The sequence below is a fragment of the Streptomyces sp. So13.3 genome (genome assembly GCF_005860785.2).
In the GTDB taxonomy this organism is placed as follows: domain Bacteria; phylum Actinomycetota; class Actinomycetes; order Streptomycetales; family Streptomycetaceae; genus Actinacidiphila; species Actinacidiphila fildesensis.
In genome coordinates, this window is the sequence record NZ_CP048835.1 from 6,533,893 (window position 1) to 6,591,563 (window position 57,671).

Annotated in this window: 44 protein-coding genes and 1 pseudogene (2 of these 45 only partly in view); 19 read left to right on the plus strand and 26 right to left on the minus strand. The window is 70.7% G+C overall.

The window, feature by feature from the left end; all coding sequences use genetic code 11:
• Positions 1 to 420 carry the 5' portion of an NADP-dependent oxidoreductase gene (locus C8250_RS29370; protein WP_138357113.1) on the minus strand. 504 nt of this gene lie to the left of the window's left edge, so 420 of the gene's 924 nt are visible here — the first part of the coding sequence; the start codon lies at positions 418 to 420; the stop codon falls past the left edge of the window.
• Between the two features lie 184 nt (positions 421 to 604).
• On the opposite strand from C8250_RS29370, the gene C8250_RS44505 reads away from it, so the two are divergent.
• The gene (locus tag C8250_RS44505) at positions 605 to 889 is read left to right on the plus strand and encodes a LuxR C-terminal-related transcriptional regulator (protein ID WP_269285177.1); all 285 of its coding nucleotides are present in this window, start codon (positions 605 to 607) and stop codon (positions 887 to 889) included.
• A gap of 68 nt (positions 890 to 957) precedes the next feature.
• The gene (locus C8250_RS29380) at positions 958 to 1,431 is read left to right on the plus strand and encodes a hypothetical protein (RefSeq protein ID WP_138357112.1); all 474 of its coding nucleotides are present in this window, start codon (positions 958 to 960) and stop codon (positions 1,429 to 1,431) included.
• Positions 1,432 to 1,510: 79 nt separating this feature from the next.
• Here the strand turns inward: C8250_RS29380 and C8250_RS29385 are convergent, their stop codons facing one another.
• Positions 1,511 to 2,539 carry a chitinase gene (locus C8250_RS29385; protein ID WP_138357111.1) on the minus strand — a complete coding sequence of 343 codons (1,029 nt, stop codon included), beginning with the start codon at positions 2,537 to 2,539 and terminating at the stop codon, positions 1,511 to 1,513.
• 126 nt (positions 2,540 to 2,665) lie between these two features.
• Positions 2,666 to 4,330: a response regulator gene (locus C8250_RS29390; protein ID WP_244809865.1), complete on the minus strand. Its 1,665-nt coding sequence runs from the start codon at positions 4,328 to 4,330 to the stop codon at positions 2,666 to 2,668.
• 136 nt (positions 4,331 to 4,466) lie between these two features.
• Between C8250_RS29390 and C8250_RS29395 the strand changes: the two genes are divergently transcribed.
• Entirely contained in the window at positions 4,467 to 5,846 is a 1,380-nt protein-coding gene (locus C8250_RS29395; RefSeq protein ID WP_138357153.1) for a cation:dicarboxylase symporter family transporter, read from the plus strand.
• Positions 5,847 to 5,863: 17 nt separating this feature from the next.
• Here the strand turns inward: C8250_RS29395 and C8250_RS29400 are convergent, their stop codons facing one another.
• From C8250_RS29400 to C8250_RS29430, 7 genes are all read right to left on the minus strand, one after another.
• Positions 5,864 to 6,559, minus strand: coding sequence for a helix-turn-helix transcriptional regulator (locus C8250_RS29400; RefSeq protein WP_244809438.1), 696 nt, complete (start codon positions 6,557 to 6,559; stop codon positions 5,864 to 5,866).
• Between the two features lie 103 nt (positions 6,560 to 6,662).
• A complete protein-coding gene (gene glgB / locus C8250_RS29405; protein WP_138357108.1) occupies positions 6,663 to 8,915 on the minus strand; it encodes a 1,4-alpha-glucan branching enzyme in 2,253 nt (750 codons plus the stop codon).
• A 237-nt stretch (positions 8,916 to 9,152) separates the two neighbouring features.
• On the minus strand, positions 9,153 to 9,311 hold the full coding sequence (locus tag C8250_RS29410) for a hypothetical protein (RefSeq protein WP_187145026.1): 159 nt from the start codon (positions 9,309 to 9,311) through the stop codon (positions 9,153 to 9,155).
• Complete coding sequence (locus C8250_RS29415; RefSeq protein WP_138354877.1) at positions 9,308 to 10,768, minus strand: phosphotransferase; 1,461 nt, start codon at positions 10,766 to 10,768, stop codon at positions 9,308 to 9,310. The genes C8250_RS29410 and C8250_RS29415 overlap by 4 nt, the downstream gene beginning before the upstream one ends.
• 224 nt (positions 10,769 to 10,992) lie before the next feature.
• Positions 10,993 to 12,693 (minus strand): maltose alpha-D-glucosyltransferase, encoded by a 1,701-nt coding sequence (gene treS / locus C8250_RS29420; RefSeq protein ID WP_138354878.1) that lies wholly within the window; start codon positions 12,691 to 12,693, stop codon positions 10,993 to 10,995.
• Positions 12,690 to 14,675: an alpha-1,4-glucan--maltose-1-phosphate maltosyltransferase gene (locus tag C8250_RS29425; protein WP_187145027.1), complete on the minus strand. Its 1,986-nt coding sequence runs from the start codon at positions 14,673 to 14,675 to the stop codon at positions 12,690 to 12,692. Before C8250_RS29425 ends, treS begins: the two co-directional genes overlap by 4 nt.
• A 367-nt stretch (positions 14,676 to 15,042) precedes the next feature.
• Entirely contained in the window at positions 15,043 to 15,960 is a 918-nt protein-coding gene (locus C8250_RS29430; protein WP_138354880.1) for an NmrA family NAD(P)-binding protein, read from the minus strand.
• 111 nt (positions 15,961 to 16,071) lie between these two features.
• On the opposite strand from C8250_RS29430, the gene C8250_RS29435 reads away from it, so the two are divergent.
• The 5 genes from C8250_RS29435 (at position 16,072) to C8250_RS29455 (ending at position 22,419) form a co-directional block, all read left to right on the plus strand.
• A complete protein-coding gene (locus C8250_RS29435; protein WP_138354881.1) occupies positions 16,072 to 17,037 on the plus strand; it encodes an AraC family transcriptional regulator in 966 nt (321 codons plus the stop codon).
• A gap of 61 nt (positions 17,038 to 17,098) precedes the next feature.
• On the plus strand, positions 17,099 to 18,556 hold the full coding sequence (locus tag C8250_RS29440) for a 4-hydroxyphenylacetate 3-hydroxylase N-terminal domain-containing protein (RefSeq protein WP_138354882.1): 1,458 nt from the start codon (positions 17,099 to 17,101) through the stop codon (positions 18,554 to 18,556).
• Between the two features lie 4 nt (positions 18,557 to 18,560).
• Positions 18,561 to 20,003: an MFS transporter gene (locus C8250_RS29445; protein WP_138354883.1), complete on the plus strand. Its 1,443-nt coding sequence runs from the start codon at positions 18,561 to 18,563 to the stop codon at positions 20,001 to 20,003.
• Between the two features lie 23 nt (positions 20,004 to 20,026).
• The gene (locus tag C8250_RS29450) at positions 20,027 to 21,121 is read left to right on the plus strand and encodes a monodechloroaminopyrrolnitrin synthase PrnB family protein (protein WP_187145028.1); all 1,095 of its coding nucleotides are present in this window, start codon (positions 20,027 to 20,029) and stop codon (positions 21,119 to 21,121) included.
• Positions 21,118 to 22,419: a flavin-dependent oxidoreductase gene (locus C8250_RS29455; protein WP_138354884.1), complete on the plus strand. Its 1,302-nt coding sequence runs from the start codon at positions 21,118 to 21,120 to the stop codon at positions 22,417 to 22,419. The genes C8250_RS29450 and C8250_RS29455 overlap by 4 nt, the downstream gene beginning before the upstream one ends.
• A 25-nt stretch (positions 22,420 to 22,444) precedes the next feature.
• On the opposite strand, the gene C8250_RS29460 is transcribed toward C8250_RS29455, so the two are convergent.
• Positions 22,445 to 23,074 (minus strand): DsbA family protein, encoded by a 630-nt coding sequence (locus C8250_RS29460; RefSeq protein WP_138354885.1) that lies wholly within the window; start codon positions 23,072 to 23,074, stop codon positions 22,445 to 22,447.
• 184 nt (positions 23,075 to 23,258) lie between these two features.
• Between C8250_RS29460 and glgP the strand changes: the two genes are divergently transcribed.
• Complete coding sequence (gene glgP, locus C8250_RS29465; RefSeq protein ID WP_138354886.1) at positions 23,259 to 25,877, plus strand: alpha-glucan family phosphorylase; 2,619 nt, start codon at positions 23,259 to 23,261, stop codon at positions 25,875 to 25,877.
• Between the two features lie 84 nt (positions 25,878 to 25,961).
• Here the strand turns inward: glgP and C8250_RS29470 are convergent, their stop codons facing one another.
• The 7 genes from C8250_RS29470 to glgX all read right to left on the minus strand — a co-directional run bounded on the left by C8250_RS29470 (position 25,962) and on the right by glgX (position 38,214).
• A complete protein-coding gene (locus C8250_RS29470; RefSeq protein ID WP_232485223.1) occupies positions 25,962 to 27,494 on the minus strand; it encodes a DEAD/DEAH box helicase in 1,533 nt (510 codons plus the stop codon).
• A 212-nt stretch (positions 27,495 to 27,706) separates the two neighbouring features.
• Positions 27,707 to 27,910 (minus strand): cold-shock protein, encoded by a 204-nt coding sequence (locus C8250_RS29475; protein ID WP_138354888.1) that lies wholly within the window; start codon positions 27,908 to 27,910, stop codon positions 27,707 to 27,709.
• A 309-nt stretch (positions 27,911 to 28,219) separates the two neighbouring features.
• Entirely contained in the window at positions 28,220 to 30,499 is a 2,280-nt protein-coding gene (locus C8250_RS29480; protein WP_244809439.1) for a M4 family metallopeptidase, read from the minus strand.
• Positions 30,500 to 30,827: 328 nt separating this feature from the next.
• Positions 30,828 to 32,708, minus strand: coding sequence for an ABC transporter ATP-binding protein (locus C8250_RS29485; RefSeq protein ID WP_138354890.1), 1,881 nt, complete (start codon positions 32,706 to 32,708; stop codon positions 30,828 to 30,830).
• Positions 32,705 to 34,498, minus strand: a complete 1,794-nt coding sequence (locus C8250_RS29490; protein ID WP_138354891.1) for an ABC transporter ATP-binding protein — start codon at positions 34,496 to 34,498, stop codon at positions 32,705 to 32,707. The genes C8250_RS29485 and C8250_RS29490 overlap by 4 nt, the downstream gene beginning before the upstream one ends.
• Before the next feature lie 33 nt (positions 34,499 to 34,531).
• Positions 34,532 to 35,695: an MFS transporter gene (locus tag C8250_RS29495; RefSeq protein ID WP_164296675.1), complete on the minus strand. Its 1,164-nt coding sequence runs from the start codon at positions 35,693 to 35,695 to the stop codon at positions 34,532 to 34,534.
• 194 nt (positions 35,696 to 35,889) lie between these two features.
• Complete coding sequence (glgX, locus tag C8250_RS29500) at positions 35,890 to 38,214, minus strand: glycogen debranching protein GlgX (protein ID WP_138354944.1); 2,325 nt, start codon at positions 38,212 to 38,214, stop codon at positions 35,890 to 35,892.
• A gap of 295 nt (positions 38,215 to 38,509) precedes the next feature.
• On the opposite strand from glgX, the gene C8250_RS29505 reads away from it, so the two are divergent.
• The 4 genes from C8250_RS29505 to C8250_RS29520 all read left to right on the plus strand — a co-directional run bounded on the left by C8250_RS29505 (position 38,510) and on the right by C8250_RS29520 (position 43,032).
• Positions 38,510 to 39,778: an Ig-like domain-containing protein gene (locus C8250_RS29505; RefSeq protein ID WP_138354892.1), complete on the plus strand. Its 1,269-nt coding sequence runs from the start codon at positions 38,510 to 38,512 to the stop codon at positions 39,776 to 39,778.
• A gap of 423 nt (positions 39,779 to 40,201) precedes the next feature.
• The gene (locus C8250_RS29510) at positions 40,202 to 41,371 is read left to right on the plus strand and encodes an Ig-like domain-containing protein (RefSeq protein WP_138354945.1); all 1,170 of its coding nucleotides are present in this window, start codon (positions 40,202 to 40,204) and stop codon (positions 41,369 to 41,371) included.
• 79 nt (positions 41,372 to 41,450) lie between these two features.
• The gene (locus tag C8250_RS29515) at positions 41,451 to 42,218 is read left to right on the plus strand and encodes an enoyl-CoA hydratase/isomerase family protein (protein WP_138354893.1); all 768 of its coding nucleotides are present in this window, start codon (positions 41,451 to 41,453) and stop codon (positions 42,216 to 42,218) included.
• Between the two features lie 319 nt (positions 42,219 to 42,537).
• A complete protein-coding gene (locus C8250_RS29520; protein ID WP_138354894.1) occupies positions 42,538 to 43,032 on the plus strand; it encodes an ATP-binding protein in 495 nt (164 codons plus the stop codon).
• A 304-nt stretch (positions 43,033 to 43,336) separates the two neighbouring features.
• On the opposite strand, the gene C8250_RS29525 is transcribed toward C8250_RS29520, so the two are convergent.
• Both C8250_RS29525 and C8250_RS29530 read right to left on the minus strand, forming a co-directional pair.
• Entirely contained in the window at positions 43,337 to 43,816 is a 480-nt protein-coding gene (locus tag C8250_RS29525) for a thioesterase family protein (protein WP_138354895.1), read from the minus strand.
• Between the two features lie 3 nt (positions 43,817 to 43,819).
• Complete coding sequence (locus C8250_RS29530; RefSeq protein WP_138354896.1) at positions 43,820 to 44,464, minus strand: TetR/AcrR family transcriptional regulator; 645 nt, start codon at positions 44,462 to 44,464, stop codon at positions 43,820 to 43,822.
• A gap of 106 nt (positions 44,465 to 44,570) precedes the next feature.
• On the opposite strand from C8250_RS29530, the gene C8250_RS29535 reads away from it, so the two are divergent.
• Positions 44,571 to 44,783, plus strand: coding sequence for an EF-hand domain-containing protein (locus C8250_RS29535; RefSeq protein WP_138354897.1), 213 nt, complete (start codon positions 44,571 to 44,573; stop codon positions 44,781 to 44,783).
• A 79-nt stretch (positions 44,784 to 44,862) separates the two neighbouring features.
• Here C8250_RS29535 and C8250_RS29540 read toward each other — a convergent pair whose 3' ends face one another.
• The 4 genes from C8250_RS29540 to aroF are packed head-to-tail and all read right to left on the minus strand — an operon-like array spanning position 44,863 to position 49,856.
• Positions 44,863 to 46,122, minus strand: a complete 1,260-nt coding sequence (locus tag C8250_RS29540; RefSeq protein ID WP_138354898.1) for an ATP-grasp domain-containing protein — start codon at positions 46,120 to 46,122, stop codon at positions 44,863 to 44,865.
• A 53-nt stretch (positions 46,123 to 46,175) separates the two neighbouring features.
• The gene (locus tag C8250_RS29545; RefSeq protein ID WP_138354899.1) at positions 46,176 to 47,675 is read right to left on the minus strand and encodes an isochorismate synthase; all 1,500 of its coding nucleotides are present in this window, start codon (positions 47,673 to 47,675) and stop codon (positions 46,176 to 46,178) included.
• Between the two features lie 2 nt (positions 47,676 to 47,677).
• Entirely contained in the window at positions 47,678 to 48,775 is a 1,098-nt protein-coding gene (locus C8250_RS29550; RefSeq protein ID WP_138354900.1) for an AMP-binding protein, read from the minus strand.
• A 25-nt stretch (positions 48,776 to 48,800) separates the two neighbouring features.
• Positions 48,801 to 49,856 (minus strand): 3-deoxy-7-phosphoheptulonate synthase, encoded by a 1,056-nt coding sequence (aroF, locus tag C8250_RS29555; RefSeq protein ID WP_138354901.1) that lies wholly within the window; start codon positions 49,854 to 49,856, stop codon positions 48,801 to 48,803.
• A 271-nt stretch (positions 49,857 to 50,127) separates the two neighbouring features.
• Between aroF and C8250_RS29560 the strand changes: the two genes are divergently transcribed.
• The 5 genes from C8250_RS29560 to C8250_RS29580 all read left to right on the plus strand — a co-directional run bounded on the left by C8250_RS29560 (position 50,128) and on the right by C8250_RS29580 (position 55,098).
• Positions 50,128 to 50,793 carry a cyclase family protein gene (locus tag C8250_RS29560; protein ID WP_269770774.1) on the plus strand — a complete coding sequence of 222 codons (666 nt, stop codon included), beginning with the start codon at positions 50,128 to 50,130 and terminating at the stop codon, positions 50,791 to 50,793.
• Positions 50,794 to 50,828: 35 nt separating this feature from the next.
• Entirely contained in the window at positions 50,829 to 51,296 is a 468-nt protein-coding gene (locus C8250_RS29565; protein ID WP_138354902.1) for a hypothetical protein, read from the plus strand.
• Between the two features lies 1 nt (position 51,297).
• Positions 51,298 to 52,644: an aldehyde dehydrogenase family protein gene (locus C8250_RS29570; RefSeq protein ID WP_138354903.1), complete on the plus strand. Its 1,347-nt coding sequence runs from the start codon at positions 51,298 to 51,300 to the stop codon at positions 52,642 to 52,644.
• A 60-nt stretch (positions 52,645 to 52,704) separates the two neighbouring features.
• Positions 52,705 to 53,796 carry a hypothetical protein gene (locus C8250_RS29575; protein WP_138354904.1) on the plus strand — a complete coding sequence of 364 codons (1,092 nt, stop codon included), beginning with the start codon at positions 52,705 to 52,707 and terminating at the stop codon, positions 53,794 to 53,796.
• Between the two features lie 96 nt (positions 53,797 to 53,892).
• Positions 53,893 to 55,098 carry a multidrug effflux MFS transporter gene (locus C8250_RS29580; RefSeq protein ID WP_138354905.1) on the plus strand — a complete coding sequence of 402 codons (1,206 nt, stop codon included), beginning with the start codon at positions 53,893 to 53,895 and terminating at the stop codon, positions 55,096 to 55,098.
• Between the two features lie 35 nt (positions 55,099 to 55,133).
• On the opposite strand, the pseudogene C8250_RS43760 reads toward C8250_RS29580, so the two are convergent.
• Positions 55,134 to 55,310: pseudogene (locus C8250_RS43760) on the minus strand (VapC toxin family PIN domain ribonuclease); the annotation flags it as partial.
• A gap of 562 nt (positions 55,311 to 55,872) precedes the next feature.
• Positions 55,873 to 57,671 carry the final stretch of a LamG domain-containing protein gene (locus tag C8250_RS44510; protein ID WP_138354906.1) on the minus strand. The gene runs 2,353 nt beyond the window's last position, so the window shows 1,799 of its 4,152 coding nt (coding positions 2,354-4,152); its start codon lies beyond the right edge, outside the window; its stop codon occupies positions 55,873 to 55,875.

Genomic DNA, 57,671 nt, shown 5'->3' on the forward strand with positions numbered 1-57,671 from the left:
CGCTTTCACGTCCAGCAGTTCCAGGGTGCGCCAGGCGGTCTCGGCGGCGACGGGCAGCGCCGCGGCCTCGGCCCAGGACAGCGAGGCGGGCTTGACCGCCAGCCGGCCGGCGTCGACCACCAGCTGCTCGGCGTAGGCGCCGGCGACCGGGCCGAAGACCTCGTCGCCGACCGCCAGGCCGGTGACGCCCTCGCCGACCGCCTCCACGGTGCCGGACGCCTCCAGACCGGGTACGTGCGGCAGTTCCACCGGGAAGACGGCGGAGACCGCGCCGCTGCGGATCTTGCAGTCGAGCGGGTTCACGCCGGCGGCGTGCACGGTCAGCCGCACCTGGCCCGGTCCGGGAGCGGGCACCTCGATGTCGGTGGGCTGCAGGACGTCGGCGTCGCCGTACGCCGCGAACGCAATGGCCTTCGTCATGGGAACGCACTCCTCAAAGTGGTGGACAGCACCGAACCGTTCCGGCCCGGCCTCGTCGTGGTGTTCACAGCCTGGCCCGCGCGTCCCGGAAACCCGCCCCGCCTTTCGGACAGTCCCAGCTGTCCGAAAAGCCAGGCCGTAGCCGCAGCGCGCCCAGTTCCGTTGACGCTATGGAATCCAGCGGCTGGAACGAACCGGAACACGCTCTGACCGTGGCCCTGGAAGTCGTCCAGGCCCCGCTCGGCCAGACCCTGCCGACCCACATCTCGTACGGGGACACCGCAACCGGGCCATCGCCGAGGACCTGCACATCAGCGAGTCCACGGTGAAGTTCCACGTCGCGAACATCCTGAACAAACTCGATGTCGACACCCGCGGCGAGGCCGCGGCGCTGGCCCGTTCCGGGGGGACATTGCGGCGGCTTGAGGGGCGATTCACCAGAAGTACCCCGAACGGACCATGTACTTGATCCGGTGGGCACCGGCGGTGCAGTCTGATCCATCCGACGACGGCGGCGGATGAGGGAAGGTGCCCCGCGTGGCGACGACAGCGGACGAGGCGCCCGGCTACGGCTCCGGTCACGGCGCGGGCGACTGGCGGTGGACGCTGTTCTGCTGCCTGGCGGCCGCGGGTCTGCTCGGCGGCGCGCTGGGCGGCACTCTCTTCGAACTCACCGAGTACGGGCAGTACACCTATCTCGCCCTCGGGCCGATCGTCGGTGGCGCGCTCGGAGCGGTCTCGGGCGGTCTGGCCGGCGGGCTGCTGGTCTGTCTGCCGCCGCGCTGGGCGTTCGCCCCGGGGACGGCGCCGTCCTCCGCCGCCGCGGTGGTGGTCCTGCTGGAGCTGGGCACCGTCGACGCGTTCACCTCCGAGGGCGCCGTCGAGCAGTTCTTCTCCGGCGGCCCCGGGCTGCCGATGCTGCTCGTCCCGGCGCTGGCCGCGGCCGGTGTCGCGCACGTGGTGGCGCGCGGCTGCCGGCGGTTCGGCGGGGCGTTCTCCGGCAGCGCATGACCGCGCCCCGGGCGACAGCTCGGGGCTGCGGGCCGGGGCGCGGAATCCATCCGTGCGACAGGTGCGGTGTCAGCCGGTCTCAGCCGGTGTAGACCGCGAGCGCCTTGGTGAAGTCCCAGTTGTTCTGGCTGATTCCGCTGCAGGCGTCCGCGTCGGTGCCGGAACCGCACTTGCGGTCGCGGTTGACGGACCAGAAGCTGACGCGGGCCAGGTGGTGGCTGGTCGCGTAGGAGACCATCGACTTGAAGTTGGCGAGGGTGACCTTCTCGCCGGCGCTGTCGGTGATGCCGTTCATCGAGGAGAAGCCGACCTTGCGGTAGGCCGCGTCCGAGGAGAGCCCGTAAGCGCTGGCGACGGCGTTCTTCAGACCGTCGACCGCGGACTTGGTGGTGGCCGCCATGTCGACGGCGCCCTGGTCGTAGTCGAACGGCATGACCGCCCAGCCGTCCGCGTTCAGCCCGGCTGCGGCGCCCTTCTTGATCAGGTCCTTGCCGTTGGAGTCGGGCCCCGTGGGGGTGGTTCCGAAGGTGATGTACACCTTCACGTCGCTGTTGTTGGTCTTGATGATCTTCAGGGCGTCCACGGTGCGCTTGCGGACCGTGGAGTTCTCGACCGCCGAAGCCTCGATGTCGATGTCGATGGACTTCAGCTTGTAGGCGGTGATCGCCTTCTGGTACGCGCCGGCCAGTGCGGAGGCCGAGGTGCACTTCTCTTCGAGCTTGTTGCCGCTCCAGCCGCCGAAGGAGACGGTGACATCGCCGCCCGCGTTGCGGATCGCGTTGATCGTCGACGCGTCGGTGCCTCCGGTGAGCGCGCGGCTCCCGTCCCACTTGGGATTACAGCCGCCGTCGGAGAGCATGAAGGCCATCGTGAACTGCTTGATGCCGGTGGCCGACATGACGGACGTCGCGGACGGCGGGGTGCCCCAGCCGAGGTACAGGTACGGGGCCGCGATGCCGCTGGGGAGAGCGGCGGCGGCCTGCGGGGCGGCCTTCGCGGCGGTGGGGGTGGTGGCCTGGGCGGTCGCGCCGAGCGCGGACGCCGCGGCGAGCCCTACGGTCGCGGCCAGCGCGATGCGGCCGCGGCGGGAGTGCGGGAAGACGAGCATGGGGGAGAACTCCTAGCGTGTACGGGAGTTGGCTCTGGGAATGCTGCGTGAACGCTAGTGGTCCTGCATGCCTGCGACAAGAGATTGGTTAGGAAAGTTTCCTATTGCCATGGGAAGAAGAGCCGTTCAGCCGCCGGTACGGCCGTCCCGGCCGGGCCACGCGGACCAGCGGTAGCTGAGCTCCGGCCGCCCCACCTGCCCGTACTGCGGGCTGCGCACCGCGCGCCCGGTGTCCACCAGATGTTCCAGATAGCGCCGGGCGGTGATCCGCGAGACACCGACGGCCGCGGCCGCCGCGTTCGCCGAGATCCCGCTCACCGCCTCGCGCAGCGCTGCCGTGACCGCCTCCAGCGTCGGGGCGCTGAGCCCCTTCGGCAGCACCGGTGACTCCGGGCTGCGCAGCGACGCCAGCGCCCGGTCCACCTCGTCCTGCCCCGAGGCCTCGCCCCCGGCCAGCTCACGGCGGAACCGGGCCCACCGGTCGAGGCGGTCGCGCAGGGTGGGGAACGTGAACGGCTTGAGCAGGTACTGCACGACGCCGGCGGACACCGCCTGCCGCACCACCCCGAGGTCGCGGGCGGACGTCACCGCGATGACGTCGGCGGTGTGACCGGCCGCCCGCATCGCCTGGACGACCTGCAGACCGTGCCCGTCCGGCAGATGGAGGTCCTGCGCCAGCTCCAGTTCAGCGGTGGCGAAGTCCACCGCCTCGTCCGCGCGGCCCAGTTCGATCAGCGAGACCACGGTGTGCAGCCGGTTGGAGGCCTCGTGCGCCTGGGAGCGCAGCGCCTCGGCGAAGCCCCGCACCGAGTCCAGCTCGCCGGTCAGCACCTGCAGATCGGTGTGGTCCCGCAGGGTGACGACGGTGCCCCGGCGCTCCCCGCCGAGCACCGGTGAGGTGTTGACGACCACGACCCGCTCGGCGGTGAGATGCACCTCGTCGACGCGGGGCTCGGCCGCGAGCAGCGCGCCGGTGAGCGACGCGGGCAGCCCGAGGCCGTCCACGTAGCCGCCGACGACCTCGCCGGTGAGACCGAGCAGTTCGCGGGCCGCGTCGTTGCAGAGCAGCACCCGGCGGTCGGCGCCGAGCAGGATCAGCCCCTCGCGCACCGCGTGCAGGGTCGCCTGGTGGTAGTCGTACATCCGGCTCAGTTCGGTGGCGGCCATGCCGTGCGTGTGGCGGCGCAGCCGGGCGTTGGCGAGGTACGTGCCGAGGCCGCCGATCGCGAGCGCGGCGGCCGCGACGGCGATCAGTACGGTCAGCTGGCCGCGCACCTCGTGGCTGATCGCGTCCACCTTGATGCCGACGCTGACCAGCGCGATGACCCGGCCGCCGGGCCCGTCGCGCACCGGTGCCACGACCCGCACCGACGGGCCGAGCGTGCCGGTGTACGTCTCGGTGAAGGTCTCGCCGCGCAGGGCCCGCGCGGTGTGGCCGAGGAACGGCTCGCCGATCCGCTGCGGGTCGGGGTGGGTCCAGCGGATGCCGTCAGGCGCCATGATCGTCACGAAGTCCACGCCGGCGTCGGCGACCACCCGCTGCGCGTACGGCTGGAGCACCGTGCTCGGATCGGTGCCGGGCGCCGCGAGGGCGGCCTGCCGGACGGTGGGGGAGTCGGCGATCGACGCGGCCGCCGCCCGCACCCGGCCGTCCGCCCCGTCCTCGGCCCGGCTGTGCGCCTGGACGTAGGCCAGCACCGCGCACCCCGCGACGACGACGGCCACGATCACCACCTGCATGGCGAACAGCTGGCCGGCGAGGCTGCGGGGACGCGAGGGAGCGCGCCGGATCATCGGCATGCCCCACAGTCTGCACGCCCTACCGAGAACTCAATGAACGCAAACGTGACCCCGGTCACGCGGCCGCGCATAGTCACCGAAGTTACCGAGACCTCGGGAGGCAGACGTGACGACGCAGAGCCGCGACGTGACCACGCAGAGCCGCAAGAAGGACCGTACGCACTATCTGTATCTGGCAGTGATCGCGGCGGTCGTCGCCGGGATCGTGCTGGGACTGGCCGCACCCGGTGTGGCCAAGGAGTTCAAGCCGCTGGGCACCGGCTTCGTGAACCTGATCAAGATGATGATCTCGCCGATCATCTTCTGCACGATCGTGCTCGGCATCGGATCGGTGCGCAAGGCCGCCAAGGTCGGCGCCGTGGGCGGGCTCGCGCTCGGCTACTTCATGGTGATGTCGACGGTGGCGCTCGCCATCGGCCTGGTGGTCGGCAATGTGCTGCACCCGGGCAGCAGCCTGCACCTGACCACGGCGGCGAAGGCGGCCGGGCACAAGCAGGCGGCCGGCAGCGAGGGGACCGTCGACTTCCTGCTCGGCATCATCCCCAAGACGATGGTGTCGTCCTTCACCGAGGGCCAGGTGCTGCAGACGCTGCTGGTCGCGCTCCTGGTCGGCTTCGCCGTTCAGGCGCTCGGAAAGGCCGGGGAGCCGGTGCTGCGGGGCGTCGGGCATATCCAGCGGCTCGTCTTCCGGGTGCTGTCGATGATCATGTGGGCGGCGCCGGTGGGCGCGTTCGGCGCCATGGCGGCGGTGGTCGGCGAGACCGGCACGGGCGCGCTGAAGTCGCTGGCCGTGATCATGATCGGCTTCTATGTCACCTGCGCGATCTTCGTGGTCGTGATCCTCGGCACCCTGCTGCGGCTGGTCGCCGGTGTGAACCTCTTCCACCTGCTGAAGTACCTCGGCCGCGAGTTCCTGCTGATCCTGTCGACCTCGTCGTCCGAATCGGCCCTGCCGCGGCTGATCGCCAAGATGGAGCACCTGGGCGTCAGCCGCCCGGTGGTCGGTATCACCGTGCCGACCGGCTACTCGTTCAACCTCGACGGCACCGCCATCTATCTGACGATGTCCTCGCTGTTCATCGCCGAGGCGATGGGCGACCCGCTGTCGGTCGGCCAGCAGATCTCCCTGCTGCTCTTCATGATCATCGCCTCGAAGGGCGCGGCCGGTGTCACCGGCGCCGGCATCGCCACCCTGGCGGGCGGCCTGCAGTCGCACCAGCCCGCCCTGGTCGACGGGGTCGGCCTCATCATCGGCATCGACCGCTTCATGAGCGAGGCCCGCGCCCTGACCAACTTCGCGGGCAACGCCGTCGCGACGGTCCTCGTCGGCACCTGGACCAAGGAGTTCGACAAGGACCGCGCCGTCCGGGTCTTCGCCGGGGAACTGCCCTTCGACGAGTCCACCCTGGTGGACGACCACGCCGAGGCGGCCCCGAAGGTCGACACAGCGGAGACGGCCGACACGATGCCGGCCCCCAGGGACCACGAAACCGTGAAGGCCGGTTAGCGGTTCGCGCAGGGCGGTCAGGGGTTCTGCAGGCCGGCCCAGAAGCGTTCGCTGACGGTGTCCAGGAAGGCCCGGCCGCCCGCGCCGCCCGACGCGGGTACGTCGTTGCCCCAGTTGAGGGTCGCGACCATCACGGACTGGTACTCCGAGTGCATGCCGCGCAGCACCGGTTCGATCCGGTGCCGGGGCAGCGGCACCAGGGCCGTGACGGGTTTGACGTACGCCTGCCAGCGGGTCGCCACGGCTTCCCGCAGCAGTGCGTCCAGCCGCTTGTCGCCGCCGGTGACCGTCAGGAGTTCCGGCAGCGACAGGCCGAGCACGTCGGCCAGTGCCGCGGTCTGCCGCTCGTTGCCGGTCCAGCGGCCCTGGACCTCCATGCGTTCGTAGTCGGAGATCGGCATGCCGACCGCCCGCGCCAGGTCGGAAGGGGCGATACCGCGGGCCCAGCGGTGTTCCAGCAGGGTGGTCGGCGTGCTCATGAGATCGGACGGGTCGCACCACAGGGCGCCGGCCAGAGCGGGCAGCTCGGAGGCGCGCGGCACGAGTTCACCGCGCTCCCAGGCGGCGATGGTCTCGGGCCGTACGGGGGTGCCGTAGGAGGTCCACATGGCATGGGCGATGTGGGAGTGGTTCATCCCGAGCTGGGCACGCAGCCGTCTGATCGCCGATGCGTCGAACGGCAGCCGGGGCGGATCAGAAGAGGGTCGGTGCACGGGGTCAGCGTAGGGGTGCCGGTGCCGCGTCCCCATGGTGCGGACCACCGAACCGGGGCGCGTGAATACGCCACCGGTTCGGAGGAACGTACGAGTGCGGAGGTCAGGCCGGTCGCAGCCAGACCGTGGCCAGCGGCGGGAGGGTGAGCAGGAGGCTCTGCTCCTGCCCGTGCCAGGACGTCGGTTCGGCCTTGAGCGGGTGCCCGGTGCTGCCGGTGGCGGTGCCGCTGCCGCCGTAGCGCGCGTCGTCGGTGTTCAGCACCTCCTGCCAGGCCCGGTCGGGAACACCGATCCGGTAGTTCTCGCGGACCACCGGTGAGAAGTTGCTGACGCACACCAGCGGTTCGCCGTCCGCGTCGTAGCGGAGGAACGAGAAGGTGTTGTCCTCGGCCGCGCCGCCGTCGATCCAGGCGAAGCCGCCCGGGTCGGTGTCGCGCTGCCAGAGGGCCGGCGTCGCGTTGTAGGTGCGGTTCAGCTCCCGGACCAGATCGCGGACCCCGCGGTGGTCGGCGGCCGCCGCGTACGTCTCGTCCAGCAGCCACCAGTCGGGCCCGTGGTCGTGCGACCACTCCGCGCCCTGCGCGAACTCCTGCCCCATGAAGAGCAGCTGCTTGCCCGGATGCGCCCACATGAAGCCGAGGTACGCGCGGTGGGTGGCGCGCTGCTGCCACCAGTCGCCGGGCATCTTCGAGACCAGCGAGCGCTTGCCGTGCACGACCTCGTCGTGGGAGATCGGCAGCACGTAGTTCTCGGAGTAGGCGTAGACCATCGAGAACGTCATCTCGTGGTGGTGGTACTTGCGGTGCACCGGCTCCTTCGCCACGTACTCCAGCGAGTCGTGCATCCAGCCCATGTTCCACTTCAGCCCGAAGCCGAGCCCGCCGGAGTCGGTGGAGCGGGTGACGCCGTCCCAGGCGGTGGACTCCTCGGCGATCGTCACGACCCCCGGGCAGCGCCGGTAGACGGTCGCGTTCATCTCCTGCAGGAACGCCACCGCGTCCAGGTTCTCCCGGCCGCCGTGCTGGTTGGGCGTCCATTCGCCGTGCTCACGCGAGTAGTCCAGGTAGAGCATCGAGGCCACCGCGTCGACCCGCAGGCCGTCGATGTGGAACTCCTCGCACCAGTAGACGGCGTTGGCCACCATGAAGTTCCGGACCTCGGTGCGGCCGAGGTCGAACTCCAGGGTGCCCCAGTCCGGGTGCTCGGCGCGGTTCGGGTCGCCGTGCTCGTAGAGCGGGACGCCGTCGAAGTTGGCCAGCGCCCAGTCGTCCTTCGGGAAGTGCGCGGGCACCCAGTCCATGATCACGCCGAGCCCCGCCCGGTGCAGCGCGTCGACGAGGAACTTGAAGTCGTCGGGGGAGCCCAGCCGCGAGGTCGGCGCGTAGTACGACGTCACCTGGTAGCCCCAGGAGCCGCCGAACGGGTGCTCGGCCACCGGCATCAGCTCGACATGGGTGAACCCCAGGTCGGCGACGTACGTGGGCAGCTGCTCCGCCAGCTCGCGGTAGGTCAGACCCGGCCGCCAGGACGTCAGATGCACCTCGTAGACCGAGAACGGCGCCTGGTGGACGGGGACCGCGGCGCGCCGGGCCATCCAGTCGGCGTCGTTCCAGGTGTGGTGCGAGGAGGTGACGATCGACGCCGTCGCGGGCGGCAGTTCGGTGCTGCGGGCCATCGGGTCGGCCTTCAGCGTGCGGCCGCCGTCCGGGCGGGCGATGTCGAACTTGTACGCCGTCCCGTCGCCGACCCCCGGCACGAACAGCTCCCACACGCCGGTGGAGCCGAGCGAGCGCATCGGGAAGCCGGTGCCGTCCCAGAAGTTGAAGCCGCCCGCGACCCGCACCCCGCGGGCGTTGGGCGCCCAGACGGCGAACCGGGTGCCGGTGACGCCCTGGTGGGTCATCGGCCGGGCGCCGAGCGCCTCCCACAGCTGCTCGTGGCGGCCCTCACCGATCAGGTGCAGGTCCAGCTCGCCGAGCGAGGGCAGGAACCGGTACGGGTCCTGCACGGGGTGCTCGCCGTCCGCGTACCGCACCAGCAGTTCGTACTCGGGGATCTCCCGCAGCGGCAGCACCCCGGCGAACAGCCCGTCGCCCTCGTCCAGCAGTTCCGCGCGCAGTCCCTTCGCGGTGACCGCCACTCCCAGCGCGTACGGCCGCAGCACCCGGAACAGCACGCCGCCGGTCACCGGATGGGCACCGAGCAGCCCGTGCGGGTCGTGGTGCGCACCGTCCAGCAGCCTGCCACGGTCCGCGTCGTCCAGCGGTTCCGCGGGCCGGACGCCGCGGACCGCGACCCGCGCCGGAGCGGCGTCCTGGGTCGGGGTGGCGGGCGGCGAGACCGGCCTGGCCGGCACGACAGGGGCGGGCGCGGCGGGGAGCCGCGGGGAGCGGCGGCCGGGGGGCCGGGCCGGGGGGTGGTGATGGAGCCCGGGTCCCGGGTCTCGCCCCGGGACGGCGGAACGGCCTCCGTCGTCTGCCGGGGAGCGCTCCCCGGGCGGGCGGGCGGGTCACCCCGGACTCGTATCCCCGTGCGGCGGCCTCCGACACCGCCGGAGCCGGAGCCGGGGCAGGAGCAGGAGCAGGCGCCGGAGTCACTGCGGGTGTGGGCGCGGCAGCCAAGCGCGGCGGGCGTCACGGGGAGGCGGTAGGCCGAGCGGCTCGCCCGGCGCCTTCTCCGCCGGGGATACGGCGGTGGTGGGCACGGCGGCGGGCGCGCCCGGCGTGAGGGGAGACGGCTGGCGCTCGGTCACGGTGTGATCCTCCTCGGAGGGGGGTTGGATGCGAGGCGGTCGATGGCTGACATCGGAATGGGGAGCCAGGCGGGGCGGTGCCGGGCCTCGTACAGGACTTCGTAGACGGCCTTGTCGGTCTCGTAGGCGCGTATCAGTACGGGCTGGTCGCGCGGATCGGTGCCCGACGTCGCGGCGTAGCCGGTGCAGAACGCGTCCCGGTGCCGTTCCGCCCACGCGCCGGCGGTCGGTGCGGCCGGATCGCGGTGCCGGGCGGCGTAGTCGAAGGAGCGCAGCATCCCCGCGACGTCCTGTACCGGTGGCGCCGGCAGCCGGCGCTCCGACAGCGGACGCGAGGGCTCGCCCTCGAAGTCGATCAGCAGCCAGTCGTGGTCCGCGGTGCGCAGCGCCTGGCCGAGATGCAGATCGCCGTGGATGCGCTGGGCGGCCACCCGCGCTCCGGTGCCGCCGAGTTCCGACAGGTCGTGGAAGGCCGCCCTCAGCCGGGTGCGGTACGGGCGCAGCTCCGGGACCTCGGCCGCGGCGGTGTCCAGCCGCTGCGCCATGGTCGCCGCGATCAGCTGGATCCTGCGGCGGTCCAGCGAACCGGTGGGCAGCGCGCGGGCCAGCGCGGCATGGACCTCGGCGGTGGCGGCGCCCAGGGCGCGGGCGTCGGCGGTGAACTCCGTACCGTCGTCCATCGCCCGCAGGGCCAGCTCCCAGCCGTCGGCCGACCCGGGCAGATAGCGCTGCAGCACGCCGAGCGTCGCGGGTTCCGCGCCGATGCCGTCCGGGGTGCCGGCCGGCTCCGGCAGTTCCAGCGCCTCGAACCAGGCGGCCGGCGCCGCGACCCGCCGGGAGCCGTCGCGGGCCAGGGCGAGGGAGAGTTCGAGGTCCGGGTTGGCGCCGGGGGAGACCCGGCGGAACACCTTGAGGATGTACTCGTCGCCGTAGATGACCGAGGTGTTCGACTGCTCGGCGGTGGACAGCCGCGGAGCCAGCCCGGCCGGGACGGTGGCCGACGGCTCGGTGAGGAAGCGCAGCCGACCGGTGCGGCCGGGGGCGCGGAGACGTTCCAGCAGCACCGCGGTGAGCCGCGGGTCGTACAGCCCCTCGTAGATCGTCAGACCGTCGAGTGGCCCGCCGGTGGCCTGGCCGACGGCGGCGGGCGCGAGCGAGGGCGGGAGCAGCGTGCGGGTGCCGAGCAGCAGTTGGTAGCAGTCGGCGCGGCGGCCGGCCTGCTCCACGTCGAGCAGCAGATGGAGCAGGCCCGGGGTGCCCAGGCGGCCGCCCAGGGGCAGCAGTTCGGTCGCCGACACCAGGTCGAAGCCGGTGATCGGCCGGCCCTTGCCGGCGAACCAGCGCTGCTGCGGTAGCCATTCCAGCAGCAGTGGGCTGAGCGAGTGCAGCAGCCCGGGGGCTGTGGCCGGTGAACGGCCGGTGGTAGGAGAGGTGCGGGTCCAGGAGCTGTCCGACATGACGTCCTTTCCCCGGGGAATCGCGCACCCTGCCCGGAAGCGTGCGGCGGGGAGTGCGCGTAAGCCTCCCGGATGACGGGCGGTGGCTGTCCGGCGACACGGGGAGCCTGCCCCGGCCGGGTGACAGGAAACCGCCGTACGGGCCCGCCCGGAGGGTGTTCCGGGCGGGCCCGCCGGTCGGGGGCCGGCGGCCTGGGGGTAACTCCCAGCGGTAGCTGGGGGAGCTACACGGGGTCGCGGCGCAGCCGGAACCAGTAGAAGCCGTGACCGGCGAGGGTCAGCAGATAGGGCAGTTCGCCGATGGCGGGGAACCGCACCCCGCCGATGAGCTCGACCGGGTGCCGGCCGCTGAACGTCCGCAGATCCAGCTCGGTGGGCTGGGGGAAGCGGGAGAAGTTGTGGACACACAGGACGAGGTCGTCGCCGTATTCCCGCAGGAACGCCAGTACAGCGGGGTTGCTGGAGGGCAGTTCCGTGTAGGAGCCGAGGCCGAAGGCCGGGTTCTGCTTGCGGATCTCGATCATGCGCCGGGTCCAGTGCAGCAATGAGGACGGGCTGCTCATCGCCGCTTCGACGTTGGTGACCTGGTAGCCGTAGACCGGATCCATGATGGTCGGCAGATAGAGCCGGCCGGGGTCGCACGAGGAGAAGCCCGCGTTGCGGTCGGGCGTCCACTGCATCGGGGTGCGGACCGCGTCCCGGTCGCCGAGCCAGATGTTGTCGCCCATGCCGATCTCGTCGCCGTAGTACAGGATCGGCGAGCCGGGCAGCGACAGCAGCAGTGCCGTGAACAGTTCGATCTGGTTGCGGTCGTTGTCCAGCAGCGGGGCGAGCCGGCGGCGGATGCCGATGTTGGCCCGCATCCGCGGGTCCTTGGCGTACTCCGCGTACATGTAGTCGCGCTCTTCGTCGGTGACCATTTCGAGGGTCAGCTCGTCATGGTTGCGCAGGAAGATGCCCCACTGGCAGGTCTGCGGGATGGCCGGGGTCTTGGCCAGGATTTCCGAGACGGGGTAGCGCGATTCGCGGCGCACGGCCATGAAGATGCGCGGCATCACCGGGAAGTGGAACGCCATGTGGCACTCGTCGCCGCCGCGCTGGAAGTCGCCGAAGTAGTCGACGACGTCCTCCGGCCACTGGTTGGCCTCGGCGAGCAGCACGGTGTCCGGGTAGTGCAGGTCGATCTCGGCGCGGACCCGCTTCAGGAACTGGTGGGTCTGCGGCAGGTTCTCGCAGTTGGTGCCCTCCTGTTGGTAGAGGTAGGGCACCGCGTCGAGCCGGAAGCCGTCGATCCCCAGATCGAGCCAGAACCGCAGCGCGGCCAGGATCTCCTCCTGGACCTGCGGGTTCTCGTAGTTGAGATCCGGCTGGTGGGAGAAGAACCGGTGCCAGTAGTACTGCTTGCGCACCGGGTCGAAGGTCCAGTTGGACGTCTCGGTGTCGACGAAGATGATCCGCGCGTCCTGGAACTCCTTGTCGTCGTCCGCCCAGGTGTAGTAGTCGCCGTACGGGCCGTCCGGGTCGGAACGGGACTGCTGGAACCAGTCGTGCTGGTCACTCGTGTGGTTCATGACGAAGTCGATGATCACGCGCATGCCGCGCTGGTGCGCCGCGTCCACGAACTCCACGAAGTCGGCGAGGTCGCCGAATTCCGGGAGCACGGCGGTGTAGTCGGAGACGTCGTAGCCCCCGTCGCGCAGTGGCGAGGCGAAGAAGGGCGGCAGCCACAGGCAGTCCACCCCGAGCCATTGCAGGTAGTCGAGCTTGGCGGTGATGCCCTTCAGGTCACCGACACCATCGCCGTTGCTGTCCTGGAAGGACCGCACGAGGACTTCGTAGAACACCGCCCGTTTGAACCAGTCGGGATCTCGGTCCTTTGCCGGTGTGTCCTCGAAGGTGTCGGGAACGGGTTCGTTGACGATCAACTGAGTGACCCTCCGATCGAAGGAGACGGTCGCAGATGAACGATGTGCGCGGGCGTACGGCCCGGTTCGAGGCGCACATAGTTTTCCCTGCCCCAGTGGTAGGTCTCGCCGGTGAGCTCGTCGCGCACCGGGACGGACTCGTGCCAGGTCAGGCCGAGCTCCGGCATGTTCAACGAGACGGTGGCCTCCTGGGTGTGGTGGGCGTCGAGGTTGACGACCACCAGTACGACGTCCTCGCCGCTGCGCTTGGAGTACGCGAGCACCGCGTCGTTGTCCGTGGGGTGGAAAGCCAGCTCACGCAGCTGCTGCAGGGCCGGATGGCGGCGCCGCAGCCGGTTGAGCCGTGTGATGAACGGGGCCAGCGAGCGTCCTTCCGCCTCGGCCGCGGCCCAGTCGCGGGGACGCAGCTCGTACTTCTCCGAGTGCAGGTATTCCTCGCCGCCGTGTCGTACGGCGTCGCCCTCGTACAGCTCGAAGCCCGCGTAGACCCCCCAGGTGGGTGACATCGTCGCGGCCAGCACGGCGCGCACCTCGAACGCGGGGCGGCCACCGTGCTGAAGGTACGCGTGCAGGATGTCCGGCGTGTTGACAAAGAAATTCGGCCGCATGTAACTGGCCGCGTCCCCGGACAGCTCCGTCAGGTAGTCGGTCAGCTCCTCCTTGGCGGTGCGCCAGGTGAAGTACGTGTACGACTGCTGGAAGCCGATCTTCGCCAGGGTGTGCATCATCGCCGGCCGGGTGAACGCCTCGGCCAGGAAGATCACGTCGGGATCGGTGCGGTTGATGTCGGCGATGACCTTCTCCCAGAAGACCACCGGCTTGGTGTGCGGGTTGTCGACCCGGAAGATCCGTACGCCGTGCTCCATCCAGTACCGCAGGACGCGCAGCGTCTCGCGCACGATGCCGGGCATGTCGGCGTCGAAGGCGATGGGGTAGATGTCCTGGTACTTCTTCGGCGGGTTCTCGGCGTAGGCGATGCTGCCGTCGGGCCGGTGGGCGAACCAGTCCGGATGCTTGTCGACCCAGGGGTGGTCGGGGGAGCACTGCAGGGCGAAGTCGAGGGCGATCTCCAGCCGCAGCTCGCGGGCCTGCTCCACGAAGAAGTCGAAGTCCTCGATGGTGCCCAGATCGGGGTGGATCGCGTCGTGCCCGCCCTCCGGCGAGCCGATCGCCCAGGGGCAGCCGACATCGTCCGGGCCCGCGACGAGGCTGTTGTCCGGGCCCTTGCGGAAGGCCGTGCCGATCGGATGGATCGGCGGCAGGTACAGGACGTCGAAGCCCATCGCGGCGACGGCCGGCAGCCGTTCGGCCGCGGTGCGGAAGGTGCCGGACCGCGGCGGGCTGCCCTCCTTGACGACCGCGCCCTCGGAGCGCGGGAACAGCTCGTACCAGGAGCCGAACAGCGCCCGCCGGCGCTCGACCTGCAGCGGCATCGGACGGGAGGCGGTGACCAGCTCCCGCAGCGGGAACCGGTCGAGGACGGCGGTGACCGCGGGGGCCACGGCCGCGGCGTGCCGTTCCGCCGCGGTCCTGTTCTCGTCGAGCAGTACGTCGACGGCGGCGAGTACGGCGGCCCGGCCGTCGTTCTTGGGCACCCCGGCGGCGGCCAGCTCGTGCAGCCGGGCGCCCTCGGCGAGGACCAGGGCGGTGTCGATCCCGGCCGGGATCTTGATGCCGGCGACATGCCGCCAGGTGGTGACCGGATCGCTCCAGGCCTCCACGGTGTACGTCCAGCGGCCTTCCGCCGGCGGGGTGACGTCCGCGCCCCACCGGTCGGTGCCGGGGGCCAGCTCCCGCATGGGGGTCCAGGGTCCCGAGCGGCCGTTGGGGTCGCGCAGCACGACATTGGCGGCGACCGCGTCATGGCCTTCGCGGAAGACCGTGGCGGTGACCTGGAAGGTCTCGCCGGCGACCGCTTTGGCCGGCCGGCGGCCGCAGTCCACGAGCGGGCGGACGTCGAGGACGGGGATGCGACCGATCATTGCCTCACCTGGGAGCGCTGGGGAGTGGACAGGAGGGGGATGCTCCGGAGGCTGCTTGCGCCGGCGGGCGGCGGCGCGGCGGGCGGCTTCCTTGCGTGCTCCCGCTCTTTGTATCTGCTCCTGTGGACGTGTTCTCGCGTGCATGGCCGCTCCTGTCCGCGTTCACTCGGTTGGAGGGTCGGGCGAATGGCGGAGTCATGAGGGGGATGAAGTGACTCCGCATTGCCGGGAGCCTTCCCATTGGATGGCAGTCAAAAGCTCCCGGGAAGGGGTACCGGTGCGTACTTTGCGGGGAGTTGGAGAAGCCGTCCGGCCCCGCAGGACGGGAGGGGCCGGACGGCTGGTCGGTGAATATGCCGGAGGACGGTCAGAGCGGGCGGCTGGACCAGGTCTGCCAGGGCTGCGCGGCCACCCAGCCGGCGATGGAGGTGAGCTTGATCCCCAGCCCCTGCTCGGCCTCCCGCGGGTCGCCGTCCATCAACCGCTCGTCCGTGCCCTCCGCCATGTAGTGGTAGATCCCGGCGACGCCGGCGGCCGCGTTCGGGCCGATGGCCTTGGCCAGCGCGGCCTCGAAGGCGGCGGGCGGCAGGGCCTGGTACGCGACGGGCCGGCCGAGGCCCTCGGCGAACGCGGCGGCGAGTTCGTTCCCGTCGACGGCCTGTCCGCCGCCGATGTCCAGGACCCGGCCGTCGAGGCCGTCGTTGAAGAGCGCGGCGGCCACCGCGACCGCCAGGTCGTCGTGCGAGATCCAGGCGATCCGCCGGTCGGCCGGCAGCGGGTACGCGAGCACGCCCTCGTCGACCAGGGCCGGCCCGTTCCAGGGACTGAACAGGTTGTCGAGGTACACCGGTGGCCGCAGCACGACCAGCGGCACACCGCAGTCCGCCAGCACCGCCTCGGCGATCCGGCGGGTCTCGAACGCGGCCACTCCGGCGGTGTCCGAGGGCACGCGGGTGTTCGCGTTGTACACGATCCGGGTCACCCCGGATTCGAGCGCGGCCTCCGCGATGTGCATCGCATACGTCTCAATACGTAGGGGGTCGTACTCCAACGGCATGGTCACTACTGCGTGTGTGGCGCCCTTGAACGCCCACATCACGTCGTCCCGGCTACCGAGGTCACCGGCCACGAACGAGACCCCCGCGATGTCCGGGCGCGCTACGGCCGGCCGCCGCGTCAGGCTGCGGACCCGGTGCCCGCGTCCGGCGAGCAGCCGGGCCACGGCGCCCCCCTGGAAGCCGGTCGCTCCCACGACCAAGCAACGCTGGTGAATCTCCTCCGACATCGGTGTGTCGCCCTTCGCTAGAATGAATCAGCGATTCCGCCTCACCTCAGGCTGGTCGGGGCGCACAGGGGCGGCAATAAGCAAACCGGGACGGGGATTAAGGGTTCGTCCATGGAATCTGGCGGGAACGACCTCCTCAGCGAACTGCTCAGGCCACTGCGCCTGACCGGCGTGTTCGACAGCCTCTGGACGGTGCGGGCGCCCTGGGCGATCGAGGGGGACTCCGAGCAGAGCTGCGCGATCCTGCACTACATGGTCGAGGGCGACTGCTGGATCAGCGCGGGCGACTGCCCGCCGATCCAGCTCCACCAGGGGGACTTGGCGGTCTTCCCCACCGGGACCGCGCACCGCCTCTCCGATCTGCCCGGCCGGCAGGGCGTCCCGCTCAGGGCGGTGCTCCCGGAGCGCGAACCCGGCACGTCAGGAGTGCTCGTCGTGGAGGGCACCGGCGAGCGGAGCCGCATCCTGTGCGCCGGACTGCACTACGACGCGACGGCCGCGACCTCGCTGTACCGGGCGCTGCCGTGGTCGCTGGTGCTGGACCGGACGCAGGTCGACAAGGAACCGCTGCTGCGCGACACCCTCGCCTCGCTCGCCGCCGCCGAGCGGCGCGGCGAGCCGGGATCGCAACTCGTCACCCTGCGGGCGTTCGAGATGGCCTTCGTGCTGGCGCTGCGCCCGCTGCTGCGCGAGCTCTCCGACAACCCGGCCGTGCTGCCCGCGCTGCGTCACCCGGGCATCAGCAGGGCGCTCATCATCGTCTCCACCCGCTTCTCGGAACCGTGGACGATCGAGGCGCTGGCCCGCGAGGTCGGCATGTCACGGTCGGCCTTCACCGCCACCTTCCGGGAGCTGGTGGGCGAGGCGCCGGCCCGGCATCTGACCGGGCGTCGGATGCAGGAGGCCGCCCGGCTGCTCACCGAGACGGCGGTTCCGCAGGCGGCCGTGCCGCCCCGCGTCGGCTACCAGAGCGCGGTCGGGTTCCATCTGGCGTTCCGCAAGTGGTTCGGGACAACGCCTGGTGAATACCGCGGCAACTGGCCGGTTCATAAACGGGACCGGCAGGACGTTCATTGATTAGCACACGTGTATGAGGCAGTCTCTTCAACGGCGCGTCGAAGATCGTTGAGGAGACACGGTGACCAGGTCCGGCCAGGAGTACAAGGATTCGCTGCGAGACGGACGCGAGATATGGATCGACGGGGAGCGGGTCAAGGACATCACCCGCCACCCGGCCTTCCGCAACACCGTCGACTCCATCGCGGGACTGTACGACCTCTCCCACGACTCCGCGCACTCCGCCGTACTCACTGAAGGCGGCGTCCACCGGGCCTTCCTGATACCCCGTTCGTACGAGGACCTGGTCGCCCGCCGAAAGGCGCACAAGGTGTGGGCAGAGGCGAGTTTCGGCTATCTCGGCCGCACTCCCGACTACATGGCGGCCGGGATCGCGGGCTTCGCGGCGGCGCCGGGGCTGTTCACCACGGACACCTTCGACGGCGCTCCGAACGTCGCGGCATACCACCGGCGGATGTCGGAGGGCGATCTCTATCCGACGTTCACCATCACCAATCCGCAGATCGACCGGACGAAGTCCGCGGCCGAGCAGGAGCGCGACGACCTCGTCGTCCGGGTGGTGGCGGAGCGCGACGGCGGCATCGTCGTCCGCGGCGCCAAGATGATCGGCACCGCGGCGGTCTTCGGCAACGAGGTCCTCGTCGGCACCATCGAGCCGCTGGCCCCGCAGGACGTCGAGCACGCGCTGTGCTTCTCGATACCGGTCGACACCCCCGGCCTGAAGTTCATCTCCCGCACCTCGTACGAGGCCCAGGCCCGCAGCGTCTTCGACAACCCGCTCTCCTCGCGCTTCGACGAGAACGATGCCCTGCTGGTCTGCGAGGACGTCTTCGTCCCGTGGGAGAACGTGCTCGCGTACCGCAACGTCGACGTCTGCTTCGGGCAGTGGTGGCAGACCCCCGCGTACGTGAACTTCGTCCACCAGGCCGCCACCCGCTTCTGGACCAAGCTGGAGTTCCTCACCGGCGTCGCGATCCTGCTCGCCAAGGCCAACAACACCTACCAGCTGCCGCCGGTGCAGACCCAGATCGGCCGGCTGATGGGCTGGGTGGCGCAGGCCAGGTCGATGGTGCTGGCCGCCGAGGCCGGGTACGAGCAGGTCGACGGCGGACGCGGCGGCGTGATGCCCGACAAGGAGATCTCCTACGCCCACCGGATCATGGCCGGTGACCTCTACCCCAGGGCGATCAGCGAGATCAAGCTGCTGGCCGGTGGCGGTGTCATCCAGCTCCCCGCCTCCGCGCAGGACCTGCTGCACCCGGAGATCGGCCCCGTCATCGCGAAGTACATCCGCTCGCCGGGACACCCGGCGCAGGACCGCGTCAAGCTGCTCAAGCTCGCCTGGGACGCGCTCGGCACGGAGTTCGCCGGACGGCACGAGCAGTACGAGCGCTTCTACCACGGCGCCCCGCACGTCTATCTGCTGCAGCAGGCGTGGGAGGGCGACACCGGTGCCTGCGAGAGCCTGGCCCGGACCTGCCTCGACGGGTACGAACTGCAGCCGCTGCCCCGGGCCTGAGGCGATGGTGCATCGACGCGGCCTCGCGCTCGCCCTGCTGGCCTCGACCCAGCTCCTGCTGATCCTCGACACCGCGATCATCAACGTGGCGCTGCCCTCCATCGGCGCCGACCTCGGCACCGACGCCGCCGGCCTGTCCTGGGTCGCCAACGCGTACCTGATCACCTTCGGCGGCTTCCTGCTGCTGGCCGGCCGGGTCGCCGACCTCGTCGGCCACCGCCGGCTCTTCACGGCCGGACTGGCGCTGCTGTCCGCCGCCTCACTCGGCGGCGCCTTCGCCGGCGACAGCCGGCTGCTCGTCGCCGCCCGCGCCCTGCAAGGGGTCGGGGCGGCCTGCGCGGCCGCCGCGGCCTTCGCGCTGGTCCTGCTGCTCTTCGCCGAGGGACCCGAACGGCACCGCGCCCTGGGCGTGTTCGCGGCGCTCGGGGGGCTGGGCGGCGCGCTGGGCACGGTGCTGGGCGGCGTCCTCACCTCCGGCCTCGGCTGGCGCTCCACGTTCGTCCTGAACGTTCTGGTGGGTGCGGCGCTCATCGCCCTGACACCGGCCGCGCTGGCCCCCGTCCTGGCCCGCCGTGAGCGGACCGCGGCGGCGCCCGGCGCCCTCCGGGACTTCGACCTCGGCGGCGCCCTCACCGCCACCGGCGGCCTCAGCCTGATCGCGTACGCGCTGGTCGACGCGGGTAGCGCGGGCTGGACCGACAGCGGCACCCTCCTCGCCGGAGCGGCCGGACTGGCCCTGCTGACGGCGTTCGCGGTCGTCGAGACCCGCGCCGCCCGTCCGCTGGTTCCGCCCGGTGTGCTCGGCCGGCCGGCGCTGCGGCTGGCCAACATCCTCAGCGCGCTGGCACAGATGGCGCTGTTCCCGATGTTCTTCCTCGTGAGCCTGTATCTGCAGAACGTCCTGGACTACGCACCGGTCACCGGCGGACTCGGACTGCTGCCGCTGTCGATCGTCGTCGTGCTGACCGCGCCGCAGACCGGACGGCTGGTCTCCCGCTTCGGACTGCGCCCGGTGATGACCTCCGGCTTCGCGCTGGTGGCCGCCGCCATGGTGTGGCTCGCGCTGTCGCTGTCGCCGGACGGATCCTTCGCCACGACGGTCCTCGCCCCCAGCCTGCTGATCGGGATCGGGCTGCCGCTGGTCATGGTGACCACCAACGTCGCCGCGACCGCGCAGGCCGGACCCGGCGAGACCGGACTGGTGTCCGGACTGATCAACACCAGCCAGCAGTTCGGCTCCGTCCTCGGCCTCGCGGTACTCGTCGCGGTGGCCGCGGCGCACACCCGGACCGCGGGACCCGGAGCGGCCGCCGAAGCCGCCGGCTTCCGCACCGCGCTGCTCGCCGGCGCCGCCTTCGCCGCGGCCGCCACCCTCCTGACGCTGCTGCTGCGCAGCCCGTCGCGGGAGAAGGCCGACCCCACACCCAGCACACACACATCCCTGTGACCCTCGGAATGACGGTGCCCCACATGTCTGTGCTCCACGTGCTCCAAGGGCAAGAGCCCTATTACCGGATCGAGGAGATACGCGGTGTCGACCCGCTGGGAGCGGACGAGGCCTGCGAGAAGCTCCGCGTCATGAACGCGGACGGCGATGTGTCCGGCATGGTCACCGCGCTGCGCGAACTCCTTCCGGCCACCGACGTCCTGGACGACTTCTCCACCGTCGAGAACCTCGCGGCGATGCGGGACCTGGGCATCTTCCTCGGCTCCGTCAAGCGGCACGGCACCGAGCCGCTCGACGCCGTACCGGAGGCGCTGCCGGTGCTGCGCGCGCTGGGCCGCCGTACCGGCATGGTGCCGCGGGACACCGTCCACCACTACACGGCCTGGAACCCGGTCGGCGCCCGCCAGCGCATGTACACCGGGGACCCCATGGAGGCCTGCCTCCAGGACGCCGTCCGGATGGTCTTCCCCAGCCTGTGCGCCTCGCTGGACGCCTGCTCGGAACTGGCCACCCTCGAACCCCACGACAGCCGCTTCTCGTCCTGCCTCGACCGGCTCGCCGGACTCGTCCAGGCCATGGTCGACTCGATCGACTTCACCATCGCCAACGTCTCACCGGTGTTCTTCGCCCGGGTCCTGCGCCCCTACTTCGAGGAGATCACCCTCGACGGCCGCGAATACCTCGGCCCGGCGGCGGCCCAGGTCCCGCTCTGGCTGGTCGATCTGACCCTCTGGCAGTCCGACCGCAGCACCGGGCGGTACGAGTCCTTCCTCACCGAGTCGGTGCCCTACAGCCTCCCGGCCTGGCGTACCTTCCACGCGCGGTACCAGGGCAGCCCCTCCGCGGTGGGCAAGCTCTCCTTCGCGATCAGCTGGGAGGAGGCGGACCGGCTGCCGCCCACCCTGCGGGCGAGCGCCGTCGCGCTGGCGCGGGTGCTGCGCATCCTGAAGACCTTCCGGGCCCGGCACATCCGTATCGCCCGTGAGGCGTACAGCGACGAGGTGCGGCTGTACGACTACGGGAGCGGCGGCGCACCGGTCGAACTGCTGCGCTCCGTACTCGACCTGACCCGCGAGAACGAGACGCTGGTCCGGCGCTCCACCGAAGGGGAACGATGAACCGCATCGTCATCGCGGGAGGCGGCATCGCCGGCCTCACCGCGGCACTCAGCCTGCACGCCGTCGGCCGCACCGACGTGATGGTCGTCGAGGCCGCCCCGGAGATCCAGCCGGTCGGCGCGGGACTCAACATCATGCCCAACGCGGTCCGTGAACTGGCGGCCCTGGGGCTGTACGAGGAACTGGCCGCCGTGTCGGTACCCACCAGCGAGCTGCGCTACTACCACAGCAGCGGCAGCCTCGTCTGGCAGGAGCCGCGCGGCACCGGCGCCGGGTACCGCTGGCCGCAGCTGTCGATCCACCGCGGTCAGCTGCAGAACGTGCTGTCCCGCGCGGTCCGGGAACGGCTCGGCCGCGCGGCGGTCGTCTCCGGCGCCCGGGTGGACGACTTCACCGAGCTGCCCGGCGCCCAGCTGCGCGTCGCCATCAGGGACCGGGCCAGCGGCGCCACCACCGACATCGGCGCGGAGATCCTGATCGGCGCGGACGGCATCCGCTCGGCGGTCCGCTCCGCCATGTACCCCGGCGAGGGCGAACCGCCGTGGAACGGCATGCTGGTCTGGCGCGGGGTGTCCTGGATGCCGGCCGACCGCGTCGGCACCTTCATGTTCATCGCGGGGAACAACCGGCAGAAGGCCGTCGTGTACCCGATGACGATTCCGGCCGCGCCCGGCGAGAAGGTGCTCGTCAACTGGGCGCTGGCGATGCCGGCGGAGCAGGACGGCGCCCCGGACCGCAGCGACTGGAACCGCCCGGTGCCCACCGCCAAGTTCCGCCACCACTACGAGGGCTGGGTCTTCGACGGGGTCGATGTCGGCGAGGTCGTCGATGCCGCCGAGGCCGCCTTCGAGTACCCGATGGTGGACCGTGAGCCGCTGGTGCGCTGGACCTTCGGCGGGGCGACGCTGATCGGCGACGCCGCCCACGCGATGTACCCGATCGGCTCGAACGGCGCCACCCAGTCGATCATCGACGGCCGCGCCCTGGCGCACGCGATGGCCGCCCACGAGGACCCCGCGCGGGCCCTGCTGGCCTACGAGGCGGAGCGCCGGCCGCCCATGACCGAACTGCAGCGCTCCAACCGCCGGCTGGGCCCGGAGGTGGTCATCAACATGGCCCACGAACGGGCCCCCGACGGCTTCACGGACATCCACGACGTGATCCCGCGCACCGAACTGGAGACGATCGCCAGGAGCTACGCCGTGGCCGGCGCGTTCGACCCGGCCACGGTGAACCAGGGTTCCCCCTACGACGTCGGAGCTGTCCGCGCCGTCCAAGCCGTCCGGGCGGTGCGCTGAGCGGGTCGCGGGCGGGACGGGCGGCTCAGTCGAAGGAGAGCGAGCCCGTCCGCGTCCGCTTGAGCTCGAAGAAGTCCGGGTAGCCGGCCAGCGACCGGACGCCGTCGAAGACGCGGGCCGCCTCCTCGCCCCGGGGGATCGAGTTCAGCACCGGGCCGAAGAAGGCGACGCCGTCGACATGGATCGTCGGTGTGCCGACGTCGTCACCGACCGGGTCCATGCCCTCGTGGTGGCTCTTGCGCAGCGCTTCGTCGTACCGGGGATCGGTGGCCGCGGCGGCCACCTCGGCGGGCAGCCCCACCTCGGCCAGCGCCTCCTTGACGACGGTGTCGAAGTCCTCGCGGTTGCCGCCGTTGTGTATCCGGGTGCCCATGGCCGTGTACAGGTCCCGGAGCACACCCTCGCCGTGCTGCTCTGCGGCGGCGATCGCGACCCGCACCGGGCCGAGCGAGCGGTCCACCAGATCCCGGTACCACTCGGGCAGCTCGCGGCCCTCGTTCAGGACGAACAGGCTCATCACGCGGAAGCGCAGCTCGATGTCCCGCCGCTGCTCGACCTCGAGGATCCAGCGGGAGGTGATCCAGGCGAAAGGACAGGCGGGATCGAAGTAGAAGTCGACTTTCGCGGGCTGGACTTGGGAGGTAGGAGAGGTCATGCGGCGATGCTAACCGGCACCTCTGACAGCCCGCCGGGCCCTGCGCCGCCCGGTGCCCACCCCGCGCCGCCCCGCGCGGTGACGCGCCGCCCGAATGCCCCGGCGCACGTCCGTTCGGGCGTTTGAACGACCGGATCGTGGATAGCGGACGGATCGCGGGGCGGGACCCGGCTACCGTCGTAGCGTGAAGGCAATCCGTCGTTTCACCGTGCGAACTGTCCTGCCGGAACCGCTGCGTCCGCTCGGCGAACTGGCACAGAATCTGCGCTGGTCCTGGCACCCGGAGTCCCGGGAGCTGTTCCAGACCGTCGACGAGGAGGGCTGGCGGGCCGCTGCCGGAGACCCGGTACGGCTGCTCGGCGCCGTCTCCAGGGAACGGCTCGAGGCCCTCGCCCAGGACCGCAGATTCCTGCGCCGTCTCTCCTCCGCCTCCGAGGACCTGACCGACTACCTCACCAATCCGCGCTGGTACCAGGGGCAGTCCTCCGAACTGCCCGCCGCCATCGCCTACTTCTCGCCCGAGTTCGGGATCACCGCGGCCCTGCCCCAGTACTCGGGCGGCCTCGGCATCCTGGCCGGGGACCACCTCAAGGCCGCCAGCGACCTCGGTGTGCCGCTGATCGGCGTCGGACTGCTCTACCGGCACGGCTACTTCCGCCAGAGCCTGTCCCGCGAGGGCTGGCAGCAGGAGCACTACCCGGTCCTCGACCCCAACGAGCTGCCGCTGAGCCTGCTGCGCGAGCAGGACGGCACCCCCGCCCACGTCGTCCTCGCCCTGCCCGGCGGCCGGTCGCTGACCGCCCACATCTGGAAGGCCCAGGTGGGCCGCGTCCCGCTGCTGCTCCTCGACTCCGACGTCGAGGAGAACCACCGCACCGAACGCGATGTCACCGACCGCCTGTACGGCGGCGGCAGCGAGCACCGGCTGCTGCAGGAGATGCTGCTGGGCATCGGCGGGGTGCGCGCCGTGCGTGCGTACTGCCGGCTCACCGCGCACCCGGCCCCCGAGGTCTTCCACACCAACGAGGGCCACGCCGGATTCCTCGGCCTGGAGCGCATCCGCGAACTCGGCGGGGAAGGGCTCGCCTTCGACGCGGCCGTGGAGGCGGTACGGGCCGGCACGGTCTTCACCACCCACACGCCCGTCCCCGCCGGGATCGACCGCTTCGACCGCGAGCTGGTCGGGCAGCACCTCGGCGACGGCGGCGAACTGCCCGGTGTCGACATCCAGCGGGTGCTGGAGCTGGGCATGGAGACGTACTCCGGCGGTGACGCGAACGTCTTCAACATGGCGGTGATGGGGCTGCGGCTGGCCCAGCGCGCCAACGGCGTCTCCACCCTGCACGGCGCCGTCAGCCGGCAGATGTTCGCCGGGCTGTGGCCCGGGTTCGACGCCGACGAGGTGCCGATCGCCTCCATCACCAACGGGGTGCACGCCCCCACCTGGGTGGCCCCCGAGGTCTTCCGGCTCGGCGCCCGCCAGATCGGCGCGCAGCGCGCCGAGGACGCCCTGATGATCGGCGAGACCCAGCGCTGGGAACCCGTCGCCGAGATCCCGGACCCGGCCGTGTGGGAACTGCGCCGGGTGCTGCGCGAGCAGCTGGTGGAGGACGTACGGCGCCGGGTGCGTGCCTCCTGGCGGCAGCGCGGCGCCGGCCAGGCCGAGCTGGGCTGGGTCGACGGCGTCCTGGACCCCGACGTCCTGACCATCGGCTTCGCCCGCCGGGTCCCGTCCTACAAGCGGCTCACCCTGATGCTCCGCGACCAGGACCGGCTGATGGACCTGCTGCTGCACCCCGAGCGGCCGGTCCAGATCGTCGTCGCGGGCAAGGCCCACCCGGCGGACGACGGCGGCAAGCGGCTCGTCCAGGAACTGGTGCGCTTCGCCGACGACCCGCGGGTCCGCCACCGCATCGTCTTCCTGCCCGACTACGACATGGGCATGGCCCAGCACCTCTACCCGGGCTGCGACGTCTGGCTCAACAACCCGCTGCGCCCGCTGGAGGCGTGCGGCACGTCAGGGATGAAGGCCGCCCTCAACGGCTGTCTCAACCTGTCCGTGCTCGACGGGTGGTGGGACGAGTGGTTCGACGGCAACAACGGCTGGGCCATTCCGACCGCGGATGGCTTCGCGGACGACGATCCCGACCGCCGGGACGACGTCGAGGCGGCGGCGCTCTACGACCTCGTCGAGAACCAGGTCGCCCCGCGCTTCTACGACCATGACGCGAACGGCCTGCCCGCCCGCTGGATCGAGATGGTCCGGCACACCCTGGTGACCCTGGGACCCAAGGTGCTCGCGGGACGTATGGTGCGCGACTACGTCGGGCAGCTCTACGCCCCGGCCGCCCTCGCGCACCGGGCCATCGCCGGCGACGCCGCCCGGGAACTCGCGGCCTGGAAGGCCCGGGTCCGCGGCGACTGGCACCGGGTCACCGTCGACCATGTGGAGACCGGCTCCGTGGGCGGATCCCCCGAGCTGGGCTCCACCCTGACCCTGCGGGTCCAGGTGACCCTCGGTGACCTCGACACCAGCGACGTCGACGTCCAGGTGCTGTCCGGGCGGGTGGACGACGCCGACCGGATCTCCGACCCGGCGATCGTCTCCCTCAAGCCGTCCTCCCAGCCCGACATCGAGGGGCGCCGGCTGTACGAGGGTCCGCTCACCCTCGACCGGCCCGGGCCCTTCGGCTACACCGTCCGTGTCCTGCCCACCCACCCGCTGCTCGCCGCCCCCGCGGAGCTCGGCCTCATCGCCACTCCCGCCGAATCCGAGGGTATGACGACGGGCATACTCCGCTGACCCGGCACGCATGACAACGCGACGGCCGGTACCAGGGACTCCCTGGTACCGGCCGTCGCGTTCGTCAGTGGTGCCGCTGTGCGGTCAGGCCGCGCGGCGGCCGCCGCCCGCGCCGTCCTCACGACGGGCACGACGGCCCACGGCGCCACCGCGGCCGGCGGCCGTGCGGCTGCCGGCGGCGGGGCGGCCGGGGGTGCCGCCGCGGCCGTTGACCCCGGCCCGGCCGGAGCCCGCCGCTGCGCCCTCGGCGTCGGTACGGGGGCGTCCGCCACGGCCACCACGGGTGCTGCCCGCGCTGCGCGGCGTGCCCGTCGGAGCGGCGGTGGTGCCCGCGCCGGCAGTGGCCGCGCCGGCGGGGCGACGGCCACGGCCGCGCGTCCCGGAGACCTTGTTCGTCTTCGGCTTGGCGGCTTCCTGGGCGGCGGCGTGCACCGGGTCGTGAATGGTGACGGCACTGCCGGACGGCTTGCGGGCACCGGTGACGCGCACCAGCTCGGGGTCGCCGGGGCGGACCCGCGCGGTGTGCGGCTTGATACCGGCCAGCGCCATCAGGCGGGCGTTCTCCCGGCGCTGCGCGGGCAGCACCAGGGTGATGACGGTGCCGGACTCGCCGGCCCGCGCGGTACGGCCGCCACGGTGCAGGTAGTCCTTGTGGTCGCCGGGCGGGTCCACGTTCACGACCATGTCGAGCCCGTCGATGTGGATACCGCGGGCGGCGACGTTGGTGGCGACCAGCGCGGTGGCCTTGCCGGTACGGAACTGGTCCAGGGCACGGTTGCGCTGCGGCTGGGACTTCCCGCCGTGCAGGGCGACGGCGGTGACGCCGGCGGCCAGCAGGTGCTTGGTGAGCCGGTCGGCGCCGCGCTTGGTGTCGACGAACATGATCACGCCACCCTCGCGGGCGGCGATCTCGGCGGTCACGGCGCGCTTGGTGTCGTCGTCCACGTGCAGCACGTGGTGCTCCATGGTCGTCACGGTCGCGGCCGACGGGTCGACCGAGTGCGTGACCGGGCTGTGCAGGAAGCGCTTGACCAGCCGGTCGACGTTCTTGTCCAGGGTGGCGGAGAAGAGCATCCGCTGGCCGTTCGGCTTCACCTGGTCGAGCAGCTTGGTGACCTGGGGCAGGAAGCCCATGTCGGCCATCTGGTCGGCCTCGTCCAGGACGGTGATCTCGACCCGGTCGAGCATGCAGGCCCGGCGGTCGATCAGGTCGGCGAGCCGGCCCGGGGTGGCGACGAGGATCTCGGCGCCGTTGCGCAGCGCGGCGATCTGGCGGGTGATGGACGCACCGCCGACCACCGTCGTCTGGCGCAGCCCGAGCACCTGGGCGTAGGGCGCGAGCGCCTCGGTGACCTGGGTCGCGAGCTCACGCGTCGGCACCAGGACGAGCGCCAGCGGGTGCTTGGCCTCGGCCCGCTGCCCGGCGGTGCGGGTCAGCATCGGGAGCCCGAAGGCGAGGGTCTTGCCGGAGCCGGTACGGCCACGGCCCAGCACATCCCGGCCGGCGAGCGCGTCGGGCATCGTCGCGGCCTGGATCGGGAACGGCTCGGTGACGCCGTTGGCGTTCAGCGCGGTGACCAGCGCGGGAGAGATGGAGAGTTCTGAGAACAACTTCAAGGGGGAACCTTCCTCGTGACGGAGACGAGGGAGGACCCTCGGCGCCAGGGGCCGTCCGGCGGATCGCGGACTGCCTCTTCGACGCCTGCGGACCGGCGTCCTGCGGCGCTCATCGGAGCGCCGCACTTGTTTTGTTTCCGCTGCGCGCGAGAGGCCCGCACCGTGCGGTGCGGGCCTCTCGCTACTGGGCGCGATGAGCGCTCAGGGGTGCCTCAGAGAGGGCGGATGTTCTCGGCCTGCGGGCCCTTCTGGCCCTGCGTGACGTCGAACTCGACCTTCTGGCCCTCGAGCAGCTCACGGAAGCCCTGGGTGGCGATGTTCGAGTAGTGGGCGAAGACGTCAGCGCCGCCGCCGTCCTGCTCGATGAAGCCGAAGCCCTTTTCGGAGTTGAACCACTTCACGGTTCCGGTAGCCATGTCTGTCTCCCTAATGGGTGCAGTTAATACAGCACCCGCACTTTACGGATGCCGCGTCGCCGCGATGATCTCCCCACACCGGACATGACGCCGGTAAAACAAATGTGCGCCTGGCCGCAAGGACCGGGCGCACATGGAGTTCATGGGTACCACAACTGCAACGCAGCCCACTGTACCAGAAACGTCGCGGACGATCATCCCGAAAGCGGTCGCGCCGCATGACCTCCGTCACACAGCGCGACCGCCGTTCTCGAGCCGTTCAGTCGGTCCGGAGTGCCCTCAGAGGATCCTCAGGGCGTCCGTTCCGGGTCAGAAGGTGAGCTTCCAGCTGTTGATGTAGCCGCTGTCGACGCTGTACACGTCCTGCACCTTGAGCCGCCACGTGCCGTTCGCGACCTCGCTGGAGGCGTTGACCGTGTAGGTGGCGACCACGTTGGCCGCGGAGTCCGACCCGCTGGAGTTCTTCAGCCGGTAGGTGCTGCCGTCGGGGGCGACCAGGTCGATGACCAGGTCACCGCGGTAGGTGTGGACGATGTTGACGCCCACCTGCAGGGTGCTCGGGGCGTTGCCGGTACGTCCGGTCACCGCGATGTTGGAGTAGACCGCCGCGCCGTGGTCCGGGATCGAGACGTCGGTGGTGTTCTCGAAGACGTTGCCGCCACCACCGGTGGGGCTGATCGTCCAGTTGAACGTGGCCGAGCCGGTGGCGTTGGTGGAGTCCTTCGCCGTGACCGTCACGCTGTTGTTGCCGACCGTGGTCGGCGTGCCGGAGATCAGGCCGCTGGAGGCGTTGATCGACAGGCCGGCCGGCAGGCCGGTGGCCGTGTAGGTCAGCGCGCCGCCGTTGGTGCTGCTGGCCTGGATCTGCAGGCTCGCGGCGGTGTTCACGACGGTGTTCTGGTCGGCCGGCTTGGTGACGGTGACGCCACTGGTCGGCACCCGTGCGCCGACGCCGATGGCGGCCCAGGTGTTGGCGACCGTGTTCCACGTCGCGCTGCCGGATCCGTACAGGTCAGCAGCGGCCTGCAGGCTCTGGGTGCGGGCGGCCGCGTAGTTGGTGGTCGAGGTGAAGCGCTCGCTCAGCGCCTTGTACCAGACCTTCGAGGCGGCGTCCCGGCCGATGCCGGGGACCGGCAGGCTGTCGGCGGTCGGGCTGTTGTACGTGACGCCGTTGATGACCTTCGTTCCGCTGCCCTCGGAGAGCAGGTAGAAGAAGTGGTTCGCCGGGCCGGACGAGTAGTGCACGTCCAGGTTGCCGATGCCGGAGTACCAGTTGTCGGGCGACGTCCCGTCGCGCGAGGGCTTGTCCTGGTAGCGCAGCGGGGTGCCGTTGCCGTTGATGTTGATCTTCTCGCCGATGAGGTAGTCGCCGACGTCGCTGGCGTTGTTGGCGTAGAACTCGACCGAGGTGCCGAAGATGTCGGACGTCGCCTCGTTGAGGCCGCCGGACTCACCGCTGTAGTTGAGACCCGCGGTGGCGGCAGTGACGCCGTGGCTCATCTCGTGGCCCGCGACGTCGAGCGAGGTCAGCGGGTCGGCGTTGCCGCTGCCGTCGCCGTACGTCATGCAGAAGCAGCCGTCGTCCCAGAAGGCGTTGACGTAGGCGTTGCCGTAGTGCGTGCGGGAGTACGCGCCGACACCGTCGTTGCGTATGCCGTTGCGGCCCATCACGTTCTTGTAGAAGTCCCAGGTCTCCTGGGCGCCGTAGGCCGCGTCGACGCCCGCGGTCTCGGCATTGGACGTGGTGCCGTTGCCCCACGTGTCCGAGGACTTCGTGAAGAGGGTACCGGTGCCCGACGTGCCGTGGTTGAGGTTGTAGGTCTTGTGCCCGCCACGGGTGTTGTCGGTCATGCTGTACGTCGAGCCGGACAGCGTGGTGCCGAAGGTGACCTGGCCGCTGTACTGGCTGTTGCCGACGCCGGTCTCGATGCCCTGGTACTCGAAGAGCCGGGAACCGGTCTTGGCGTCGGTGATCACGTGCAGCTGGTTCGGGGTGCCGTCGTCCTGCAGTCCGCCGACGACGGACTCCCAGGCCAGTGTCGGCACGCCGGTGGCCGCCCAGACGACCTTGCGCGGGGAGCCGGCCAGGGCCGGGCTCTTCGCGCCGTCCGCCTTGGCCCGGCTGATCGCGAAGGACTTCGCGGAGTCGGCGGTCGTGGTGGCCGTGGTGCTCGACACCGCGATCTCGGCGTTGGTCGCCCGGTTGACGCTCGTGGTGGCGCCGGCCGGCGTGCTCGCCACGACCAGGTCGCCGCCCAGGACGGGCAGGCCGTCGTAGGTGCGCTGGTAGCGGGTGTGCACGGTGCCGTCGGCGTCCCGCAGAACGCTGGTCGGGATGAGCCGCTCCTTGGCGCCGAGCCGCAGTTCGCCCGCGGTGCGGGCGACATTGGCGTTGGCGTCGGCCAGCAGCGTCGCGCGCTGGGTGGCCGAGAGGGCGGCCGGCAGGGCGCCGGAACGGGGCTGAACGTGGGAAGCGCTCTGTGCGTCGGTGCCGGCCGCGGCGGTGCCCGAGGGCAGCGCTACGGCTAGCAGTGCGGCGGTGGCGGCGAGTGCGCCTGCCGCGACTGCCTTGCGGGGGGATCGTCTCACTACGGAACTCCTTCTGCGGCGGCCGCGGGGTCGGGCCGTGAACAGACGGGCAGGTGGGGTTGTGTGCTGCCCGGGTAGAGCGACGTGCGGGTGGGACGTGCGTGACCGCTGCTGCTGCACAGACCCGTGGTGCTGTTGGGGGAGTGCTGTACGGCGGCTGCGGGAAGAGTGCCACTGTTTACCGGTACATGTCATTGGGGTGGCGAAAACTTGGCCGATTTCCGTCCGTTGACCGATGCGCGGCGCCCGTTATACGGACGCCGCTGCGTCGAATCGCGGACCGGTCCGGTCGCGGCCAGGTCAGCGGGCCGGTACCGGGCCGCCCCGGTCAGACCAGGCTGTCCCGCCAGGCCTCGTGCAGATCCGCGAACCGGCCATGGTCCGCGATCAGTTCGGCGGGGGCCCCGTCCTCGACGATCCGGCCACCCTCCATGACCAGCACCCGGTCGGCGATCTCCACCGTCGAGAGCCGGTGCGCGATGATCACCGCGGTCCGGCCGCGCAGCACCGTGTCCATCGCGTGCTGCACCGCTCGTTCACCCGGCACGTCCAGCGAGGACGTCGCCTCGTCCAGGATGAGGACGGCGGGATCGGCGAGCAGCGCCCGCGCGAAGGCCACCAACTGCCGCTGGCCGGCGGAGATCCGGCCGCCGCGCTTGCGGACGTCCGTGTCGTAGCCGTCCGGCAGCGCGGAGATGAAGTCATGTGCTCCGATCGCTTTCGCGGCCCGCTCGACCTCCTCGCGTCCGGCATCGGGTCTGCCGATCGCGATGTTCTCAGCGACCGTCCCGGAGAACAAGAAGGCCTCCTGGGTCACCATCACGACTCCGCGTCGCAGCTCCGGAAGCGCGAGTTCCCGCAACGGGACGCCGTCCAGCGTGATCCGGCCGTCCGTCGGGTCGTAGAAGCGGGCCAGCAGCTTGGCGAGGGTGGACTTGCCGGCGCCGGTCGCCCCGACCACCGCCACCGTCTGCCCGGCCGGAATCCGCAGATCGAAGACCGGGAGGATCTCGCCGCCGGTGCGGTACGCGAAGCGCACGCCGTCGAAGAGCACCTCGCGGCCCGGCAGCTCGCCGCCGCGGCCGGGCAGCTCGCGGGGTTCCTCGGGTTCGGGCACCGAGGGGCGCTGCGCCAGCAGGCCGGCGATCTTCTCCAGCGACGCGGCGGCCGACTGGTACGAGTTGAGGAACATCCCGAGCCGGTCGATGGGGTCGTACAGCCGCCGCAGGTACAGCACGAACGCCGCCAGCACCCCCAGCGCCAGACCGCCGCCCGCCACCCGGTACGCGCCCCACACCACGATTCCGGAGATCGCCGCGTTGGCCATCAGCCGGGATCCGACGACATAGCGCGCCATCTCCAGGATCGCGTCCCCGTTGATCCGCTCATGGGTGCCGTTGAGCTCGGCGAAGTCCGCCTCGTTCGGCTTCTCGCGACGGAACGCCTGGACCGGCCGGATGCCGTTCATCGTCTCGGTGAACTTCACGATCACCGCGGCGATGGCCGTGGACCGCTTGCGGTAGACGACCATCGAGCGCTTCTGGAAGGACCGGATCATCAGATACAGCGGGGCGCAGGAGAACAGCGCCGCCAGTCCCAGCTTCCAGTCCAGCCAGAGCAGGATCACCGAGATGTAGACCGACGACAGGACGACGCCGAGCAGCTCCTCCATGCCCTCGGTCAGCAGCTCGCGCAGCGATTCGACGTCCGAGGTGGCGCGCGCGATCAGCCGGCCCGAGGTGTAGCGCTCGTGGAAGTCCAGGCTGAGCGCCTGCGCGTGCCGGAAGATCCGGCCGCGCAGATCGATCAGCACATCCTGGCTCACCCGGGCCGCGACCCGGATGAACGCCCGTTGCAGCAGCCCGGAGGCCAGCGCGCAGCCCAGGTAGACGCAGGCGAGCAGGATCAGCGGGCCGTGCCGGCCGTCGCGCAGCGCCGGGATCGCCCGGTCGATGGCGTACGCCACCAGCAGCGGCCCGGCCTGCACGGCGGCCTGCTGCACCAGCAGCAGCACCGTCGCCACCCAGACCCGGCGGGTGTGCGGCGTCAGCAGCGACTTCAGCAGGGTGAGCTGCGCGCCCTTGGGGGAGGGGAGCACATCCTTCGTGAACGGGTCGTCCGGGGCCGGCGGCCGGATCGGGTCGTCCACGGCGCCGGCCGGCTCCTCCCCGGAACCGGCCTGCCCGGTCTGTTCGGCCACGGAGGTCATCGGGCCACGCTCCTCTCGCCGTCGCCGGACATCAGATGGCGGTACTCCGCGCTGTCGGTCAGCAGTTCGTGATGGGTGCCGACGGCCGTGATGCGGCCCTCGGACATCAGGGCGACGCGGTCGGCGAGCATGACCGTGGACGGCCGGTGCGCCACGACGAGCGCGGTGGTCTCCGCCAGGACCTCGCGCAGCGCGGCCTCGACGAGCGCCTCGGTGTGCACGTCCAGCGCGGACAGCGGGTCGTCCAGCACCAGGAAGGCCGGACTGCCGACGACGGCACGGGCCAGCGCGAGCCGCTGCCGCTGGCCGCCCGACAGGCTCAGCCCCTGCTCGCCGACCTGGGTGTCCAGACCGTGCGGCAGCCGGGCGACGAAGTCGCACTGGGCCGTCTCCAGCGCCCGCAGGACGGCGGCCTCGTCGGCGCCGCCCGGCCCCGCGCCCATCGCCACGTTCTCCCGCACGGTCGCGGAGAACAGCGTCGGCTCCTCGAAGGCGACCGCGACCAGTTCGCGCAGCCGCTCCCGGGACAGCAAGGCGATGTCGGCGCCGTCGAGCGTGATCCGGCCACCGGTGGCGTCGTGCAGCCGGGGGATCAGCGCGGTGAGCGTGGTCTTGCCGCAGCCGGTGGCGCCGACCAGCGCCATCGTCTCGCCGGGGCGGATGTGCAGATCGATGCCGTGCAGCAGGTCGGGGGTGTTCTCCGGCGCGTCCGGGTAACGGAAGCGGACGTCCTCGAACCGCACCCCGTCCAGGGCCCCGGCGGGCTCGGCGCCGAGGCCGGCGGCGTCGGCCTCCGCGGCGTCGATCGCCTCGAAGAACCGGTCGGCCGCCGTCGCCGACTCGTTGCTGATCGCCAGCAGGAAGCCGAGCGACTCCACCGGCCAGCGCAGCGCGAGCGCGGTGGTCAGGAACGCGACGAGGGTGCCGGCCGAGAGCTCGCCGTCGGACACCTGCATGATCCCGAGGATCAGCGCCGCGCCGATGGCGACCTCGGGCAGCGTCATGATCAGCGCCCAGATGTCCGCCAGCAACGTCGCCTTGTGCAGTTCGGTACTTCGCAGCCCGTGCGCCTTCGCCCGGAACGCCTCGGTCTGGCTGCGGTGCCGGCCGAACGCCTTGATGATCCGCACGCCGAGCACCGACTCCTCGACCACCGTGGCCAGGTCGCCGGCCTGGTCCTGCGCGGAGCGGGCGGCCAGCGAGTACCGGGCCTCGAACACCGAGCAGAGGATCACCAGCGGGACGATCGGCAGCAGCAGGACCAGCCCGAGCGTCCAGGCCTGGGAGAACAGGATCGCGAAGCCCAGCACGATCGCGGCGCCGTTCACCACCAGGAACACCAGCGGGAACGCCAGGAACATCCGCAGGATCTGCAGGTCCATCGTGGCGCGCGACAGCAACTGCCCGGAGGCCCAGCGGTCGTGGAAGGCGACGGGCAGCCGCTGCAGATGCCCGTACAGGGCGGAGCGCATCGACGCCTCGACGCTCGCCAGCGGCCGCGCCACCAGCCAGCGCCGCAGCCCGAACAGCCCGGCCTCCAGCAGGCCGAGGAGCAGCAACACGCCGCCGCCGAGCCACACCCCGGACGGGTCGTGGTCCGCGACCGGGCCGTCCACCATCCATTTCAGGACGAGCGGGATCAGCAGCGCCATGCTCGACGCGAGGACGGCCGCCACCGCGGAGCCGGCCAACCGGCCGCGGATGGGGCGTACATACGGCCACAGCCGCAGCAGGGAGCGGACGGCGGATCGGGGTCCGGGGGGCGCGGGGTCAGAAGTCGCTTCAGGCATCGATTCGACGATACGGGCGACCACCGACAGCGCTCATCCGGTTTTTCCGGCCGGTTGTGCCACCCGCCGCAGATTGCGGATCGCCGGCACCGACAACAGCGACACACAGACCACCAGGGACACCACGCTGCCCGCCAGCAGCACATGGCGCGCGCCGAACGCGGACGACGCCGGCCCGGACAGCGCCTGGCCCACCGGCAGCATCGCGACCGACCCGGCGACCTCGTAGGCGTGGATCCGGTTCAGGATCTCGCCGGGCACCTGGGTCTGCACGCTGGTCGCCCAGTTCACGCCCCAGTACGCCCAGGCGGAACCGGCGACGAAGATGCAGCCGCAGATGGCCGGTACCGGCAGGTGCAGACCGACGGACGCCGGGTACAGCGCGCTGCCGAAGAGGGCGGTGGCTCCCGCCCGCAGCGGGAAGTGCGACCGGAACCGCATCGCGAGCAGCGCACCGAGCGCGGTGCCCGCGCCCAGGCAGGAGTTGACCAGGCCGTACGCCTTCGGGCCGTGCGCCGGCAGGATCTCACCGGCCGTGAGCGGCGTCACCGGGCCCATCACCGTCACCATGAAGACCATCCAGATCACGATGACCGTCCACATCCAGGTGCGGCCCCGGAACTCCCGCCACCCCTCGACGAGATCGGCCCGGAAGGTACTGGTCTTCGGCCCGGTGGTCTCATGGGCGACCGGCGGCAGCCGGAGCAGGAACACACAGACCGCGCTCACCCCGAAGGTGACCGCGTCCACCGCGATCACGCCGCCCGCCGACGCGAACGCCACCAGCAGCCCGGCGACCGCGGGACCGGCCAGCGCCATCATCGACTCGGCGGTCCGCACCACCCCGTTGGCACCCTGCACATCGGTGGCGACCCGCGGCACCGTACTGGCCACGCCGGGCTGGAACATCGCCGCGGCGACCCCGTTGACGGCGGTGATCGCGCACACCTGCCACAGCACCACGTGGTCGGCGAAGAACAGACCGGCCAGCAGCGCCATCATGCCGAGCCGTACGAGGTCGGCGCCGATCATCAGCAGCCGGGCGTTGAACCGGTCCGCGATCACGCCGCCGAATATCACCAGCCCGGCGAAGCACCCCATGTACGACGCCATCACCAGCCCGATGGCACCGGCCCCGTACCCGTACTGCAGCAGCCCGGCGGCCATCGCCACCGGCAGCATGGAGTCGCCGAGCATGGCGACCGAGCGCGCGGTGAAGTACAGCCGGAAGTTGGCCGACCACAGCCCCGGGCCCTTCGCGGGCGCTGTGACGGACCCCGCCGCCGGCCCGGTCGGCGGATCGATGAGGAGAGGGTTCTCGCAGGGCTGTGGCGCGGAGGAGGTCACAGGGATCGAGTGTGGACTGGACCAATTCTCCGTGTCCAGGGGTTTCAGTGGCTGGACGTCCGTGGGGCCGGAGTGGTGGTGGCCGGGAGGGCGCGCAGCAGCAGGAGGGAGCGCCCCGGCACCGTCACCGAGCCGCCCGCCGGGTATCCGGTGCCCGGTGGCCGGGACTGGTCCTCGGCGGTGGTGTCGAGGAGGAGTTCGTAGGAGTCGGCCCAGGGGTGGCCGGGGAGGGCGAAGCGGGCGGGGCGGTGCGAGGCGTGGGCGATGATCAGGAAGCTGTCGTCGGTGATGGGGACGCCCTGGGCGTCGCGCTGCGGGATGTCGTCGCCGGAGAGGTACATGCCGATGGTGTGCGACGAGGCGAACCAGTCGTCGTCGGTCATCTCCTGGCCCCCGGCGGTGAACCAGGTGAGGTCGGGCAGCCCGCCGGGGGTCTGGGAGCGGCCGGAGAAGAACGCGCGGCGGCGCAGCACCGGGTGGGCGCGGCGCAGTGCGATGACACGCGCGGCCAGCGTGCTGAGCCCCCGCCAGTCGGGGTCGTCCAGCAGCGACCAGTCGATCCAGCTGATCTCGTTGTCCTGGCAGTACGCGTTGTTGTTGCCGCCCTGGGTGCGGCCCATCTCGTCACCGGCCACCAGCATGGGGACGCCGGTGGACAGCAGCAGCGTCGAGAGCAGGTTGCGCAGCTGCCGGCGGCGCAGGGTGTTGATCCCGGGGTCGGTGGTCGCGCCCTCGGCGCCGCAGTTCCAGGAGCGGTTGTCGTGGGTGCCGTCGTTGTTGTTCTCGCCGTTGGCCTCGTTGTGCTTGGACTCGTAGGAGACCAGGTCGCGCAGGGTGAAGCCGTCGTGCGCGGTGATGAAGTTGACCGAGGCGTACGGCCGCCGGCCGCCCCAGGCGTACAGGTCGCTGGAGCCGGAGAGCCGGTAGCCGAGGTCGCGTACGTCGTGCTGGGCGCCGCGCCAGAAGTCGCGCACCGCGTCCCGGTAGCGGTCGTTCCATTCCGTCCACAGCGGGGGGAACGCGCCGACCTGGTAGCCGCCCATCCCGACGTCCCACGGCTCGGCGATCAGTTTCACCCGCCGCAGGACCGGGTCCTGGGCGATGACGGCGAGGAACGGCGAGAGCATGTCGACGTCGTGCATCGAGCGGGCGAGCGCAGCGGCGAGGTCGAAGCGGAAGCCGTCGACGCCCATCTCCGTCACCCAGTAGCGCAGCGAGTCGGTGATGAGCCGCAGGACGTGCGGCTGCACGACGTGCAGGGTGTTGCCGCAGCCGGTGTAGTCGGCGTAGCGGCGCGGGTCGTCCTGCAGCCGGTAGTAGCCGCGGTTGTCGATCCCGCGCAGCGAGAGCGTCGGGCCCAGCTCACCGCCCTCGGCGGTGTGGTTGTAGACGACGTCCAGGATGACCTCGATACCGGCGGCGTGCAGGGCGCGCACCATCCGCTTGAACTCGCCGACCTGCTCACCGCGGGTGCCGCCGGCCGCGTAGCCGGAGTGCGGCGCGAAGTAGCCGATGGAGTTGTAGCCCCAGTAGTTCTTCAGCCCGGCCCGCTCCAGGTGCTCCTCATGGGCGAACTGGTGGACGGGCAGCAGCTCGACGGCGGTGACGCCCAGCCCGGTGAGGTGCTCGATCGCGGCCGGGTGCGCCAGCCCCGCGTAGGTGCCGCGCAGCTCCTCCGGTATGCCGGGATGGCGCTTGGTGAAGCCCTTGACGTGCAGTTCGTAGATGACGGAGTCGGACCACGGCGTCTTGGGACGGTGGTCGTCGGACCAGTCGTCGTCATCGTGGACGACGACGCCCTTGGGCACGAGCGGGGCCGAGTCCCGGTTGTCGCGGACGGTGTCGGCGATCTGCCGCTCCGGCCAGTCACGGACGTGCGCGTAGACCTCGGAGGGCAGCGTGAAGTCGCCGTCCACCGCGCGGGCGTACGGGTCCAGCAGCAGCTTGGCGGGATTCCAGCGGGCGCCGGTCCACGGGTCCCAGCGGCCGCTGACCCGGTAGCCGTAGCGCTGGCCGGGCAGCACGCCGGGCACGAAGCCGTGCCAGATCTCGTGCGTCAGCTCGGTGAGCGGCGCCCGGGTCTCGGTGCCGTCCGCCTCGAAGAGGCACAGCTCCACGGATTCGGCGCCGCCCGCCCACAGCGCGAAGTTGGTGCCCGGCCGGCCGTCGGGGCCGGTGCGGAAGCGCGCGCCGAGCGGTTCGGAACTGCCGGGCCAGACCGTACGGGGCGCGCTCCCGGGCTCGGGGCCGCCTGCCGCCCCGGGGTCCGGGGTCGTCCCCGGAGCCTGCTCCTGAGCGGGCCCGGGGACGGCCGGCGGAGGGCTCGTCCGCAGGCCGTTCGGCCGGGGGACCGCCTCAACGGCCTCCATGGCCTCGTGCTCGCGTGTCTCTGACACGTGCTCGCCTCCCGCGGCTCGACAGGATCCAGCCGTACGCGACCGCGGCCACGGTACGGCGGAACCCCACGCGTCCCACTAAAGCCCTGGCCGGGCGCGGCCCTTCCCGGCGTCCCGTGCCGGGTCGGTGCCGTCTCCTCCTACCATTCCTTCCCCTCCGGACGCGTGCAGTCACCCGTGTGATCGGTGTCGTCCCTGTTGCCCTGCTGTTCCCGTACACATGGGCGGTGACACGTTTCCCCGGGGGTGCCGCTCTCGTTGACCCTGCGTGACGAATGTGGTGAGGCGCGCCCTGCGCGCCGGGGCGGGACTGGTAGGAGCGGTAGTACTCGGCGGGCTCCTCGCCGGATGCGGGGCGGGAGGCGGTGGCGACGTCGGCAGCAGGAGCGACGACGCCGCCCCGAGGGACGTCGTCCCGCAGGTGTCGGAAGCGGTCATCAGCATCACGCCGGACGACGCGGCGCACGATGTGCTGCCCGACGGGCAGCTGCGGGTCGGAGTGGAGAAGGGCGAGTTGACGCAGGTCAAGGTGGCCGACGCCGAGGGCGTACCGGTCCCCGGCACCCTCGCCGCGGACCACAGCGGCTGGCTGCCCACGGGCAAGCTGGCGCTCTCCACCCAGTACACGGTGGACGCCTACGCGGTGGACGGCCAGGGCCGCCGGGCCGCCAAGCACGCCGTGTTCACGACGCTGGTGCCCAAGCACAAGTTCATCGGCTTCTACACACCCGAGGCCGGATCCACCGTCGGTACCGGCATGATCATCACCATCAACTTCAACCGGCCGGTCACCGACCGTGCGGCGGTCGAGCGGGCGATCACCGTCCACGCGAAGCCCGCGGTGGACGTGGCCCCGCACTGGTTCGGCAGCCGGCGCCTCGACCTGCGCCCCAGGAAGCACTGGCGGGCCGGCACCGAGGTGACCATGTCGCTGCGGCTCAAGGATGTCGAGGGCGCCGACGGCATGTACGGCACCCAGTCCAAGGACGTCCGGTTCACCATCGGCCGCGACCAGACCAGCACCGTCGACGCGGACGCGCACACCATGACCGTGCGGCGCGAGGGCCAGTTGTTCAAGACGCTGCCGATCTCGGCCGGCAGCCCGGGGCACCCCACGTACCAGGGCACGATGGTGATCGCCGAGAAGTTCGCCCTCACCCGGATGAACGGCCAGACGGTCGGTTTCGGTGGGGAGTACGACATTCCGGATGTTCCGCACGCCATGCGCCTCACCCGCTCCGGGACGTTCCTGCACGGCAACTACTGGGCCGCGCCCGGGACCTTCGGCGTCACCAACACCAGCCACGGCTGTGTCGGGCTCGCCGATGTGAAGGGCGGCCGCTCGACGACGCCGGCGGGCTGGCTCTTCGAGCACTCGCTCGTCGGCGACACCGTCGAGGTGATCAACTCCCACGACCGCACGGTCGCGGCGGACAACGGCATGGGCGGCTGGAACCTCAGCTGGCAGGAGTGGCGCGCGGGTTCCGCCGCGTCCCTCGACTCCGCCGCGTCCCCGGAATCCGGCTCCAACCCCTGACGCGGCGCTCCCCGCGGTCCCTTCCGGGCCCGGTCCGCCCCCGGTCGACCACCGGGTGGGGGCCGGGCCCGGAGTCCGTTCCGGAAGCGGTTCCGGGGCCGGATCCTGCCTCGTGGCGCGTTCACAGCACACTGGGACGGAATGGTGACATTCCCGTGTCACCGGGCCTACCTTGCGTGTGATTATCTGTCGTTTGCGTGAGCGGTATTACGCGCAGAAGCCCCAGCGGCTCTGCAGCGGCCACGCACAGGGGGGTCAGGGTCGGATCGGCCGGGCAGAATCGCTACCAGGGGTGCCGTAGCTGGGCATTCCGGACGCGTGGGCGGGCGGCCGTGTGAGGGGAGCAGAAAGTTGAAGCCGATACAGGCGGCGCCGGGCGCCAGGCAGACGTTGCTGGCACTGGCGCTGGGGGCGCTGCTGTTGATGACCACCGCATGCGGTGGCGGCGGCACGAACACCGGCAGCACCGGCGGTGCCGGTGGTAACAAGCCGGCCGGTGCGCAGGCCGGCACGAGCGCCGACACCAAGGCCTCGGCGGCGGTGGTCACCATCACGCCGAAGGACGGCGCGAACAACGTGGCCACCAGTGGCGCGTTGAAGGTGACGGCCGCGAGCGGCAAGCTCACCTCGGTCATCGTCAAGGACGACAAGGGCACGTCGGTCAAGGGCGAGACAGCCGCGGACGGTGCCAGCTGGGCGCCGGACGAGCACCTGGGCACCTCCACCAAGTACACGGTGGACGCGATCGCCAAGGACGCCGACGGCCGTGAGTCCGCCAAGCACGCGGTGTTCACCACGATCACGCCGAAGGATTCCTTCGTCGGCTTCTACACGCCGGAGGACGGCCAGACCGTCGGCGTCGGCATGGAGGTCTCGCTCAACTTCAACCGGGCGATCACCAACAAGAAGGCCGTCGAGGCGGCCGTCCAGGTCACCGCTTCTCCGTCCGTCCCCGTCAAGGGCCACTGGTACGGCAACCAGCGTCTGGACCTGCGCCCCGAGCAGTACTGGGCGGCGGGCACCAAGGTGACGCTGAGCCTGCGGCTGGACGGCGTCGAAGGCGCCCCCGGCGTCTATGGCAAGCAGTCCAAGGACGTGAAGTTCACCATCGGCCGCAGCCAGGTCAGCGTGGTCGACGCCGCGAAGCACACCATGACGGTCAGCCGTAACGGCTCGGTGATCCGCACCATTCCGATCAGCTCGGGCGCCCCGGCGCACACCACGTACAACGGCAAGATGGTGATGACCGAGAAGTACGACGTGACCCGGATGAACGGCGACACGGTCGGCTTCGGCGGCGAGTACGACATCAAGGACGTACCGCACGCCATCCGCCTGACCAACTCGGGCACCTTCATCCACGGCAACTACTGGGCGGCCAAGTCGATCTTCGGCAACTCCAACACCAGCCACGGCTGTGTGGGGCTGTCCGACACCCGCGGTGCCGGTGACCCGTCCACCCCGGCCGCCTGGTTCTACAACCAGTCGATCGTGGGCGACGTCGTCCAGGTGATCAACTCCAAGGACAAGACGGTGCAGTGGTACAACGGCCTCAACGGCTGGAACCTCTCCTGGAGCGAGTGGACCAGCTGACCCGCTGACCAGTCGATGTGACCTCCGTCGCCGGGCGGGCCTGTTCTTCGGGCCCGCCCGGCGAAGTAGTCTCCGGACCATGACTGTGAGCCTCGAAGTCGCCGAAGGCGTCGGCACGATCCGCATCGACCGCCCGCCGATGAACGCACTGGACATCGCCACCCAGGACCGGCTGAAGGTGGTCGCGGAGGAGGCGGGGCGGCGCGACGACGTACGCGCCGTGATCGTCTGGGGCGGGGAGAAGGTGTTCGCCGCCGGCGCGGACATCAAGGAGATGCAGGCCATGTCCTACGAGGGCATGGTCGACCGCTCGCGCGCCCTCCAGGAGTCGTTCACCGCGGTCGCCCGCATCCCCAAGCCGGTGGTCGCCGCGATCACCGGCTACGCGCTGGGCGGCGGCTGCGAACTGGCGCTCTGCGCCGACATCCGCGTCGCGGCGGAGAACGCCAAGCTGGGCCAGCCGGAGATCCTGCTCGGTCTGATCCCGGGCGCCGGCGGCACCCAGCGGCTGAGCCGCCTGGTGGGTCCCTCCCGGGCCAAGGACCTGATCTTCACCGGCCGGATGGTGAAGGCCGAGGAGGCGCTGGCCATCGGCCTGGTCGACAAGGTCGTGCCCGCCGAGCAGGTCTACGCCGAGGCGCGCGCCTGGGCGGAACGCCTCGCCCGCGGCCCGGCGTACGCGCTGCGCGCGGCCAAGGAAGCGATCGACGGCGGTCTGGAGACCGACCTGGAGACCGGGCTGACCATCGAACGCACCCTGTTCGCCGGTCTGTTCGCGACGGCCGACCGCGAGACGGGCATGCGCAGCTTCGTCGAGGACGGACCGGGCAAGGCGAAGTTCCGTTAGTCCTGTCGTGCCGACGGGTCGGCCGAGGGTCCGCCGTGGACCCTCGGCCGGCCCATCACCCCTCTTTCGAGGGCCTGTTGACGTTGGGCCGACCGGGTGGGCCGACCTTAGCGCAGTCTTAAGTGAACCTTAAAGAATCCCCGCCCTCAGTAGCCTGTAGCTGATCGTCAACGACTCATCACTGCAGGTCATCACGGCTTCTCGAGGGCGATCATTGTCCATGGCATATGCCTGAACACGCTTATGGAACCCCTCATTCCGGTCGGCCAATTCCCCCGGATCCACCCCGAACCGCCTCCTGTGCGGCCATGATGAACGCATGGCGGGCCGGGGAGCATCCGAGCAACCGCAGCGGGTGAGCATCGCCGCTGCGGCGTGGCCGTCGGCGGCCGCCGACGAGGCCGCTGCCAAAGCCCTCGATCTGGTCGGGGATCCGTCGGTGGAAGAGGTCCGGCTGACCTCGCGCCCCGAATCCGCCTCGACCGCGCGCCGGCTCTCCGTCTCGGTGCTGCGCCGGTGGTCGCTTCCGCAGCTCTCCGACACCGTCGAGTTACTGGTCTCGGAACTCGTCGGCAACGCCGTCCGGCACACCGGCGCCCGCACCTTCGGGATCCGGATGCTGCACCGCCGCGGCTGGATCCGCGTCGAGGTCCGCGATCCCTCGCGGGCGCTGCCCTGTCTGCTGCCGGTCCGCGAGCTCGACATCAGCGGCCGCGGCCTCTTCCTCGTCGACAAGCTCTCCGACCGCTGGGGCGTCGACCTCCAGCCACGCGGCAAGACGACGTGGTTCGAACTGCGCGTCCTGGACCGCTGAGCGCCCGTTCTCCGCCACAACGCGAAGAAGCCCTCCGGTGTCGCAGTGCGACACAGGGAGGGCCTCTTCGTACCGCCGCGGAGCAAGGGGGGTGTGGTCCGCGGCGCCTTGGGAACGGCTCAGCCCGGGTCAGTGGGGGCCGTTGGCACCGACTCTGACACAGGGGGTACGGAGCAGGCAAACCCACATATCGGACATTAGCTAATATTCTTCATCAATCACTTGCGTATAAGGGAGTGAACTGCGCCACTTGCCTTGTAAATAGCGGATAAGCAGTGTATCGATCTTGCATTCGAACGATTCGCTATGCAGTGGAGCGTATGGGCCGCGCGCCCATCAAGGGAGCCGCCGCCGCGCGCAGCTCGTCGCTCAGCGGGCTGGGGCGCAGGGTGGCCGGGTCCAGCTTGACCTGGGCGCGGCGTCCCGACGCGTGCACCACCTGGTGGTCGGCGGACAGCACGTGGAAGCCGTAGACGATGCTGGTGCGGCCCAGGTGCTCGATCCAGATGTGCACGGCCCCGTCGCCCGCGCCCAGGATCGGCGCCAGGTACTCGATGCGGAACTCGCGCACCGCGAGGAAGGTGTCGTCGTACTCGGTGCGGTCGGCGGTGTACGACCAGCCCCGGTCGACCCAGTAGGCGGTGATCGCGCGCTCGACGAACAGGGCGTAGCGGGCGTTGTGGACCATTCCCAGGGCGTCGAGATCGTCGAAGTGGATCTGGACGGGGAAGATCTGTGCGGCCGGTGCTTCTTGGGTGGCCGGTGGCTGGGCGGTGGTCGTCATGTCTCAGCTCTCCGGGAGGATCGAAGGGTCGGTGCAGCAGGATCTGAGCCGTTCCAGGACGGCCCGGTGCGCCTGGGCGAGGACGGTGGCCCGGTCCATGAGCCGGGAGCGGGTGACGACGGCCTCGCCGAGCGCGTCGATCTCGAACGTCAGCTGCGCGGCGTCCACGTCCGCCCGCAGCTCGCCGAGGGCGATCGCCTCCTCGACGAGGTCCTGGATGTGCCGCACCCAGTCGACGATCGACTGCGCGACGCGGTCGCGCACCGCGCCCGGCCGGTCGTCGAACTCCGTCTGCACGGCGGCGAAGAAGCAGCCGCCGGGCAGTACGTCCTTGGCGTAGAAGGCCAGCCGTGCCTCGTGCAGCGCGAGCAGCCGCCGCACGCCGGCCGGCGCGTCCTGCGCCGGCCGCATCACGAGCGCGCCCCACTGCTTGCGGGCCCGGTCGATCACGTCGAGCTGGAGCTGCTCCTTGTCCCGCCAGTGTGTGAACAGTCCGGACTTGCTCACCCCGAGCGCTCCGGACAGCCGTGCCAGCGAGAGTCCGTCCAGTCCGTCCACCGAGGCGAGCGCCACGGCCGTGTCCAGCACGGCTTGCCGCGTGCGCTCTCCGCGTACGCGTCTGCCGTCGGGCCGCTCGCTGTCTGCCATGGCCTCACCGTAACAGAAAGACGACCGACCGGTCGCACTTATTGTTGGGCCCGGAAACCCCGATAATCTGAGCCCGACCATCAGGCACAGAGAAGGGGCGGGTCACGTGGCGGACATCGAGGCAGCGAAGAGGGCATTCGACCGGTATGACCTCGACAAGGACGGTCAGATCACCGCGGCCGAGTACAAGAAGGTCATGGCCGAGCTCGGGGACTTCCACACCACCGAGTCGGTCGCCCAGGCCGTGATCAACGCCGACGACACCGACGGTGACGGGCAGCTCTCGTGGGACGAGTTCTGGGCCAAGCTGCAGGGCTGACGCACAGAAGTGGGGCCCGGCACCATGACCGGTGCCGGGCCCCACTCGTTCCTGTTCCTGCCGCGAGGGCGGGTCTCGCTCAGACGATGTCGTAGAAGCCTTCGCCGTCCATGTACCGCGCCGACAGGATGTTGTGCATGACGACGCTCTCGGTCTCGTGCACGAGGTACACGCGCATCGGGTACGTCCAGTCGTCGATCGAGCGGTGGATCTCGTCGCCGGGGTGCACGTTCAGCGTGATGTCATGGAAGCTCTCCAGCCCGCGGAGCTCGGCCATCTTCGGATAGCCGACGAGCTTGCCGGCCGCCGGCGAGACCATGTTGACGATCCCGGCGTGCCGGGCGAGTTCATAACCGGCCTCCCAGCGCTCCAGGAAGCGCTCGGGGTCGACGTACGCGTCCACGGTCCAGTCCAGCTGGCTCTCGCCGATCGCGCCCTTGGCCGGCACATGCACGTCCGCACCGCAGATCCGGGCGGCGCTCTCGACCAGCCGCGGGCCCTGCGGCGTCAGCTTGAGCTCGGTGTGCGCGGGACCGTTGCGCACCCCCAGGGCGTCCAGGACCAGGCAGTTGTACTCGATCAGCGCGTCCTGCTCCACGCCATGACGAGGCATCAGCTGGGCGCCGGCCGCCATGTCGTGCACCCCGTTGGCGCCGAGGTGGTGCATCTTCCAGATGTCCGTGACGTGGTGCTTCCCGTCCAGGCTCACGGTGTTCACGATGTACTCGCTGCCGACCAGGTACTCCTGCGCCAGCACCGCGTGGTTGTGCAGCTCCAGCGCGCTCTCGGAGCCGAGCAGCGCCTCGAACGCGGCGCGCACCTGGTCCGCGTCGTCGCAGAAGAAGATGCCGTCGCTTCCCGCGCTCTTCAACGGCTTCAGCACGACCCGGCCTTCGGCCTCGCTGTGCCAGGCGAGCAGCGTGTCGAGGTCGGTGGCCAGGATCTGGCCGGTGCCGGGGACCCCGGCCTCCTTGACCGTCTCCATCATGCGGAACTTGTCCCGGCGGGACGGGCTCAGCGCCGTGCCGTTCGTCCGCAGGCCGAGCGCCTCGCTGAGCACGTCCGCGACCTCGACCCCGCTCTCGATGCCCGCCAGCAGACTGACCGGCGCGTGCGCGGCGAGGGCCGCGACCGTCGCGGCGACATCCCCCGCGTGCACGATGTTGGCGGTGAAGTCCGAGGCCCGGAAGCTCTTCTCGTACACCATCGGAATCGCCGGGGTGCTCTGGACGTGGACGCATTCATAGCCGCGCGCCTGGAAGAGCGGGGCAAGGGATCGTGCGCTCGAATACGCGTCGACGATGACGACCACGCGGGGAGCGGCGGGCTTGACGGTCATTCTTACCTCACCAATGGGCGATCCGGCAGGACGGACGGGGCGACGCGGGCTGGTCACTCGATTCCCAGGGCGGACATCATCGGGCGCAGCTTCGCGCAGGACTCCGCGTACTCCGCCTCGGGATCGGAGTCGGCCACGATGCCGCAGCCGGCGTACAGCGAGGCGGAGGGGCCGTCGACCAGGGCGGACCGGATGGTGACCGCGAACTGGCCCTGCCCGGAGCCGTCGGCCCAGCCGACCACTCCCGCGTACCAGCTCCGGTCCAGCCCCTCGTTGTCGGAGAGCCAGCTCAGCGACTCCTTGCGGGGGTGGCCGCCGAGGGCCGGGGTCGGGTGGAGACGGTCGACGAAGTCCAGGATTCCCGCGGTGGAGTCCGCGGCCAGCTCGCCGCGGACCTTCGTGGACAGATGCTGGACGTTGGCGAGCTTGACCACGCTCGGCTCCGCGTCGGAGGCGACATTGACGCACGAGTCCCGCAGCGCGTCGCGGAGCATCTGCACCACGACGTCGTGCTCGTGCTGGATCTTGGCGCTGCCGGCCAGTTCGAGGGCGAGAGCCGCGTCCTGTTCCGGGGTGAGCCCGCGGGGCGCCGTACCGGCCAGTCCCAGCGCGTGCACCGCCCGGCGGTTGACCCGTACGAGGTATTCGGGGGTCGCGCCGAGGAAGGTGTACTCCTCGTGGTCCACCGCGAAGACGGTGGTGCCGGGATAGGCGCTGCGCAGCCGGTTCACCGCGGTCGGCACGTCGAACGGGCTGGAAGCTGTGACCCGCAGCTCGCGCGCCAGCACCACCTTCTCGAAGTCGCCGTCCCGGATCCGGCCGGTCGCGCGGCGGACCAGGCCCTTCCAGCGGTCGGCGTCGGGCAACTCGGCGCTGGTGTGCGTCCGTTCGTCCGCGTACGCCAGTTTCCGGGCTTCGGCGGCGGCTTCGGGCGGAAGGCAGAGGTCGGCGAGGTGGAGCAGGCCGTTGGCCACCTGCTCGGGGTCGCTGTCGTGCAACAGAACGGCGTTCAGGCGCAGTTCGGCCGGACCGGGCCGGTCGGCGGCGGCCTGGTCGGGCACCGTGCCACGGATCTGCAGGGCGGGCACCCACATCAGGGCGTCCGGAAGGCGTCCCTTCTCCGGGGCGTTCTCGGGGCTGAAGGCGAAACCGCCGATGGCCAGCGGGCCTTCGCCCGTGGGCAGTTCGGCGACCGCCGTTCCGCCGGTGACGAGGTCCCGGGTCAGCGCCTGCCATCCGTCGCGGACGGACGCGACACGGTTCTCGCCCCGTCCCCGCAGATCGCGCGCCGATCCGATCGCGACGACGGATCCGCGGTCCCATGCCGACTGCCACAGGAACGAACGCGGCGTACCGCGACGGGCACGGCTCCAGATGGCGACGGGGTCGGCGAGGGTGAGCGGTTTGGCCCAGCTGACGAGGACCAGACGCTGGCTGCGGCGGGCCTGGTCGAGGGCGCGCCGGCAGGTGGCGAGGAGGCTGTCCCGGTCGGCGCGGTCGAGCAACGCGACGGGTCGTTCACGGGTGACCACTGGTGCGGCAGCGGAGGTCATGCCTAGTACACCCCTTCGACAGCGGTCTGGCCGCCGGCCACGGTGAGCGGCCTGATGTCGGCCAGCCCGTCCTGGGGGTACTTCGCGGTGGGCGCGATGCGCAGTACGGAGTCGCGCTCCAGCGTCCAGGGCAGCAGCAGGTCCCGGGAGACGAGGCTGATCTTCGCCTGCCCGCGCTCGCCGTGGGCCACGGAGGTGCCGGTGTTCTCGGGGTCCACCACCTTGACCCGGCTGAACGGGTGGAAGGGGATGAAGACACAGCGTTCGTCGTCCCGTTCGCCGTCCCGCGGGCGCTGCGGGGCGATGCCCATCATGGTGTTGCCGTACAGGCCGACCACGGCGGCATCGGGGAAGAGCTCGTCCTCGAAGACCCGGAGCGTCTCGGGGCTCACGCTGGTGCCGGCCCAGATGATGCCGCGCACCTTCCGCTGCACCAGATCCAGCAGCTTCTCGTCGGCGGCCAGCGCTTCGAGCACCGGCGGGGTGGCGAAGAGGACGGAGACGGGCTGGGTGGAGAGGATGTCCTGGGCCTGCGCCAGGATGTGCTTCACATAGCGGGCGGCCTCATCGGTCCTGCCCTGCTTGACGCTGTTCTTGACCCAGCGCGGGTCGAAGTCGATGTAGTGGCAGAACGTGCCGCGCATTTGCGCCAGCAGCCCGATGGAACGGCCGACGATGTGCGGTCCGGTGGGGCCGAGATGCAGCCAGTGGCCCTCGCCCTCGCCCGGGACCTTGTGATCGGCGAGCACCTCGCTCACCCAGTGGACACCGTTGCGGCGCGACCGCGATTCCACGATGCGTTTGGGCCGTCCCGTGGTGCCCCCGCTGTCGAAGACCTGGAAGTCCCAGCCCTCCCTGCCGATCCCGGCGGGGACCAGCGCGTCGACCGGGACGTCCTTCCACTCGTCGCTGACGTCCGGGAAGAGGTCGAGGTCGTCCCAGGTGTGGACGTCGGTGAGCGGATTGAAGTCCAGCTCGGCCGCGCGCTTCACCCAGTACGGCGAGCCGGTGGCGGGGGAGAAGTGCCACTGCATCGCGGCGTGGATGAAGTCCTCAGGCGCGAGATCGGCGGTTAACGGGTCGACGATGTGCTCGGACATGCGGTGTCTCCAAGGAAGGTGGGGATCAGACCCGGGCGAGGGAGTGGGTGAGGGCCGGCGACAGGGTGCGCCCCACGGCCTCCACGACCGGCTTGAGCCGGCCCATGAGGGTGCCGAACTGCTCACCGCTGAGGGCCTGGGCGCCGTCGCACATCGCGTTCGAGGCGTCCGTGTGGACATCGACGATCAGTCCGTCGGCGCCGCACGCGGCCGCCGCCAGGGACATCGGCGCGACGAGGTGCGGCTTGCCCGTGCTGTGGCTCGGGTCGACGATCACCGGCAGATGGGTGAGCCGCTTGGCCTCGGCCACCGCACTGAGGTCCAGGGTGAACCGGGTGCCGCGCTCGAAGCTGCGGATACCGCGCTCGCACAGGACGACGTCGCTGTTCCCCATGTGCAGCACGTACTCGGCCGCGAGCAGCCACTCCTCGATGGTGGCGGACATCCCGCGCTTGAGGAGGACGGGCCGGCCGGAGGCTCCCGCCTCGCGCAGCAGCTCGAAGTTCTGCATGTTGCGCGCACCGATCTGGAGCATGTCGCTCTCCTCGGCGACGGATTCCACGTCTCCCGGGGTCACGACCTCGGTGACGACCGGCAGGCCGGTCCGCTTCCGCTGCTCGGCGAGGAGGGTCAGCCCCGCGAGTCCCAGCCCCTGGAAGCTGTACGGGGAGGTCCGGGGCTTGAACGCGCCGCCGCGCAGCATGACGGCGCCACTCGCGACGACCGAGTCCACCACGGCGTTCATCTGCGCCGGGCTCTCGACCGCGCAGGGACCGGCGATGACGGCGAATCCGGTGCCGCCGAACACCGCTCCGCCGGCGGAGCCGAGCGTCACCTGGGTGTCCTCGGGACGGAACGCCCGGCTGGTCAACCGCTGCGATCCGGACACCACGACCACCCGGTCGACGCCGGGCGCCTTCTCCAGAACCGTTGCCAGATCAGGCCCGTCGGTTCCTTCTGTGATGAGCACTGTGACGCCCGCCACAGTGCTGGATATCGGAATCAGGCCACTGCCCCGAAGTAATTCATTTACGGATTCAACTTGTTCGCGGGCAGCCTGCGGACTCATTACCACAATCATGGGAGTGCCTTCCAAGGGACTGTCGGGAGTGCTCCGATGGAGCTCAGGGGGAGTGCCACCCAGTCGTGGTCGTGGCATCGCTTTTCACTGAGACTCGTCCCCCCGGAAAGATCTTCTTCCGGACAGTAACCCAGAAGTGAAGGGATTGCCAAGCGTATTCTTCCTGTGCTGTCATCGCCGTGCCGTCCTCAGGCAGGGCGGATGCCGTTGGCCGAAAGATGTTTCGTTGGCCGAAACCGAACAACATGAACAGCGGGGGTACGACATGAAGATGGTCGATATCAGCCAGGGTTGGTACGAGGGAATGCCTTCCTATAACGCCTCGTGGTATCCGAAGTTTGGTATACGCAAGGCGATGACCCCGGAGACCGACCCGGCCGGCGGCGGCCGGACCTTCTCGGATCTGCAGATTTTCCCGCACAACGGAACCCATGTGGAATCCGGATTCCACTTCTACGAGGACGGCGCGAAAATCGACGAGGTCCCGCTGGAGACCTTCGTCGGCCGGGTGGTCATCGCGGACCTTTCCGGCCACCGTGACCTCGACCCCGTCACCGGCGACGAACTGGAGAAGGCGGTCCGCGACGTATGGCAGGCCGGCGACCGTCTGCTGATCCGTACCGACCACCCGAACCGGTACCTGGGGCGTGAGGACTACTGGGACAAGCCGCCCTATCTCACTCTGTCCTCGGCGGACTGGATGGTCGACAACGACGTCCGGCTCGTCGGCATGGACTGCATCACGGAGCGGCCGGACGACCGCAGCGGGCAGGTGCACCGGCGGCTGCTGGCCGCCAACATCCCGATCCTGGAGAACATCCAGAACCTCGACCAGATCGACAACCAGGTCGCCCAGCTGATGGCGCTTCCCATCAAGATTTCCGGCGTGGAAGCCGCCCCGGCCCGCGCCGTGGTGTTCGACGGATGGCCGGTCTGACCCCCTCGGCGGAACACTCACACAAGGGGGTCCACATGGCTGGAAATCAGACAGCCGTTTCTCTGAAAGAAGCCGGGAACCAAACAGCCGCCGCCATCGACGAAGGCCTCGAAGCGGCGCTGGATCTGCTCGGTGATCCATTACCGGACACCGGCAGAGGCGACCGTGTCGTCATCAAGCCAAACACGATCCAGCGAAAACCGGGTTTTCGGACAGGCTCGTGTCTGCGGCCGGAACTGCTGCCGGCGCGGGCTATACGCGCGTCCGCGCGCGGTGCTGAAGTTCGCATTGCCGGGCGCACCCGGGTACACCCGGAGCTGCCGCGCGAAAGCCAGTTCCACAAGTGCGCTCCGGTGGCCGGTTCCGCCGGCCCGCCGTTACGCATTGTGCAGGTTTACAGCGCAAGATCGTTGCGGGCGCTGAACGCCGTTCCCGATATCGTCACCGAGGGTGATTTCTTCTCGCGTCCCCTTTCCCGGCCGGTACCCGAGGAGTTGGTCTGACGTGTTGTCCATACCCGTGCTCCGCGACGGGGAGGAGCGGAGCTCCCGCGACACGCGTGTGCTGCACGGCGTGAACGGCGCTCCCCTTGCCACCGTCCATGAAGCACCCGCCCTGGTGACCAGGCTCACCGTCAAACGCATGCGCGAAGCACCGCGGATGACGTCGGACGAGCGCCTCGCGGTGCTCGCCGACGCGGGCCGCCGGTTCGCCGGGGCCACCCTGGGCGGACAGACCCCGGAGGAGTACTGCCGTATCCAGGCACTCGTCTCCGGTGTGCCCATCCGCGTGGCCCGCCAGACCCTCGGCCGGATGCAGAACGACTGCGGGCTGCTCGGCGACGTCGTCGCGCGGCAGTCCCCGGTCGGCGCAGGCCGCACCGCCCGCTGGGTGCGCCGCGGTTCCGTCTTCGGTGTCGTGGCCCCCAGCAACCACCCGGCCACCCACGGAGCCTGGCTCCAGGCCGTGGCGCTGGGGTACCGGGTCGTGGTGCGCCCTGGCACCCGTGACCCCGTCACCCCGCTGCGCCTGGTCCGGGCGTTGCTGGAGGCAGGTCTCGATCCCGGCTGGATCAGCCTGCTGCCCGGGTCGCACGCCGCCGCCGACGCTCTTGTGGACGCGGCCGATCTGGCCCTGGTCTACGGCAGCGAGGCCACGGTGGCCCGGCTGCGCGGCAACGACCGGGTGCTGGTCCGCGGTCCCGGTCGGAGCAAGATCCTCGTGGACGGCCCGGTCGACGAGGCGGTCCTGGACCATCTCGTCGCCGAGATCTCCGCGGACGGCGGGGTGCGGTGCACCAACACCACCGCGGTCCTCACCTCGGGTGACCACCGTGCCCTGGCCGAGGCGTTGGCCGAAAGACTGGCCTCGCTGCCGGCCCTTCCGGTCACCGACGAGGGGGCCGTCCTCCCCGTCCGTCCCCGCAAGGAGGCGGCGGGCCTGCGGGCGGCCCTCGACCGGGCGGCACAGGGCGCCGTCGATCTGACGGAGCGGTACTACGAGGCGGACGGCGGTCCGGTGACCGTCGTCGACGAGGACGCCGCGGCCCTGCGGCCCGCGGTGATGTGCGTGGACCGGTCCGACCACCCGGGGCTCGGCACGGAACTGCCGTTCCCCTGCGTATGGGTGGCGCCCTGGCAGCCGTCGGAGGGCATCGGCCCGCTGGACGACTCCCTGGCCCTGACCCTCCTCACCGACAACGCGGCGCTCGTCGACGAAGCCCTGGACACCCCCGGCATCCGCACGGTCCTGCACGGCAGGGTCCCGGGCTGGTACCGGGATCCGTATCTGCCGCACGACGGGTACATCGGGCAGTTCCTCAAGGAGGCCCGTGGTTTCGCCGGGTCGTGAAACCAGCGGTGCCCCGACCGACCGCTCCCAGGTCATTCAGAAGATAGTGAGGTGATGGACATGTCTGCTGCCTGTCCCGACATCCCGATCGTCGTCCTTCCCGAGAACAACGTGGTGCGCGGCCGCACCAGCCCGGCCGCACCGGTCGGTACCGCCCTGACCACGGCCACCGACGCGTTGATGCGTCTGCACGGCGAACTGCTGAACCCGGCGGGAGCCGGCGACGCGGTCCGCAAGGCGATGGACGCGGCGGTCGAGGAGACCGACCGGCTCGCCGTCGAGGCCATGGTCGTCCCCATGGACGCCGCGGCGCTGAAGCCGATCGTTCCCAACCACGAGTACTTCGGGGTCCGCACGGCGCCGGTCGACGACGCCCGGCTCGTCTCGGAAGTGACGACGATCATCGCGCGGACGCTCCGCGATCTGCGCGACGCGCGGCTGGATCTGAACGATCAGGCCTACGAGGTCCACGCCATGGCCAAGATCCTGGAGGGCCTGGCGCCGCGCGACGCCGCGGCGCCCTCCGGCGGGACCCCCACGGGGGGCCGGAGCCCGTACGTTCCGGGCAACGACGAGCTGACGCGGTGGGTCATCACCCACCACTTCTACTTCGTGCTCAACCTCGCGGCGGCCGAGGCCGTCTCCCGGGCGGCCGCCGGGCTGGTGGACGGGGACCGCGACGCAGCCTTCGACGCCCTCCAGGAGGCGATCGCCTATGTCCGCGGCTTCACCGCGGCCATGATCCACTCCGGGGACATGTCGGCTCCGTGCTACGACGCGAAGGTCCGCCCGACCATGCAACCGCCGGCCGTGCCGGTGGCACTCACCGGCCGGACGCAGCCCGAGCACAAGGCGTTCCGCAAAGCCATGCGGAACCTCGTCAAGGTCTCCGCGCAACCCTTCGCCGAACTGGCGGCGACCGACCCCGAACTGGCGCTCGCCCGCGACGCGTTGCTCGAGGCCGATCTGCAGGACATCGAGCGGCACATCAGCGTGACGGCCGGTCTGGTCGGTGACGACCGCTCGATCGTCCAGGGCGAGGCGTCGGCCGAGAGCGCGGTCGGCGTGCTGCGCACCATGCGGCACTCCCGGGCGGAGCTGTACCGCGACCTGATGAGGTTCGGTGACCCGGTGACCCTCATCGGGGCCTGAACGACGCAGAGTTGACCGGGCGGTCCGGCCGGGGTCGTCCTCACCGACGATCCCGGCCGGACCGCCCGCCCCCCCGTCCCCCCGGAAGGGAACAGCGTGACGAAGACCGCACAAGTCCGTGCCGAGGCACCTCCGTTCACTCTCGTGGCGACCCTGGCCGGGCTGTCCGCGCTCGGCCCGCTGTCGATCGACATGTACCTCCCCGCGCTGCCCGAGCTCGGCAGGGACCTCGGCGGCGGCGCATCCCTGATCCAGCTCACCCTCACCGCCTGCCTCGTCGGGCTCGCGCTCGGCCAGGCGGTGGCAGGCCCCGCCAGCGACCTGCTGGGACGGCGCCGGCTGCTGCTCGGCGGCGTCATCGGCTACACCGTGGCGTCGCTGCTGTGCGTCATCGCGCCGAACGTCTGGTTCCTGATCGCGTTCCGGCTGCTCCAGGGCGCCTCGGGCGGCACCGCGATCGTGATCGCCCGCGCCGTGGTCCGGGACCGCAACGAAGGGGCCGCGGCGGCCCGCTTCTTCGCCAGCCTCGTCCAGGTCAGCGCGCTCGCGCCGATCGTGGCGCCCCTGGCCGGCGGGGCGCTGCTCCAGATCATGCCCTGGCGCGGGCTGTTCGCCGTCATCACCGGGCTCGGCGCGGTGCTGGTCGTCGTCGTGTACCGCGGCATGCCCGAGACGCTGGCACCGGAGGACCGGCGCGGCGACGGGCCCAAGGCCGTGCTCGTGACGTTCGGCAAGCTGGCCGCCGACCGGGCCTTCGCCGGCTACATGCTCACCGGCGGGCTGGCCTTCGCCGCGATGTTCACGTACATCTCCGGATCGCCGTTCGTGATCCAGGAGGTCTACGACCTGCCCCAGCTGGCGTTCGCCGGCATCTTCGCGGCGAACGGCGCGGGCATCGTCATCGCCGGCCGCGTCGGCGCCCGGCTGCTGGACCGGCACGGCTCCCGCCGGCTGCTCGGCATCGGTCTGACCGTCGCCGCCGTCGGCAGTCTGACCGTGGTGAGCTCTCTGGCGGCCGGGCTCTGGACGCTGCTGCCCGGCCTCTTCCTGGTGGTCGCGCCGATCGGGCTCATCCTGCCGAACTCGATGGCCCTCGCACTGTCCGGCCGCCCCCCGCGGATGGCGGGCACCGCCTCCGCCCTCATGGGCCTGGCCCAGTTCGCCCTCGGCGGCCTCGCCGCCCCGATGGCCGGCCTCGGCGGTTCCGACACCTCGGTCCCGATGGCCCTGGTCATCGCCGGCCTGAGCCTGTCCGCCCTCGCCGCCTTCCGGCTGACCCCGCGGCCGCCGGTGACGGCCTGAACCCCTGGCCCGGTGAGCCTCGCCGACCGTTGCCAGAGATCGTCCGGCAACAAGCGGAACGCGTGGTGCGGAGTCAAGGGCCGCACTGCGCGGAAATCACGGCGGTCCAGGGTGAGTACGGCATCGCTGCGGTACTCGGCGGCCAGAGCCACGTTCACCGCGTCCGCGAGGTCCAGGTCCAGGTCGGCGTAGCGCCGTTGGACGGCTTGCGCCGTGCGCTAACGCATGTACTTTTCGTCCGATACGGAGTGTGAGCGGGTCAGCACTCGATGACGTTGACCGCGAGGCCGCCGCGGGCGGTCTCCTTGTACTTGGCATTCATGTCAGCCGCTTTTGATCATGGATCTGACCTGCAGTTTTGACACAGCAAGATCTGATTTGCGCCACGTCAGGGACTTTTACCGCCGGCTACCTGCAAGGCATCCGGCGGCACTCGGTACCCGTGGGGCGAGCCCGCGCAGCAGCCGACCGGGTTAGGGGCAGCGAAGGAGCGGCAGCTTCGCTGCATGCGGGAGCATCGTCCGATTTCGGAGCGAGAACAGCTCTTCAGGCTCGGTCGGTGATCTTCTAGGGATCTTCAGGGCCTTGCGGACCTTACGCAGGGACATGCTCTGGTGCCCCTTTCTCAATCCTCGGGTGGTCTGCCTGGACTGTCCGCGCTGGACATTTCGTCGGGTAACCGAACCGACCGCTGGCCCAGCGCGCAAGAAGCCCCGCCGGTGCTCCCGGCGGGGCTCTTGGAGTTGGGTGTGGCTGTGTTGATCGGGCTGGGGGTTAGCTGAGTTGGGTGGGGGTGGGTTGGTCGTGGTTGAGGGCTGCTACGGCTGCGGGGGTGAGGGCGGTGTTGAAGGTTTGGACGTTGCTGATGTTGCCGGGGAAGTAGTTGCTGGTGCCGGCGCTGCCGATGTGGAGGGGGCCGGTGGCGTTCCAGGCGGTGGTGTTGGTTCCGGTTCCGGCGAGGGTTCCGTTGATGTAGAGGTTCATGGTGTGGGTGGCGGCGTTGTAGACGCCGACGAGGTGTGTCCAGGTGTTGAGGACGGGTGGGGTGGAGGCGACGGCTCCGGGATAGGTGCCTGGGGTGGTGCTGTCGCTGGCGGGTGAGATGAAGGCCCAGGCGTTGTAGCCCTTGGAGTACTGGAGGTAGAAGGAGTCGACGCCGGTGCCGGCGTTGCTGGCCTGGCCGACGGCGGTGTTGTAGGTGGTGGTGTTGGTCATGTTGACCCAGGCCGAGACGGTGTAACCAGCCGTGGTGTCGAGGACGGGGCCGGCGGTGGCGGCGTCACCGGTAGTGCCGTTGAGATGCAGCACCGTCCCGCGGTTGGGGTCGGTGGTGAAGGTGGCTCCGCTGTTGGCGGTGAGGTTGTTGGCGGGGCGCACGGTGTTGTCGGTGTTGGAGAGCTTCCACCAGTCGGTGGGCTGGTGGAGGTAGCCCAGCGGTACCGGTGCGGTGAATTGCGCGATGCCCGCCGCGGCGACCGTTCCCGGGTATTCGAGGATTTGACCGTTGCCGGTGGTGGCGTACAGGTCGGGGTTGCCGTCCGGGCCGCCGGAGGTGCCGGTGGTGGTGTTGTTGGTGTCGCCGGGTGAGGCGATGGTGGGGTAAGTGGTGTTGTCCAGGCCGATGGGGAGGATGGGGGCCTGGGCGGGGAGGGTGCCGTTGGTGCTGCCGGTCCAGTTCTGGTCGGCGCGGCCGGTGAGGCAGGCGTAGATGATGAGTTGGGTGCCGGCGGTGGTGCTGCTGGCCGGGTCGGCGAGGCAGAGGTTGGACGCCGGGTTGACCAGGGAACCGTTGGGGCCGGGCTTCCATTTCTGGGCGGCGGTGCCGTTGCAGGTGTAGAGCTGGATGGGGGTTCCTGAGGCGGTCCCGGCGTTGGTGATGTCCAGGCACTTGCCCAGGACCCGCACGGTGTTGTCGGTGCCGAGGGTCATCTGCTGGGCGTCGGTGCCGTTGCAGGGGTAGATCTGGATTTTGGTGTTGTTCGCGGTTGATGCCTTTGCGACATCGGCGCACACCGTGCCCCCGCCGGGGACTGTGATCGCGGACACCAGGGGGTGGTGGGTGGGTGCGGTGAGCACGGTGGTGGGCAGGCCGTTGGCGTCGAAGGTGAGGGGGTAGGTGTGGAGGGTGCCGGTGATGTTGTCGCGGGCCCACAGGGTGGGGGCGCCGTCGACGGTGCCGGGGGCGGTCAGTGTGGTGTTCGACCAGTCACCGTTGCCCAGTAGCAGGGCCTGCTTGAAGTGGGCTCCGGCCTTGGAGGTGCCGGGGTAGTACCACAGCCGGCCGCCCTCGATGGTGATCAGGTCGGCCAGTCCGGAGCCGTTGTCGAAGCTGCCGGGGGCGAGGATCTGGCTGACGGATCCCCAGGTGGTGTCGTAGCCCAGGCAGGTGGATGCCGGGTTGCAGGCGGGCTTTTCGGTGATGGGCATCCGGCCGTTGGTGTTGGTGAAGTGCCCGGCCACCCCGCTGGCGCTGGTCTCCGCGTCGTTGCGGTAGATGTACATCTGGTGGGTGACGGTGCTGTAGGCGAACAGGTCGTCAACCCCGGACTGGGCAGTGCTGCCACGGTGGGTGA

Excerpts from the sequence above, each read along its gene's own strand:
- C8250_RS29385 (WP_138357111.1), bottom strand. The coding sequence starts at position 2,539 with ATGCTCGTCTTCCCGCACTCCCGCCGCGGCCGCATCGCGCTGGCCGCG.
- C8250_RS29415 (WP_138354877.1), bottom strand. The coding sequence starts at position 10,768 with ATGTCGGACAGCTCCTGGACCCGCACCTCTCCTACCACCGGCCGTTCA.
- C8250_RS29425 (WP_187145027.1), bottom strand. The coding sequence starts at position 14,675 with ATGATCGGTCGCATCCCCGTCCTCGACGTCCGCCCGCTCGTGGACTGC.
- C8250_RS29430 (WP_138354880.1), bottom strand. The coding sequence starts at position 15,960 with ATGTCGGAGGAGATTCACCAGCGTTGCTTGGTCGTGGGAGCGACCGGC.
- C8250_RS29435 (WP_138354881.1), top strand. The coding sequence starts at position 16,072 with ATGGAATCTGGCGGGAACGACCTCCTCAGCGAACTGCTCAGGCCACTG.
- C8250_RS29445 (WP_138354883.1), top strand. The coding sequence starts at position 18,561 with ATGGTGCATCGACGCGGCCTCGCGCTCGCCCTGCTGGCCTCGACCCAG.
- C8250_RS29450 (WP_187145028.1), top strand. The coding sequence starts at position 20,027 with ATGTCTGTGCTCCACGTGCTCCAAGGGCAAGAGCCCTATTACCGGATC.
- C8250_RS29455 (WP_138354884.1), top strand. The coding sequence starts at position 21,118 with ATGAACCGCATCGTCATCGCGGGAGGCGGCATCGCCGGCCTCACCGCG.
- C8250_RS29460 (WP_138354885.1), bottom strand. The coding sequence starts at position 23,074 with ATGACCTCTCCTACCTCCCAAGTCCAGCCCGCGAAAGTCGACTTCTAC.
- C8250_RS29475 (WP_138354888.1), bottom strand. The coding sequence starts at position 27,910 with ATGGCTACCGGAACCGTGAAGTGGTTCAACTCCGAAAAGGGCTTCGGC.
- C8250_RS29485 (WP_138354890.1), bottom strand. The coding sequence starts at position 32,708 with ATGACCTCCGTGGCCGAACAGACCGGGCAGGCCGGTTCCGGGGAGGAG.
- C8250_RS29490 (WP_138354891.1), bottom strand. The coding sequence starts at position 34,498 with ATGCCTGAAGCGACTTCTGACCCCGCGCCCCCCGGACCCCGATCCGCC.
- C8250_RS29495 (WP_164296675.1), bottom strand. The coding sequence starts at position 35,695 with ATGCTCGGCGACTCCATGCTGCCGGTGGCGATGGCCGCCGGGCTGCTG.
- glgX (WP_138354944.1), bottom strand. The coding sequence starts at position 38,214 with ATGGAGGCCGTTGAGGCGGTCCCCCGGCCGAACGGCCTGCGGACGAGC.
- C8250_RS29510 (WP_138354945.1), top strand. The coding sequence starts at position 40,202 with ATGACCACCGCATGCGGTGGCGGCGGCACGAACACCGGCAGCACCGGC.
- C8250_RS29515 (WP_138354893.1), top strand. The coding sequence starts at position 41,451 with ATGACTGTGAGCCTCGAAGTCGCCGAAGGCGTCGGCACGATCCGCATC.
- C8250_RS29520 (WP_138354894.1), top strand. The coding sequence starts at position 42,538 with ATGGCGGGCCGGGGAGCATCCGAGCAACCGCAGCGGGTGAGCATCGCC.
- C8250_RS29525 (WP_138354895.1), bottom strand. The coding sequence starts at position 43,816 with ATGACGACCACCGCCCAGCCACCGGCCACCCAAGAAGCACCGGCCGCA.
- C8250_RS29530 (WP_138354896.1), bottom strand. The coding sequence starts at position 44,464 with ATGGCAGACAGCGAGCGGCCCGACGGCAGACGCGTACGCGGAGAGCGC.
- C8250_RS29540 (WP_138354898.1), bottom strand. The coding sequence starts at position 46,122 with ATGACCGTCAAGCCCGCCGCTCCCCGCGTGGTCGTCATCGTCGACGCG.
- C8250_RS29545 (WP_138354899.1), bottom strand. The coding sequence starts at position 47,675 with ATGACCTCCGCTGCCGCACCAGTGGTCACCCGTGAACGACCCGTCGCG.
- C8250_RS29550 (WP_138354900.1), bottom strand. The coding sequence starts at position 48,775 with ATGTCCGAGCACATCGTCGACCCGTTAACCGCCGATCTCGCGCCTGAG.
- aroF (WP_138354901.1), bottom strand. The coding sequence starts at position 49,856 with ATGATTGTGGTAATGAGTCCGCAGGCTGCCCGCGAACAAGTTGAATCC.
- C8250_RS29560 (WP_269770774.1), top strand. The coding sequence starts at position 50,128 with ATGGTCGATATCAGCCAGGGTTGGTACGAGGGAATGCCTTCCTATAAC.
- C8250_RS29565 (WP_138354902.1), top strand. The coding sequence starts at position 50,829 with ATGGCTGGAAATCAGACAGCCGTTTCTCTGAAAGAAGCCGGGAACCAA.
- C8250_RS29575 (WP_138354904.1), top strand. The coding sequence starts at position 52,705 with ATGTCTGCTGCCTGTCCCGACATCCCGATCGTCGTCCTTCCCGAGAAC.